Consider the following 43,574-nt stretch of genomic DNA (forward strand, 5'->3'; position numbering starts at 1 on the left):
AGGAAATCGCCAACTTCATTGACCAGCTATTGGTGGATAAGGTAAAGGAACAACTCCAAACACTATCTGATGAATCCAAGCAGATCAAAGAACAAATTGCCGATCTCGAAAAGGACGACATCATCAAAGGTTGGTTGGAAGCTGAAGCAGATGAAAAGAAGACGCTAGAGAAGTTTGGGAAGGATAAAATCAATCAGTACAAAGAACTCAAAGCCAAGGCCACAGAAGCCACCGTTTCAGTAGAAACCGAAAATCAGATTTACAACCACCTGACCTTGTTCTTCTCACGATACTATGACAAAGGAGACTTCATCAGCAAGCGCAGGTTTGGCAAGAACGAGAAATACATGGTTCCCTACAATGGTGAAGAAACTCACTTCCATTGGGCAAACCATGACCAATATTATATCAAATCATCTGAGACGTTCAACCATTATGCGTTCAAAGTACAAACTACAGATGGTAATCTGGTAGTAAACTTCAAGCTGCACAATGCGCAGCTTGAGCAAGGTAACGTGAAGGCTGACGAACCTAACTTCTTCCTATTGGCAGACAAAGCCCTGAAATCAAAGAAAAGGATGATAGTGAACTCAACTTCGTATTGGCCAATAAGCAACCGGATGTAAGCGAAAAAGAAATTACCATCTACTTTGAATACCGGCCCTTGGCAGATGATGAAAAGAAAAAGGTAAAAGGCAACAGCAAGCAAGACACGCTGGATGAAATAGCTTTTGAGTATTTGAAGAAGGAATTTAGCACCAACCCACTCTTTGCCAACCTCTGGAAAGAACAGGAAGGAAAGCCCCTACTACTCAAAAAGCTGCAACACTACACCCGTAAAAACAAGCATGATTTCTTTATTCATAAGAACCTGAAAGGCTTTTTGGAAAGAGAGCTGGACTACTACATCAAAAGTGAATTGGTCAATGTGGACGACCTCTATGTAACAGATTCTGACACCCACTTTGACCGACTCAAGCACAACCTGAAAACTATCAAGGTATTCAAATCCATAGCCGACACCATTATTGCCTTTGTAAGCCAGATCGAAGATTTTCAGAAAAAGCTATGGGAGAAAAAGAAGTTTGTACTCAGTACAGAGTGGGTCATTACCATTGACCGACTGGTGGAGTACATCGGAGAAGAAGCAGCCAAGCCCATTTTAGAAGAAGTGATTAAAAATGAAAAACAGGTAGCAGAGTGGAAAGAGTTGTTTGGTAAGAAAGCTCTACCTAAAAACAAAGATGATTTTAAGGCTGATTTACATACTTGGAGAAAACTGCCAATTGATACCCAATATTTCGGAGCAGAATTTAAGTTCCATTTAATAAATTGTGTATCCGAGAAAATTAACATTCACGAACAACTCGATGGCATTTTACAGAGATCGGATAATTACCACGGTTTACAATTAATTCAGGATTCCTACACAGGCCAGATTAACCCCATCTACGTTGATCCGCCATATAATACTGATGCCTCAGCAATAATTTATAAGAACAACTACAAATCATCTTCATTTCTTTCTCTTATGGATCAAAGGATAAAATTATCCGAGAATCTTTTGAAAGATGATTCTATGATTTGTGTTGCTATTGATGATGTTGAAGTTCTCGGATTAAGAAAAATTCTCGAAGAATATTATTTTAAAGAAGTAGGCATTGTGGCAGTTCGCTCAAATCCGGCTGGTCGCAAAACAAAGGGTAAGTTTTCCCCAGCCCATGAATATGCTTTATTCTTTGGGAAATCAAGTTTGGCAATACCAAAGTCACTCGAAATAACATCTAAACGATTTGATAGGTATCCTGAAAAAGATTCAGAAGGTAATTTCGCATGGGCAAATTTCATACGATCAGGGACCGGGGATAAAAAGGAAGATAGACCAACAATGTATTATCCAATTTATGTTGACGACAAGGATAATGTACGTATCCCTGAATTGGAATACGTTAAGGATAATCCTCCAATAGTGCATGAAGAGCCTAAGAAAAATGAAGTCGCTGTTTGGCCTATTACAAGAGATAACGGAAAGGAAATTCATAAAAGATGGCAAAGGGGTTTTGAGCGAGTTTCAAAAGAAGTAAACGAGTATAGAATAAGACGCACTAAGGATGGGCAAATTAGTATTGACTTCAAAACAAGGATGGATGAAAACTCTCTTCCTATTACTTGGTGGGACAAAAAAGAATATGCATCCGCTAATTACGGAGCGGCAGAATTAAAAGAGCTTTTTGACGAGAAGCCATTCGACTTCCCTAAAGCAAGGAGATTAGTTTACGATTGTTTAAGAGTTAGTGGTGCATTGGATTCACCAACCTCTATAACTCTGGACTTCTTTCCTGGTTCTGGAACAACTTTTCATGCCGTTCAAATGATGAATAAAGAAGACAATGCCAAACGTAAATGTATACTTATCGAACAAGGACACTATTTCTACTCAGTAATTATTCCTAGGATTAAAAAAGTAGCTTATACTTACGATTGGAAGGCAGGCAAACCAAAAAATGACAGCATGAACGGCCTTGGAGTATTCTTCAAATACCAACGTCTAGAGCAGTATGAAGAAGCCTTAGAAAACATTGCCTTCAAAGCGTCAGAAGATACTTTGCAGAAAGCCCTGGAGTTTGATCAGTATATTCCTAAATACTTTTTGGAGTTTGAGACCAAGGGCAGTCAGTCGCTGGTAAACACAGCAGCCATGCAAGACCCTTGGGATTACAAACTCAAAGTATGGGATGGCTTCACCTACGATACCGAGCAAGCCGTTGATTTGGTTGAAACCTTCAGCTACCTCATTGGACTGCACATGCAAAAGTGCATCACCAAAGAGATCAATGGCAAGAAGTATCAGTTTGTTTATGGGCATAATAACGCCAACAAAAACATTCTGGTGGTATGGCGTTCGGTCAAAGGTTGGTCTTTGGAAGATTACAAAGCTGATGCAGCAGCACTTAAAGAAGCGTTCAAGGCATTCGCCTATGACCTGCTTTACATCAACGATCAAGCACATATAGAAGGCTATCAGCCCATAGAAGAAGTATTCAAAAACAAAATGCTATCGTAAAGTCATGGCCAAGGATTTAACCACATCGGATATACACCGCAAAAACATACTGAATAATCGGTACGCACTGCAGGAAATAGAGAAGGAAGTAGGCTTTCCCGGTATTCTGTTCGAAGGCAGTTTGCGATACACCAAGCGACAGATAGCGCAGTTCTATGACATAGACGAGAGAACCATAAATCGGTATTTGGAACAACATGAAGCTGAGTTTACGGGCAATGGCTATGAAGTGCTAAATGGAAAGCGATTAAGAGCGTTTAAAGAAGCTTACGATCAGTATATCAGTGGCTTGTCGGATGTTAAGGACATGAATGTCCCGAACATGCCCGATGGTAGCGACACAGATGTCGGCACCACGGATTCGGATGTTACCGACATGGATGTCGCCAACATATCCAAAGCACCAAAAGTAGGTGTATTTACCTTCCGCACTTTCTTAAACATCGGAATGCTCCTGACCGAAAGCAGTCGAGCCAAACAGCTAAGAGCATTGATATTGGATATTGTAATTGACACCATCAATGCAAAGATTGGTGGTAATACCAAATACATCAACCAGCGGGAAGAAGAATTTTTACCGAGTGCCATTCGGGAATTCAATTACCGACAGGCTTTTACCAATGCCCTAGACGACTGTATTGTGGACAACAAATGGAAATATGCTCAATTTACCGATGCTGTGTACAAATCCATCTTTCATGAAAACGCTAAAGAGTACAAACAAATACTAAATCTAAAAGCAAAGGATTCTGCAAGAGATACCATGTACTCAGAAGTATTGGATCTGATAGCAGCCTATGAAAATGGCTTTGCGGAATTTCTTTGCAATAAAAAAGAAGAGCTTGGCAGAAGGCTTACCATGCCGGAAGCCAAATTGATGTTTGACCAATTCGAAAAGTTCCACGGAGCAGCTTTTAGGCCGCTATTGGAAAAAGTACGAACGCTCATGGCGAGCAGAGATATGGTTTTCAGGGATGCTTTACATGAAAAACTCAAAAGCTATGTCACACACTTGACTGCTGATGAATTTGAAAAGTTTCTGGGAGAAAAGAGCATGGCACTAGAAGAGCGACTGAAAGAAAACATTGATGTCTTCAAGAGACTAAAGGATAGGTAATATGGCATTTAACTATTTCAATATAGAATATGCCGTCAAAACCCATGATTTCATCATCAATGAATCAGGTGGTTCTCATGGAGAAAATGATTTGGGTTTACTGGAAAGCGTATTGGAGCATATCCAAAACGACTTTTACTATCCAGAGTTTGAAGCCAAGATTAACCATTTGGTATTCTCGGTAAATAAGAACCACGCATTCAGCGATGGAAATAAAAGAAGTAGTATCGCTCTTGGAGCCTATTTCTTAGAGATTAACGGACTCGATTACTGCATCGATCGGTTTATTATTGAAATGGAAAATATTGCCGTGCATGTGGCGGATAACAGAATTGATAAAGACCTGCTATTTGAAATTATTTACTCGGTCATCAATGAAGATGATTTTAGTGAAGAACTCAGGTTGAAGATTATAGAAGCCACAAGTACTGAAGAAATTTAAGCATTATGCAATTAGAAAAACAACTTGTACTATTCAGATACATCTTGCTCCAGTTGGGTTATGAAGCCTTTGAAGACTTGCGGGATGAATTTAACAACAAAGAGTCTGGCACTAGCTCTACCGGATATACCTTTTTTGCCAGTGCTTTAATGGCCAATTCGGAAAAACTGATTGAAGATCGGGTAATTCAACAATATGATGAAGCTATTCAAGGCTATGAAAAAAGATTAAGGGAAAACCGAGCTGAGCCTTTCCTTACCTTCAAATATTACCAGTGGTTTTCATTGCTCTTCACAGAATATTTCTTTGATTTTTACAGCAACAATCCAACGGTTTTAATCAATTCGCTCAATCAGTATGCTCAGGATAGCCGGGACTTCAAGGATATAGAAGCCTACACGGAAAAGGATTTAAAAAAATTAGCTTATTGGATGGCAACAGGCAGTGGAAAAACCCTCCTGATGCATTGCAACTATTGGCAGATCACCAAATATTTTAAGGAATGGGAAAATATCATTCTTATTACGCCAAATGAAGGTCTGAGCCGACAGCATTACGAAAGCTGCTTGGAAAGTGGCATTCCTGCAAAACTTTACTCAGGAAGTGAAGAAAGCTTGAAAACCAAAGAAGGTGAAATCCTGATATTGGAAATCACCAAGCTAGTAAAGGAAAAAGAAGGTGAAGGAGTTAGTGTTGACGTTGATTATTTCTCTGAATCCAAAAACCTTGTTTTTATTGACGAAGGCCACAAAGGGCAAAAGTCAGAAGAACGTGCCTGGAAAAACCTAAGAGAACATTTAACCCGTGGCGAAGGATCATTCACCTTTGAGTATTCAGCCACCTTTGGGCAGATCATCACTAACAGTACAAAGGATTTACTTCAAGAATATGGCAAGTCCATCATTTTTGATTATTCCTATCGACATTTCTATACAGATGGCTACGGCAAAGATTTCAGCGTATTCAATTTAGATGCGAAGAACGAGTACAGCGAAGAACAGAATAAATTGCTACTAACTGCCAGCCTTTTAGGTTATTATGAACAGTTAGCCCTTTACGAGCAATATGAAAAGGATTTGCGTCAATATAATATTGAAAAGCCCTTGTGGGTATTTGTGGGTAGCAGGGTAATCAGTTCATCATCAAGCACCTTAACACAAGGCGACAAAGAAAGCATTTCAGATGTATCACGAATTGTCAAGTTCTTTAAGTATGCCCTATCTTCTCCTACAGCACTGCAATCGGATATAAATAAGATTCTAAAGGGCGACACGGGCTTACGTGATGCAGATGGGAATGATATTTTTAAAGGTCGTTTTGAGTATTTGAAAAAGGAAACACCCATTGCTGAATCTATTCTCACCAAAGTTTTCAATGGCATTGGCAATATTGAAGCCTATCAGGTCAAGCAAGCAGATGGAGAAATAGCACTCAAAACAAAAACATCTGATCAATATTTTGCGGTCATCAATATTGGTGATGTACCGAAGTATGCCAAGACATTGGAAGCTGACACAGATGGCGATTTAACTATCCAAGACGACAGCTTTACTAAATCATTGTTTCAGGCCATTTCAGAAACTGACTCCACCATCAATATTTTGATTGGTTCCAAGAAGTTTATTGAAGGCTGGAACTCTTGGCGTGTTTCCAGTATGGGATTAATGAATATGGGTAAAAGTGAAGGCGCTCAAATCATTCAGCTATTTGGCCGTGGTGTTCGTCTGAAAGGAAAGAACCTTTCGCTAAAGCGTGAAGAAGCCAATGCACCCTACCATGTAAGAGCCTTGCAGACCATTTCCATTATGGGCTTAAATGCATCTTACATGAACCGATTCTTAACTGAAATTGAGAAAGAAGTTCCGGATTACACCAACTATTCGATTGAAATTAAGCTCAACCACGAAGATCAATGGAATGGCCAGATAATGACCTTCCGCAAGCAAAACGATAAATCTTTCAAGGATGAAATCATAGAATTGGAGTACAATGCAGATGTTGCAAAGCGTGTAACAATTGATCTGCGTAACAAGATAAGCATTGCTTCAGGTGGATTCAATAGCCAGTTTGCAGAAGATGCCGCAGAGTACAATGAAAACTTTCTAAAAGGTTTCAGGGGCTTCATCGATTTCAATGCCCTTACTATGGAAGCCAATAGGTATAAACTTTTGAAGGGCTACCAAAACTTAATTATAAATAGTGAAATATTCTCTCAATTGATCGAAGAAGGGAACTTCAACCTTTTCAGTCACAAAGGTCAGTTCGAGATAAATGAAGCTATTTCAGGAAAAGTACATGCAGTCGCAGTAAGTTTGGTTAAAGACTACATCAATAAGTTTTATGCTGACAAGGAAAAGGCATTCCTATCAAAATACTTAACCTACGATATGCTGGATCATGCTTCCCATTCAGCCATGTTCCCTGCATCGCATACCATGATTGTGAAAGTGCCCAAAAAACACGACACATTTATTTCAGAGCTAGAATCAAGAATAAAGGAGATATATGAAAATGACGACAAAATACTCCCATCTATTCATTTTGACAAGCACCTATACTCACCAATTGCATCTATAGCAGATGGTAAAAAATTCAAAGAAATAAAGACGGTTCCTGTACGGCTAAATGAAGGCGAAAGAGATTTTATCAATCACCTTCGAGTATATGCCAGGGAGTCAAAGCAATTTGAAGGTAAAAAGCTTTTTGTCCTCAGAAATTTATCTGTGAAGGGTATTGGCTTTTTCATGGAAAGCTCCTCCTTTTACCCAGATTTTATCCTTTGGGTAGTAGATGGTTCCAAGCAGTATATCTACTTCCTTGACCCAAAAGGGATTTTATTAGGAGAAACACACTTCAATAACCCAAAAGTCCTTTGGTGTAAAGACGATGCTTCCATATTAGAAGCAAAAATTCAATCAGATTTAAATAAGGATAAGAAAGAAATTGAAGTGCATATATCAGCCTTTATCTTGTCAGTTACGCCTTTTGCCAAAGTACAAAAGGTTTGGAGTGATGGTAATGTTACAAGGAATGAATTTGCCGAAAATAAAGTGCTCTTTATCGAGAGCAATAAGGAGTACTTAGGAAAGATATTCGAGAATTTGAATTTATAAATCAAACTGATGCCACCAACACTAAATACGATTGGAGATTTCCAATCTAAAAATGACTTGGTGAGCTGAAACCCGTTTTTGTTGGTGTTCAGCACTTAGTTGCTCCAGGGAGGAAGTCTTATCAAAAAAAAGGACTTTCGGCCTTCTCCCTTTCTTACAAATTCGGAAAAGTTTGGCAATTTACGATAAGAATCTATAACCAGTCTCTTGGTTAGCTTTCTTGTCTTTTGCTGCTAACACGATTTTTTCGCTACTAAATTCGCTACTGAATTTAAAAAGAAATTCCTAACTCGCGCTATTTCAGCAAGTTAGGAATCCATCAAGCAGAGAGTGGGGGATTCGATTCGCCGCGGCGAAACGGAATAATCCGTACGACAGTTGATCTTTCTGAGGCAGATGGTTTAAAGCCCCTCACTGGTTAGAGGGTGTAGTTAAAGTTGATGATTTTGGATAAAAAATAAACCCTAATCGGCATGTAGCCAATTAGGGTCTTAAAGCAGAGAGTGGGGGATTCGAACCCCCGGTACGGAATAACCCGTACGACAGTTTAGCAAACTGTTGGTTTAAGCCACTCACCCAACTCTCTATATTTTTATAATTCCGAGCGACAGTTTATCCGCCTGAGGCGGATGGTTTAAGCCACTCACCCGATCATATACAGCACTTAAATGAAGCACTGCGGCAGGATGTGTAACCCTTTTGCTGATGCAAATATACCGAAATAGCCCGTACTTTTACAAATTCTACTCCCTTTTAAAAGAGCTTTTTTTTTGGCTTTTTTTACTGTTTTTCTTTAAGCATTTGAGCCTCAACTATAAAAAATCGCTGAAATCAAAGCGGATCCAGCGTCCTGGGATCTGAAAAATCCCCGCACGGAAGGACTCGCTACTGATTTTGCCCCGATTATCGACCAAAAGCTGGATCGCCTCCGTCTGTCCTAAGGTGGCGGGACTCCCTAACACCATGCGATGCTGCTCGCCATCGAAGACATGCTCCCGATAACCTCTTAATAAAACTACAAAAACCTGCGAGCTTAAGCCCTGTAAGCGATAGCCGATTAGCACCGCATCCCCCGTGCGCACATTTACATCCGCACCAGTGATGAGCCCGTTGACCTCAAATTCCCCCACCAGCTCTGCCACATGTTCGCCCGGCTCGGCGGGAATCCGATAATAACGCGTAGTCTCGGTGAGCCAATTTTTCGTAAAAAGATGGAGCATGCCGTCCCGGTAGAAAAAAGCCTCACAGTCGAAATCATGCGCATTCGGCCGAAAACTGAAATCCGTCTGGTCCGGATAGCGAAAACGAATAGGGGTAGCCTGAACAGAAGTGGATGCCAAAAGGTCACTTTGCGCCACGCGCTGAATGACCAAGTCCTGCCGAACACCATTATTATTTCCAAAATCACCTATATACAGGTACTGCTCGTCCTGGGCTAAACTTTCCCAATCGATATTCGGTGCATTTTCCACGCGTACACGGCGCTGTACAAGGGAGGTTTCAGGGTCCAACTGGTACACGATGTTCTCATTTCCGCTATCGTTTACCGTCCAGAAACTGCCACCAAAAAATGCCAGCCCGGAACTCTCACGTACCTCTTCCTCTAAATCGCGCACGATTTCTGGGCTGTAGCTACCCGGAAGACTCCCCGGAAGGCGAATCTCCTCGGTTTCGGTGATAAAGGCTGCCGGGGCCAATTGAACTGCCGCACCAGGTGCTTCCGGAGCTAAAATTTCAAAGTGCGCATGCCGAAAAGCGGCCGCTTGCAGGTCACGACGGAGCACACCTCCACGAATCGTTTCCTCTACTTCCATGCGTCCGCGCTGACCTTCCTTTGCATACAATAAAAAGTAATCGGCCTTCCGGCCAAAGGACACTGCTTCGCCCGCACCCAACCAGCGCGGTGGGCTAGCCACGTTTTGTGCCGCTACGGTAAATAGGCCATGCCTCGATTCGAGCTCTGGTATAAAGCGCAGTTCGGGCGTGTTTAATTGGATTTTGCCCTCCCCCTGGACAGGTAAAAAAGGGCTAAGGGCCTCCTCTGGACTTCTCAGGGTGAAGCGATACTCCCCGCGTGGCAGTATAAGAGAAGGGTTTTGGGCGATCCGGTTTAGGTCCAGCAGCAGCACGGTCTCTTCTCCAGTTTCTTCTGCCTGCAAGGTGAAAACCACTTCCTCCGAAAAAGCATGCACCCCCAGGTCCGTTTGGGCAGCGCCCAATTCCTGCGTGTGCGCCTGTAACACAAATTCCGTGAAGATCAGCCGGCTCTGGCCCTCCGGCACAGGTTCCTGTCCAGTAGATCCACAAGCCGCTAAAAGACAAAAAACACTCGTGAAGAAAAGTAGATAGCGCATAAAATTCGGTACAAGCACCATAAATAAGTGTGGTTTTTAAGATTCGTGCCCTCGTAGGTCAACAATGATGCCGAAGGAGCGTACAACGTACTACCATAACAACGTAAATCGCAGGCCACGCGCTGGCAAAAATACGGAAAAAAATAAATGACAGGAAAAGCGCAATACTTTAAACACTCATGCGAACAAACAGTTATGCACCCAAAGGAATATAGTTTCCTTTTGGAGTACCAAGTAAAATAAATTATGAAAAACGTTCTGAGGGATTATCGGAAAAAATCAAATGGAAATGGGCAGGATACGTTAGAGAAAAAAGAGCCCCAGTTGTTGATTAAGGATGCTTTGTTTGTACGGAACAAGGGGAACCTCGTTAAAGTCAAGTTCGTCGATATTCTCTGGATGAAGGGGGATGGCAACTACACGACTCTGGTCACCAGAACGGGTGTGTTTTCCCTTCGTAACATTTTAAAGGAGTTCGAGGCCATGCTTCCTGAGCGTGACTTTATGCGTATCCATAAAAGTTATATCGTACGCATCGATGAAATCCAGACGATAAATCCCCGCGAGGTGACAGTAGGTGAGGACGTGGTTCCTGTGGGACGCACCTATTACCAAGGCTTACTCAATGGAATCAATAAGTTAGGTGCTTCAGGAGGGTCTTCCGATTAATCGGAGGATCCCCCTGATAATGCTATTGTATTCCTTATTCACCTTGCTCGGTTCGGCAGTCTTGTGTTAGCTGCCTTTTTTTATGCTTTTCCGATAGGGAATTTCGGTTTAAGCAGGGGCGTTCCGCCAAAGCAAACTGCTGTCTCCATAACTTAAGAAGCGAAAATCCTGTGCGAGTGCGAAATCGTACACCTTTCGCCAGTCTTCCCCTATAAATGCGGCCACCAGCAGGATGAGCGTGCTGCCAGGCTGGTGGAAATTGGTGATCAGCGCATCACACACCCGAAAGCGATACCCCGGCATCAGCATGATCGAGGTTTCTCCTGTCAGTTGTTCCAGCTGCTCCACTTTCATAAAAGCATCGATCGCTGCGAAGGCCTCTTGCCGGCTGAAGCGGACCTCTTCCTCTGTATAGGGGTATAGTTTTTCGATGTGGAAATAGCGCGCTGCGCACTGTCCCTTCAGTAATTTAACTCCGAGCCAGTACAGCGACTCTAGGCTGCGCATGGAGGTGGTGCCCACCGGAATGACGGGGCCTGCATGTCGCATAAGTTGCTGCACCGTTTCCCGCTGCACGACGATCTGTTCGCTGTGCATGGCATGGTGCATGACCTGCTGCTCTTTAACCGGCTGAAAGGTGCCGGCGCCCACGTGTAGGGTGAGCTCAGCCATCTGCAGCCCTTTGGCCTGTAAGGCTGCCAAAATCTCAGGCGTAAAATGTAGCCCTGCTGTGGGTGCTGCCACCGCTCCTGCGCTGCGTGAGAAAACTGTCTGGTAGCGCTGTCGATCCGATTCTTCTGCCGCCCGATTCAAGTAGGGGGGGAGGGGTACCTGGCCCATCGCCTCTACGATCTGCACGAAGGGCAAGGGTTCCGACCAAGTGAAAAACACATCGCTATCTTCTTTGCGCCCGCGGCGCGCCTCCACCCGAACGGTACGGCCTGCTATCTCTAGGTCCATCTGCAGGATCTCTTCAGCTTTCCACTTGCGGGCATTACCGATCATGCAGGACCAGTGTGCCTCCTTGGTTTCGGCCATGGCCTGCTCCATGGGGCTGTCTGCCGGTAGCGGTTTCAGTAGGAATAGCTCGATTCGGGCACCTGTAGGGCGAAAAAAGGCCATGCGCGCGGGGATTACTTTGGTGTCATTATAGACTAAAAGTGCCTCCGCGGGGAGCTGGTCCTCGATTTCGGTGAAACCATGCGCAGTGATTTCACCCGCCCGATACCGCAGCAGTTTGGATGCCGCTCGATCTGCTAAGGGGTAGCGAGCGATTCGCTCATCCGGAAGGGGTAGGTAAAGTTTTCGAGCCGAAGTTGCTCCAGGTTTTTCTGCCACATAAACGTTTAAAGCTGCGCAAATATACGAAAAAGCCCTTGCGAAGCAGAAACAGAAGACGCAGATTTGTGTTCCAAAACCAGAGGCATCCTTTTTTCCACCTATTTGAACTCCATTTATGGCACTACATGTTCACGTTCAGCCCCATGTATTAAACTTTCATTTCGAGGCGGGAACTTCACGGGGGATTTTGCGGCAGCGCCTACCTGGTGGATCCACGCTCAGGATGGATCGCGCAGGGGAATCGGGGAAGCAGCGCCCTTAGTAGGCCTAAGCATCGATGCTTTGCCTGATTTTCAAGAGCGCTTAGAAGAGGTTTTGGAGGCCGTTTCGGCCAAAGGAGACGCAGCACTTTTCCGCGATGCGCAGACACAGGAGGAGGTTTTCGAGGGCTTACAAGGGCTTTTAGATGCCTGCGTTCCTGCGGAGCTGCCGGCCGCACGCTTCGGTGTGGAGACAGCACTGCTCTCGCTCTGGCAGGGAAAGGAAGGCTGCGTCTTTCGGGGGTCTTTTTACGAAAAAGAGGCCCCTATCCCCATAAATGGCTTGATCTGGATGGGGGATGCGGAGCTGATGCGCCAGCGGATCGATGAAAAGCTGGCAGCCGGATTTCGCTGCTTGAAAATGAAGATCGGAGCGATAGATTTTGAGCAGGAACTCGCCCTGCTGCGCTATATTCGCGAGCGCTTTCCAGCAGAACAACTCGTACTACGGGTAGATGCGAATGGAGCTTTTCGGCCAGAAGAGGCAGCGAAAAAGCTGGAAAGGCTGGCGGAGTTTACTTTGCATAGCATCGAGCAACCGATAGCGGTGGGGCAGTGGGAGCTCCTGCGGGAGCTCTGTGCGCAGAGCCCGGTTCCGATCGCACTGGACGAAGAACTGATCGGGGTGCATGGACGCAGGGAACGAGAGGAGCTTTTGGCCGCTATCCGGCCGCCTTACATCATTTTAAAGCCAAGCCTCGTCGGTGGCATGGGGGCTGCCGCGGAATGGATCTCGCTAGCAGAGCAGCAGGGGATAGGCTGGTGGATGACTTCCGCCTTGGAAAGTAATGTCGGGCTGAATGCCATCGCTCAGTTTACTGCCCGATACCCGAACCTGCCGTATCAAGGGCTGGGAACGGGGCAGCTGTATACCAATAATGTGAATAGCCCCTTAGAAATCGCCAAAGGAGAAATTCGCTATCGGCTCCATCAGCTTGGGGAAGTCTACAGCTTTAAGTGGGTAGAGGAGGGCAGCTGATCTTTCGGGGAGGCTTTTTCGCCTGTAGCGTGCTGCTTAAGTGGTATTTAAGCGACACTTAAAAAGAAAAAAGCCTCTGATTTTTCAGAGGCTTTCCTAAATTAATGAAGTAATATCGCTATTAAGCTCTTTTCACATTCACTGCATTAAGACCTTTACGACCTTCTTTCAAGTCGAAAGTCACGGTGTCGTCTTCTCTGATCTCATCTACTAAACCAGAGATGTGAACGAAGTACTCTTTAGAAGACTCATCGTCAATAATAAAACCGAATCCTTTAGACTCATTAAAAAATTTAACTTTTCCTGTGTTCATGATAGTGTAATTGATAAATTGATATTTCAAAGGTACGGATACTTTTGACAATATCCTTACAATCCATGAAATATTTTTTTGTGATCCTTGTCATGTAAAAGATATCCTTCTCTTCAAATTGCGAACTATGCCCTTAAAACCATTAAAAATTTGGTTTAACTACCTTTTTCGACGGACAGGGGGTTCTATACCGCACCTAGGCAAGTTTTCTTCGGATAACCTATCGGCAAAACAGGGGAATTATTTCTTCATCCCCTAGCAGATGTCATTAATCATGATTTTTTACCGTTAAAATGTATGGGGTCGCCCACTTTCGCACCCGCCAGTGCCGTCACGATGGGAGCCTGAGCAGATACGAAGTAAATCGTTTGCCCCTCCACTTGCATGCTGCCCATGCCCACACCCACAAAGAGGCGCCCGATATTCGTCGACACCAAAGCGCCCACCGTGACGCGGTCACAGGGTCTGACTTCGAGTTGGGCCAGGGCGGCCGCATGGCTTTGGGCATTTTGGTACCGCTCCTGGAGTAAGCGCTCGGACTGCTGCAGCATCTCCCGTGAGGTTTCGTATTTGTCTCCCGCGGAGCTCTTCGTGTCCATCTGCGCATCTTGACGAAGTCCTTGGATCTGTTCTTCTAATGCGTGTAATTGCTCGGCGATTTCAGCTTGGGCTGCCGATAAAAGCCGTTCTTTTAGTGTAATGACTGTTTCCAAAATAAAAATAATTTTTCGTTTTTAGATTTTGGGTATAAAAAAGGGAAATCCTTAGATTTCCCGTAAATGTAACTTATTTTTCTGCGATCACCCAAAGAAAATCGCCATAACCTTCTTCCTCCATCTTGTCTTTAGGAATGAAGCGCATCGCTGCGGAGTTCATGCAGTAGCGTAGGTTCGTCGGGTTCGGACCATCGTAGAAAACATGCCCTAAATGACTGTCCCCTGGAGCACTGCGGACCTCCACGCGCACCATGCCATAGCTTCTGTCGATCGGCTTGCTGATCAGGCGGGCATCGATTGGCTTCGTAAAGCTCGGCCAGCCCGTGCCGGAGTCGAACTTGTCACTGCTGCTAAATAGCGGCGCGCCCGACACGATGCAGACATAGATGCCCGCTTCCTTATTGCTATCGTAGGGATTGGCGAAAGGCCTCTCCGTTTCCTCATGCATGGTTACCCGGTACTGAAGATCAGTCAGCTTGGCTTTGATTTCTTTCTCATCCGGCCGTGGATAGCGGGCCGCCTCGAACTTGCCCCAGTGCTTCTTGATAAACGCTTCCCTGCCAGATCCTCTTCTGTACGCATAATATTCATTCGGATTCTTTTTATAATAATCCTGATGATAGCTTTCTGCAGGGTAGAACTTGCCCACCTTCTCGATAGGCGTCACGATCGGTGCATCGAAGATACCTGAAGCAGCTAGGCGATCACGGGAAGCTTCGGCTACCGCTTGCTGCTTCTTGTCATGATAGAAAATCGCAGAGCGGTATTGCGGACCGCGGTCCGCAAAGGAGCCTCCGCATCCGTCGGGTCAAACTGCTGCCAGAAAACATCCAGCAGCTCAGCGTAGGAGATCACTTCCGGGTCAAAGGTCACCTGCACAGCCTCATAATGCCCCGTCTGTCCACTAGCCACTTGCTCATAGGTAGGATTTTTTTCTTTGCCCCCCGTGTAGCCGGAGATCACCTCCAGGACGCCCTCCAGCTCCTGCAGCGGGGCCTCGATGCACCAGAAGCAACCTCCCGCGAGGGTGGCGGTTTCCTGATAGCGCGTGTCATAGCTGGGTTTTTCGGGTATGGCCTTCTCCTGCGTGGCCGAGCTGCCATTTCCGGAGCAGGCCAGCGTTAATCCTGCCGTCAGGCTGAGCAGCAGAGACCAGGAATAGTGAAATCGCTTTTTCATGATAATCCAAATGTATTTTTCAAATAATCCATTGCTTTAGCATACGCATCGGCCGTCGCCTCCGGATCAAATCGCGGATTCGAGGGGTTGGCAAAACCATGTATGGCATCGTAAATCGTGTAGTCGAGCCCCTTACCGGCCTCCTGCATCTTTGCTGCGAAATCCTCGATGACCTCTTGGGAAATCGCTGTCTCGGTAGCAAAAAGCCCCAGCACATCGTTGTTTAAGGCTTTTAACGCCTCCACATCCCGCACGGGCATGCCATAGTACATGACTGTACCTACCGTTTGCTCGGCTGTCAGCAGGGAAGCTTTTAGGGACCAGGCCCCACCGAAGCACCAGCCCAAGTGGGCGATTTTGGCCCCTGGGCCCGCATAAGCTGCCGCCCCCTGCACGATGGCCTGTAAGCGTTCTTCTTTCCTGCCGCTCATGAGCACGCGCGCCTCCTGCGGCTGATCGGTCACCTCACCATCGTACATGTCCACCGCTAAAACGTGCACCTGTCCCCCCAGGTCGCGGTGCAGCTTTTCGGCCTCTTCCATGATATTTGCATTCAGCCCCCACCATTCCTGGTACACAAAAAGCCAGAGCGCGGAAGGCTTTTCCGCTTCTAAGTAATACCCTTGGGCCTCGCCCCCCTCCGCAGCGAAACGGATCCGTGTTCCCGAGTTGGCAGGCTGCGCGGGCTTCGGGCTGGGGTGCAATGCCAAAATTCAGGATCGTTAAACAGGGCGCGCATGTCCCCAGCGATGGGGTGACAGAAGGTCATGGCTGCATCCAGAGGCAGCGCTGCTGTCGGGGTCGTTTCGGTGGCCACTGGCTCCGAGCGCTCGAGCAGCTCGAAAGTCCCCCAGCTGGTCAGCAGGATCAAAAGTGAAATAAGGTATGTTTTCATGGCATTTTCTTTTGGAAACCCCACTGGCCCTGTAGAGGTTTAGCCGCGTATGTAAATTCTCCATTGCCTTTTACATGAACATCTCGCCGACTGGCCTAGAATTTTTGGATGCTGCCGCCTCGGACTGTACTTTTATCCTTTAAACATTGCAGCTATGAGATATATGTTGACACTCCTGCTCCTTTGGGTTTGGCAGGGCGCTATCGCGCAAAGGGTCCCCAGCCCGGAAGCCCATTTCGGTGCTCCTATCGGAACGGACTACACCTTAGTGACCTATACCGCTACCGAGGCCTACTTTCAGGCGGTGGCCGCAGCCTCCGAGCGGGTGACGCTCCTGGACATTGGGCCGACGGAGGAGGGCCGACGCATGCCGCTGATGGTGGTGACCAGCCCGAAGAATCAACAAAATATCGCACGCTATAAAGAAATCTCTCAGCTCCTCGGCCGTGCGGAGATGGACGAACAGGCCGCTCGTGCACTCGTGAAGGAGGGCAAGCCGGTCGTCTGGATCGATGGGGGCTTGCACTCGACCGAAACGGTGGCCAGCCATCAGCTTATCGAGACCCTATATCAGCTGGCGAGCCGCGAAGATGAGGAGACACTCCAGCTGCTCGACGATCTGATCATCCTTTTAGTACACACGAATCCGGATGGACAAGAAATCGTCACCGACTGGTACATGATGCCCGAAGACGTAACCAAGCGTAATATGCGTACGCCATACATGTACCAAAAGTATGTGGGCCACGATAACAACCGCGATTTTTTCATGAACAATATGAAGGAGTCGACCAATATTTCCCTGCAGCAGTACGTAGAATGGTTGCCGCAGATCATCTATAACCATCACCAGACCTCGCCGGCGGGGACAGTAGTGGCGGGACCTCCGTATCGGGATCCCTTTAACCATGTGTTCGACCCGCTGATTATGACCAGCTTAGACGGGGTCGGGGCAGCCATGATTAACCGTCTACATGTAGAGGATAAGCCGGGGTACACCCGTTTAAGCGGGTCCGTATTTTCCTCTTGGTGGAATGGCGGGCTGCGCACCACGCCTTACTTTCATAACATGATCGGGATTTTAACGGAGACCACGGGTGGGCCGACGCCTTCGGAGATTCCTGTGGTGCCGGACCGTTTGATTCCCACGCATGCCACACCCTATCCTGTGGAGCCGCAGCCTTGGAACTTCCGACGCTCCATCGATTATTCTGTATCCATGAACTATGCGGTGCTGGACTATGCGCGCCGAAATGCAGATGCGCTTTTGTTTAACTTTTACAAGATGGGTCGTAATGCTATCGACAGAGGAAATAAGGACCACTGGACGAAATATCCGAAGCGGGCAGCTGCTGTAGAGGAGGCTTACCGGGAGGGGCGCGCTGCCGCGCAAAGTGGTGGCGGTAACACCTTCCGCAGGGGAATCGATAAGGGCTACTTCGCGTCTGTTTTTCAGGATCCGGAGCTTCGTGATCCGCGGGCCTATATTTTATCCGCCGATCAGACGGACTTTCCACGTGCCACAGCCTTTATCAATGCACTGCTAAAAAGTGGGGTGCTCGTGCACCGCGCCACGGCAGATTTTCAGGCAGGAGGCAAGCAGTATCCGAAAGGCTCTTTTATCGTGAAGACGGCGCAGGCCTTTCGTCCGCATGTACTCGATATGTTCGAGCCGCAGGATCACCCAAATGATTTTCAGTATCCGGGAGGCCCTCCTGTTCGCCCCTATGATGCGGCGGGATGGACCCTTGCCTTTCAGATGGGCGTGGAATTCGATCGTTTCTTAGAAGGGGTAGAGGGTCCTTTCGAGGCGATTCCTTATGGCGAGCTTCAGAACCCGCTACAGACTGCTGTAGCCAGTAATGCTTCCGGCTATCTCATCGATGGCCGCCAAAACGATGCCTTTAAAGCAGTAAACCAGTTGATGGCCAAAGGCATGCGTGTACAGCGTATACAGGAGCCGAGCGGGGAGCTCCCTGCTGGCAGCTTCTTCGTCACCGGCAAGGGTCAGGACATTGCCGCTCTCACCAGTACCATGGGACTCCGCGTGCAGACCGGCCGTGCGCCTGCAGGAGCCAGCAGTGTGAAAAAGGCACGTATCGGGCTATTTGATTACTATGGCGGCTCCATGCCGAGTGGCTGGGTACGCTGGCTGCTGGAGCAGTATGCCTTTGATTTTGAGGTTGTTTACCCGCAGGATATCGATGCGGGCAATTTGAATAAACGCTTCGATGTCTTGTTGTTCATCGGTCCGGGCATGCCGGCCGTAGGCCAAAGCACAGGCAGTGGGGCGCAGTTAAACCCTGCTGACCTTCCGGCGGAGTACCGCAAATTAGTAGGCGCCCTCACCGTGGAGCGTTCTGTTCCCGCGCTCAAGCAGTTTATGGAGAGTGGGGGCAAGGTAGTCACTGTGGGTGCGGCCTCTAGTTTGGCCATGCACTTAGGACTTCCGGTGGAGGATGCCCTGGTGGAGGTATTGCCTGATGGATCGAAGCGTACGCTCCCGGGTGACAAGTACTATATCCCGGGCAGTATTTTGCGTGCAGAGTTGGATGAGCGCCATCCTGCTAACTGGGGTATGGGAGCTACGGCTCAGGTGGTGGTCAACCGCAGTCCGGTATTCCGCTTAACTCCGGAGGCGCAAGTGCAGGGCCTTCAGCCGCTGGCCTGGTTTGGCGAGACATCGCCTTTGATAAGCGGCTGGGCTTGGGGAGAGGGCTACATACGAAATGGTGTGGCGGCTTTTCATGCGCCTGTCGGCAAAGGGGATTTAGTGGTCTATGGCCCGGAGATTACCTTCCGTGCGCAGGCGCACAATACCTTCAAGATGCTGTTTAATCATCTGTACACGAAGTAAAAATAGTTTGATGAGGAATGCCTTAGGACGGTACTCTGCTTAGGGTTTCCTTGTGCTGTGGACGCTCACGGGAGGTAGTATTATTTGTGTAAATCGCTTATGTGCCACGCTAAGTGTGGTGCATAAGCGATTTATTTTATTGGGGTTTTGTAAGGTGGAGCTGGTGTTTTTTAGGGGAAGGATTATTTTTTTAGCATGTTGAGCGCTCCATTGAGGAAGCGTTATCACGGTATTTTTTTACCGCTCTGCGCTATTCGTTTTCAGGCTACATGACGAGAGTTTTGAAACTTAGGCGTATATTTACTAAGAAAATATGCTAAAAAAAGGCGATCTTAGGCTTTAGTATCGGGGCTGGGTATCCGAAGTGTCCGAGCAAAAAGGTACGATTGATGTTTTTGAACGGACTGATATTTATTTTTAAACATAGAAGAAGGAACTATGAAATATAAACTTAAAATTGAGCACGCTCAAGATAAAAGTGGCAGTATTGATCTCCAGAGATTGGTTACCATCGCTGAAAGTCTAAGGAAAATTTCAGAAGGGGCACTTCAATTAAGGTTAAAAGGACTCAGTAAAGCTAAAAAGACCATAAAGCTGAACGAAGCCTTGAAGGTTTCCTTGACAGGAATCCAAGAAGGAAGTACTATTCTATGTTTAGAATCAGAGAAGTTTGAGAAAACCCTACCAGGTTATCAAACAGATTTTTTTATGCTAGAACATCAGCAAGAATTACCTCAAAAAACTCCAATTACCTTGTTTGTTGAATCTTTTGAAGAGGCTTTGACTAATGCTGAAGAAAGTGAATTATTGGACAAACCCTTACTCAAGGAATTATTCAAATTCAAAAAATCTTTCTTAAAAGATGATGAAGTGTTCTCCATTCAAAATGAAGGATCATTTCAAAATCTGACCTTAAAAAAATCTGATTTCAGAAAAATTCAAATAGCTGAGGAAGAAATACCACAGCCTGAATCAGCCGTGATCAATGGTATTATTGAAGAATTAACTTACAGCAAACTAAAAGTAAAGATTCAAACGAATGAAGGCATTGTGGAGGGATTCCTTTCCGAGTCTGTAAATCCTGAAGAAATAAAAACCTGGTGGGGCAAGGAAGCAACCATTACTGGAACTTTACATTACAAAAGCGGGAAGAGAACTGTCTTTGAAATTGAAAGAATTTTTGAATCGCAACCTGGTGATGAATTCTTTTCAAAAAAACAAAGACACGAAAGTTTGGAAGAACAAATCCAAAGACAATTACAAGAAGGTAAGCAAAACAACCCTTTGCGTATGCTTGTAGGAACCTGGCCTGGTGAAGAGACGGACGAAGAATTTGAGGCAATGCTAAATAATCTGGATTAGTGAAGAGGGTATTGTTAGACACATCTGTTATTCTTCATTATATGCGAGATGATGAACTTTCCAGAAACTTAGAAGCAACTTATCATCTAGTCAGTGATCCAAGCAAAATTATTTTATTAACAGCTATTTCTATTGGTGAAATAGAAGGCTTTTTCTTAAGGAAGAGCTACGGTGTAAAGCAAACTGAAAGATGGAGAAAGCTCGTTGAAAAATCCATTATTTTAAATATTGATGGAAAAGATAATAAGCTGATGAAAGCTTACGCCGAAATTCAGGCTTTTTGTCAGAGCAACCACCCAGCTTTAAAGCCAGGTAAATCTAAAACGATAGAGCAAAATGATATGTGGATTGCAGCTATTGCCCATGTGACCCAAGCCACTTTGTTTTCGAAGGACTCTGATTTTGAACATTTAAATGGTGTATTTGTAGACTTAGTAAGAGTATAGAAAAAATGAGGGAGCTAAAACAAGGTTAGATTGAAGATATTGGATCATAAAAAGATACTCATTCGTAACCCTGAATTTTAAAGAGTAGTTCAACCATTAATAATCTCTTTTAGTTACTTTCTTTTAACTGGCTACGTACAGAGGCCAATTTAAATACAAAGAGTAGTTCATCGAAGCGGAAGATATGATTCATTACCACAAAAAAGTTTTCAGGCCTGTCCAAAATTCGGAAAATGGAGAAACAAATGAGCAGACGCTCTTTTATTATGAGCAGGAGGGGAATATACTTACGGCTAGTTATGCTGGCGGAGCTATCGTTAAGGGTCAGTTGATCGGTTTAGTGGATACAGACGGTACAATAGAGATGCGTTACCAGCAGATAAATCAGAGTGGTCAACTGATGACGGGCAAATGTGTTTCCAAGCCAGAAATTCTTAAAAATGGGAAAATCCGTTTACACGAAGATTGGGAGTGGACATCGGGAGACCATTCTAAGGGGCAGTCTATAATCGAAGAAGTGTAAATTGGGTATGCTTGCGAAAACACCAAAACCACCTTATTACGCGGTGATTTTCACCTCTGTTTTAGAGGAACATCGTGAAGGCTATGCTGAAATGGCAGAATTAATGCTTGCTTTAGCCCAGGAGCAACAGGGTTTTCTCGGTCTGGAAAGTGCCTGAGGAGCTCTGGGGATAACTGTTTCGTACTGGGCCGATTTAGCCTCTATAAAGCAATGGAAGCTAAATTATGAACACCAACTTGCGCAAAAAAAGGGGCGTTCGGACTGGTATAGCTACTATAAAGTAAGGATTTCGCTGGTAGAACGCGAGTACGAATTTGTAAAGAATCCAGATGCTATAGGCTAGAAGCGCATTGTTTCTTTTTCTTTTTAAGGACTAAGAATACCTCTTTAATAAAGTACTTCATTCAGTGTTAAAATGGAGAGGTTAAACAGTCCGTGCGTTAAAATCGCGTAGCCGAAGCCGTAACGGACGCGAACATATGAAAAAACAAGCGCTGCGGGAAACAAACAGATCACGAGGATCAAGCTTGCCAAGCCAAGGGATACATCGCCCACATTAGGAATATGGACAAGGCAAAAGAGTAAGGCGCTACTCAAAACAAAGAACCGAAAAGCAGTTGTCGACTCTTTCTTATGCCTCCCGAAGTGCATTAGAAATCCAATAAATAAGACGAGAAAAAAACTACCCAGATAAAGGTCTATCCCACCCACAAAGAGGAGTGCTACGCCAATATGAGTGATATACTTGTAGCTATTATTTCTTTCTAAGGCATAACGAAAAACGCTTTCTTCCATAATGGGTGCAAAAAGCAGAGCAAAAAGCAAAGAAAGCCAGTCCAATTCCAATAGAGATTGCTGATATCCATCTACTCCCAGTGCAGCGGCCAAAGGATCCCCTACGGCATAAATGAAAAAGAAAACTACAAAAACGAAGGTAAAATAAGGATCTTCATTTTGTAAAAAATGGGCTGATGTGAACTAGCACATCAGCCATATGAGATAACTTATTTGCAGGCTCCAGCCGCCCCCCTAATCGGCTCGATAGTTTAGCTAGTAGTACCATGTGTGCCGATCAAGCATACCGTAAAGAAAGGCTGGTTCCGTCTGAGATAGGGGACGGAAGAAAAAAAATCACCGCAGGGCTTGCCGCTGTTCATTCCCCTTTTTCCAAATAGGTTTGTAGTTCCGCTTCTGAGAGGTAGAGGATGCGGACATTCAGGGTAATGGGCTTTAGAGGTTCATCCTGCGCATCTCTTTCCACGGCCACCATTTGGTCCACGACCTCCATTCCTTTTAACACATGCCCGAAGACTGTGTAGTCACCATCCAGCCGATGCAGGCCATCCTCAGCTTGCACGATGTAAAACTGGCAGCGCGCAGAGCGCTTTGCGGGATTACCATCCCGCCCCGCCCCTAAAGCGCCGCGAACGTGCCCGATTCCCTTTTTTATTTCGGGGTCCAAGAGGTATTCGGGGTCATTAAACCCTTGCGGTGTGTCGGGACAGCCGGCCTGTGCGACGAAATTCGGGATGACGCGGTTAAAGCTCAGGCTATCCCAGTAGCCGGCGCTGGCTAAAGCGATGAAGCTGGCCTTATGCTGGGGCGTCTCGTCGTATAAGGTGAGCAACAGGGTGCCCAGCGGCGTGCTGATTTCGGCGTAAGCATCTTTCTTTTTATCCTGTGCCCAACTAGAAAAAGGGACTACACAGAGGAAAAGAAGGCCGAGAAGAAAAGCAATAAAAAGGCGTTTAGAAAAAGGGGCGGGAAGGAGTATGTAAAATGAATTCATAGCGACCAAGGTACTGAAATTCATGCACGAATAAAAGCCATACAGCGCCTTGATTTTACCGTTCGTACGCTTTCTGTGTGCGCTACTGGCCTATTGTGTCGGGTAAAGTGCTGTGGCTGGACAGAAAATTAGAAGGAATGAAACGCTTTTTTTCGGGTATAGCGAAACTTTATAGTATTTTTGCCCAGCTTTTCTGTAGCTTAAAACAGCTAAAAACCCAAATATTCCAAGGAGTTATGCGAAATATCAATTTAGTAGAGGTGAAGTCAGAGCTTGCGGCCGGAACCAGAGGTGCCAGCTTGGGCATCGATGCCCTTAAAATCGCTTCTTTAGATAAGGCCTCGAACTTCTTCACGGAATTCGAGCCGATTCATGTGCAAGATGCCAATAGTTACCTGTGGAGAGGAAATAACTTTCCACATGCCAAATATATCGACGGGGTGTATGAAGTGCTTAAAAACGTGTATAACACGATAGAGTCGCTACGCCTCAAAAAGATTTTTCCGATCGTTTTAGCGGGGGATCACTCCACGGCGGCGGGCACCATCATGGGCATCAAGGCAGCCGATCCAGAGAAGCGCCTCGGGGTCATTTGGATAGATGCGCATGCGGATCTGCATACCCCCTACACCACTCCTTCGGGAAATATGCACGGCATGCCGCTAGCGATGTGCATTCAGACCGATAACCTGGAAGCTAAGGTCAATGATCCATCTCCAGAGACGCTGCTCTACTGGGAAAAAATTAAGAAAATAGGGGGAGAAGCCCGAAAATAGCGGCTCAAGATATCGTGTTTATCTCTGTGCGCGATACCGAGGAGCCAGAGGATTTGCTGATCCAGCAGCATGGCATCCGCAACTTTACCACGGAGGAGGTGCGCGCTAAAGGGGTGAGCCAAATAGCCGCTGAGGCGCTGGAAACGCTTCGCGACTGTGAGCAGATTTATATTTCCTTCGATGTGGATAGCCTGGACAGTTCCATATCGGTAGGCACAGGCACTCCCGTCCCTAATGGGCTTACCGTGGAGGAGGCTATCGCCCTAAATGCTGCCCTGATCCAAGATAAACGCGTCTGCTGCTGGGAAATCGTAGAGGTAAATCCCACCTTAGACACTGAAAATACCATGGCTGAACATGCATTCGATGTATTAGAGGCCACCACACAATCGTTAGTTACGCACTTTTAAACTTGCACGATACGCATGGCAATAGAATTAGAACTGGCAGCCGCCGTCCGCGAAGCCCTAAGCGCAGTCTTTCAAATCGAGGCGAGCGCGGAGCAAGTGGCCCTCGGCCCCACCCGAAAGGAATTTGAGGGGGATTATACCTTCGTGGTCTTTCCTTTCCTGAAACAAAGCAAAAAGAGTCCGGAGCAGACGGCCACGCTCCTTGGCGAGCACCTGGTACAAGAGAGTCCCTTGGTAGCCAATTTTAACGTGGTTAAAGGCTTTTTGAATTTGTCCCTCGCACAGGATACTTGGACGAGCACCTTCCGCAAACTTGCGGCGGATGAGCCCAGTCCTTTTCCTGCGAATGGCCAAAAGGTAATGGTCGAGTATAGCTCGCCGAATACCAACAAGCCCCTGCACCTCGGTCACTTGCGCAATAATTTCTTGGGCTTTTCGGTGGCGAATATTCTGGAAGCTAATGGCTACACGGTCATCAAATCTAACCTGGTAAATGATCGCGGAATCCATATTTGCAAGTCCATGGTCGCCTACAAGCGCTTTGCCGAAGGCGCACACCAGAAAGCAGTGGCCTGAAGGGAGACCATCTGGCGGGACACTATTATGTGCGCTTCGATAAGGAGTATAAAGCTGAAATTCAGTCGCTTATAGACTCAGGTAAAACAGAGGAAGAAGCGAAAAAGCAGGCGCCGATCTTGCTCGAAGCTCAGGAGATGCTGCGCAAGTGGGAAGCTGGCGATCCGGAGACTGTGGCGCTTTGGAAGCAGATGAACGATTGGGTGTATGCCGGGTTCGAGCAGACCTATGCGACGATGGGAGTGGCCTTCGATCGCTATTATTATGAGTCAGATACCTACCTTTTGGGGAAAGATATTGTGGCCGAGGGCTTGGAAAAAGGAGTGTTTACCCAGCGTGCTGATGGCTCCGTATGGGTGGACCTGAGCGATGAGGGGCTGGATGAGAAACTGGTCCTTCGGGGTGACGGTACCTCGGTGTACATCACGCAAGATATGGGGACTTGCGACCTGAAATACCGCGATTATGGCATTGATAAGTCCGTTTATGTGGTCGGAAATGAGCAGGACTACCACTTCGATGTCCTTTTTAAAATCATGCGTAAGCTGGGCCGTCCTTACGGAGAGGGCCTCTACCACTTGTCCTACGGCATGGTGGATTTGCCTACCGGCAAAATGAAATCGCGGGAAGGCACGGTGGTGGATGCAGACGATCTGATGCAGGAGATGATCGAGACAGCGCGGCAGCACACAGAGGAGCTTGGAAAAATCGATGGCTTCGACGCTGAGCAGGCTGAGGAGCTGTACCGCATGCTGGGGCTGGGTGCATTAAAGTATTTTCTGCTGAAAGTAGATCCGAAAAAGCGTATGCTCTTTAACCCGCAAGAATCCATCGAGTTTCAGGGCAACACAGGGCCATTTATTCAGTATGCCCATGCTCGCATCGCCTCGATTTTGCGCAAGGCCGCACAATTAGGACTTAGCTTTGAGGCAGCGCAGTGGGAGAATCTGGCGGAAGTGCAGGAGCCCGAGCAGCGCCTTATCGGCTTGTTAAATGCTTATAAAAAACGTCTCAAGCAAGCCGGACAGGAGTACTCTCCCGCCATTATCGCGCAGTATTTATTTGATTTAGCGAAGGAATACAATCGTTTCTATGCGGAGCTGCCGATATTCAGTGAGGAGAATCCGCAGGCGCAGGCCTTCCGGGTGGCGTTATCCGCGCAGACGGCAAAAACAATTCGCGCAGGGATGCAGTTACTAGGAATAAATGTCCCTGAAAGGATGTAAAAACGATGAAGCACTACTGGATATTATTGTTGAGCCTTTTTGCGGTAGCCTGCCAACCCGGCGGTGCTTCCGAACAAAACACTGCTGTGGAGCAAGCCTCCCTGATCACGATGAACATGGAAAAAACGATTTACGATTTTACGCTGAATGACATCGACGGGAAGTCGGTGAGTCTCGCAGATTTTAAGGGCCAAAAACTGCTTTTGGTGAATGTAGCGTCGAAATGTGGGTACACCCCGCAGTATGAAGATCTGCAAAATCTCCACGAGCAGTACGGCGATAAGGTGACTATTTTGGCCTTCCCGGCGAATAATTTCGGCGGACAGGAACCGGGCACCAATGAGGAAATCAAGCAATTCTGTGCCACCAATTATGGTGTGGGCTTTCAGCTCTTCGATAAAATTTCTGTGAAAGGCGCAGACAAGCACCCCCTGTACCGCTGGTTATCTGATAAAAACATGAACGGCTGGAACAATCAAGAGCCCACATGGAACTTTTGCAAATATTTGGTAGATGAAGAAGGCTCTTTAGTGAAATTCTTCCCTTCTTCTGTGAATCCGATGGACGAGGAAATCATCGGTTTACTCTAAATTACGCAGTTTATATAAAAAACCTGCTCTTCTTTTTGATTAGCAGGTTTTTTATTTATTTTCGACGAAATAAATTTTAGTGAAAACGGCCTTTACTTCGAAAAAGCAGGCTTGGCTCCATGCTTTACGCTTGCGTACACTCCCTTTAGCCCTTTCCAGCATCCTTTTGGGCTCTATTTTTGCACATCAGGAAGACCAGTTTCAGGGCATCCTCTTCCTATTGGCCGCCCTCACCACGATTTTCTTACAAATATTATCGAATCTCGCGAATGATTATGGGGACACCGTCCATGGTGCCGACAGCGCTTCGCGCAAAGGTCCTGTTCGGGCCGTACAGTCCGGTTTGATTACACTCCCGGCGATGAAAAGGGCCATGTATCTGTTCGCTGGGCTTTCGCTGCTAACAGGCCTAAGCCTGATCTTTCTGGCCTTGCCTGATTTAAAACAACTGTTTCTTTTTTTCGGGCTGGGCCTACTGGCCATCTATGCGGCCATCACCTACACTTCGGGGAAAAATCCGTATGGCTATATCGGCTTGGGAGATCTATCGGTCTTCGTGTTCTTCGGCCTGCTGGGTGTAGGGGGCACCTACTTTCTGTACACGGGGACGCTCAACTGGTCCATTTTATTACCTGCTACTAGTTTAGGGTTTTTTAGTACGGCGGTTTTAAATATTAATAATATTCGCGATATTGAATCCGATGAGCAGGCGGGGAAGCGCTCCATCCCAGTGCGTATCGGCAGGAGAAATGCCGTTATCTACAACTGGGTGCTGATTGTCGGTGGAAACATGGCCTTACTTTTGTACGTGTTTATTAGTGAACAGTACATGCTTCTGGCCGCGTGGGGGACGCTACCGGTGATGGTCAGCGTGGGACGAGGGGTGCAGCGCGAGCATGAGCCTGCTTTACTAGACCCGTATTTAAAGAAGATGGCGCTGAGCACGCTCTTTTGGGTGGTGCTTTTAGGAGCTGGCTACCTGGTCGATCGCATGGGCTAAACCTTTGCCGGTAGGCAAAAACCCCGAATAGCAGACATAAAATTGAACCAAACACAACATGATACCACTATGAAAACATTACTTGTTCCTTTTGATTTTTCCGAAACAGCCACTTTTGCCTTGGATTTTGCGCTAGAACTGGCCGAAAAATCGGGTGCTGCGCTGCATGTCCTGCATGTGGTAGAAGTGCCTGCCAACTATACCTTAAACACCATGGGGGGTGGGGTGGACCCGAATGCCTCCGAGATGGAGCAAGTGTATTTCGTCGAATTAGTAGAGAAGCGGAAAAAAGATTTGGCCGAATTAAGTGCCAAGTATGCAGATAAATCCTTTGCGTTTGTGACCAAGTTGCAGCTAGGAAGTCCATTTTCAGGCATTTCAAAGGAAATAGCCGAAGTGGAAGCGGACATGGTTATCATGGGCTCACGCGGCAGTAGTGGGCTGGAGGAGCTCTTAATCGGCTCGAACACAGAAAAAGTGGTGCGCTATGCTAAGTGTCCTGTGCTGACGATCAAAGGGCCAACAGCGCTTGATAGTTTGAAAAAGATCGTGTATGCGTCCGATTTCACAGCCAAGAAAGACGCCGTTATCGGTCAGCTGGTGGACCTACAGCAGACGCTTGGGGCGGAACTCTACCTAGTGAAAGTAAATACACCGAGTGCTTTCGAGAGCAGCAGGACCTCATTCGAGAAAATCGAGGCATTCATCGAGCAGCACGAAATTCAGCATGTAACCGCAGAAATTTACAACAGTCCCTCGGAGGAAGAGGGCATCGTGGACTATGCACAGGACATCGACGCGGATCTGATCGCTTTAGGCACGCATGGGCGTACAGGCTTCCTGCACCTCTTAAGCGGTAGCATCGCAGAGGACGTGGTAAACAGTGCGAAGCGTCCGGTGTGGACGATGAAGATACAGAAGTAAACCCCTGATTATGGCGAAAAAAAAGACGAACGATTGGAAAAAGCGGGAGGGTGTGGTGTATAGTACGGACTCCAGCTTTTCCTTTCAGGAGGCATCAGAAGAAGATACAGCAGAGCTGGCACCCGCTCAGCAGCAGTTACGCATTTGGCTGGACACGAAAAGCCGTGCTGGAAAAGCAGTTACCGTCGTGAAGGGCTTCGTAGGGCATGAGCTGGCGCTCAAAATGCTAGCAAAAGAGCTCAAAACCGCATGTGGCGTAGGAGGAAGCACGAAAGACGGTGAAATTCTCATTCAGGGAGATCACCGCGAAAAGGTCTTGAAGGTGTTAGTGGACGCCGGCTATAAAGCCAAAAAAGCGGGCGGTTAAGCGGGGGAGATGCTGTTTTATCAATTGGGTTTTTATCTTTTTTTTATTGGGGCTATTGCCTGTTCTGTGGCCGCTACGTCGTCAGGGTGAGGCGCTGCGCAAGCGTGTGCTGCGGCTGAAGCCTCAGTCAGAACAGCTGGTGTTGCCTGGAAAGGATTGGCGCCGTGTTTTGGTTATAGGAGAGTCCACTGCTGCGGGCGTGGGGGCGAGTAGTGCGGAAACGACCTTTGCAGCTTGTCTGCACCGTGCCTTAGACACAGGGTATGGCGTGGTCAATGTCGGTAAAAATGGCTTGCGCGCGGTTGGATTGCCAACTTTATATGCGAAGCATCGCTTAGAGGAAGAGCGCTTCACGGCTATCGTTCTGCTGATCGGTGCTAATGATTGTTTTCGTCTGAGCTCCCCGCAGCGTTATTATATCCACATGATGGAGTTTATGCAGCAGCTGCGTGCAGCACATCCGCAAACACCTATTTTATTATTGGATTTGCCTCCTGTGCACCTTTTTCCCGCGCTCGCTGGTGTGCTTGCTAGGGTGATGCGTGTGCAGCGCGGTCTTTTAAGGGCCACCACGCTGAAGCTACTCCGGTTTTTGCCGCAGGCGCGGTTCATTCCTTATCCCGAGGCCTTTCCGCCAGATTTTTTCGCTAGTGATGGGGTGCATCCTTCCGATGCGGGTTATGCGGCCATGGCCCAAGTCTGTGCCAAGCAGATTAAGGCGCTTTAATAAATTAATAAAGTAGTGGAAGCAGGGGTTAGATAATGCAGCGGTTAGCCTATGGCGAAAGGAGAGAAAAAAGAAAAGGGTAACACAATATGCTTACCCTTTTGCCATAAAAATTGAACCACAAACTAAACCTTTATATTCAAGACTCTTGCATCTTTATATAAATGTACAGGGATAAACGAAGTCTTCCTTTTGATTGGATTTCTTTAACTGTAAAAAAAATCAAGGGAAAAGAAAAAATAGTTTTAAGTTGACTGAAAATCAATAAAATAAATTTAGCAAAAATCATCAGTTTTCTAGGTCACCCCTTACTTTATGGCTGGCTGTATGCCTGGGTGATGGCGCAGGCGACCTTAGGGGAGTCCGAGGCGCGGGCGGTACTCCTAGGGGTTAGTTTTGGAATCGTGCTGCCCATTTTTTTACATAATGGCTATAAGGTGTGGAGGGGGAGTTACACGAATTTTGATGTTTCGAACCAGCAGCAGCGTCGGGCATTTTATCCTTTCGTGTTGGGCTTATTTGGTGTGCTCTTGGTGCTTTTTTTTGTTTTGGGGCTCAGCCCCAAAGTGCTGGTCAATACCTCGCTATTTACGGCCATGTTAGTCGTGTTCGCGGGGGTAAATGTTCGGCTGAAGGCCTCTTTACATATGGGTGCCTGTTGTTATTTTGCCTGTGGCATCGCCTCGGTGTATCCCATTTTAGGCTTGGGTTTATATAGTGCTGGTATTGGGGTAGCTTGGTCACGGCTGGCGCTGGGTCTGCATAGTAGGGCGGAAGTGCAGGTGGGCATGCTGGTCGGGACAGTTTTCGGCCTACTTTCTTTAGCCTTGGTGTAAAAAAGGGCCTTATATCCATGAATTATTCGGCTGAGTGGGTTTGGTTGGATGTAGAAGCGGTTAAATTTGTAACACTATGAACAGCGGATTAGTCTTTTTCTTTTCATCCACCCCCTTAAGCAGCACTGCGCATGCTTCTGTTCATGTTTGGCATCATTCCTCCTAAGGAGGAATTATTTTTACATATCGCCCCACGGTGGTTTTTGGCACATGTGCCCACACCCCGATTCATTAAAAGAAATTCAAGCTTTTACATCCAATTCATATTCTAGATGAACCAAGTTATTCGTATAGCCGTCCAAAAAAGCGGTCGTTTAAGTGAAGATTCGCTCAAGTTAATAAAAGAATGCGGTATCAAGTTTTACAATGGTACTGGAAAACTGAAATCTACTTCCACGAACTTTCCCATAGAGTTTTTATACCTGCGCGATGATGATATCCCCGGTTATGTGGCCGATGGGGTGGCAGATTTAGGCATTGTGGGCCAAAATGAGTTGGTGGAGAAGGACAAGGAGGTGCAGGTGATCAAGCCTCTCGGTTTTTCGAAGTGTCGCCTGTCGCTGGCCATTCCGAAAGGGGAGAGCTACGAGGGTTTGAGCTATTTTCAGGGCAAGCGTATCGCTACTTCCTATCCCAAAATTTTAGGCGATTTTTTACGGGACGCGGGCATTCAGGCGGAAATTCATGAGATTTCAGGCTCGGTGGAAATTGCGCCAAGCATCGGTTTAGCGGCGGGGATCTGCGACATCGTCAGTTCAGGATCTACGCTGATGATGAATGGCCTAAAAGAAGTGGCGGAGATTTTCAAGTCTGAGGCGGTGCTGATCGCACATCCAGATCTGTCTGCCGAGAAGCAAGAGACGGTGGAGAAGCTGCTTTTCCGTATGAATGCGGTGCAGACGGGCAAAAACAACAAGTACGTGCTGCTGAATGCGCCGAACGAAAATTTAGAAAAGATTACAAGCCTGCTGCCGGGGATGCGAAGCCCGACGATTTTGCCATTAGCGGAGGCAGGTTGGTCCTCGGTGCATTCGGTGATCAACGAAGAGACCTTTTGGGATAAAATAGAAGACCTGCGTGCGGCGGGCGCTGAGGGCATCCTCGTGGTGCCGATAGAAAAAATGATCGTATAAGACCTTTAGTTCTTTATTTATGAAAATATTCATTCACCCGGCCCGGAAAGAGTGGGGAAAGCTGCTGGCAAGACCGGTACAGAAAACGAAAGACATCGAAAAGGTCGTGAAGCCTATCTTTAAGAAGGTAAAGCGACAGGGGGATAAAGCGCTGATCAAGTTGGCTTTAGAATACGACCATGTGGCCATAGAGGAGCTGCTGGTGCGCCTGAGGAGTTCGCAGAGGCACAGGGACAGGTGCCGGAGGCGTTACAGGAGGCGATTCGCACCGCAAAGGCCAATATAGAGGCCTTCCATGCGGCGCAGGTGCAGGCTCCGCTGGAGTTAGAGGTGCTGCCGGGTGTGCACTGTTCGCGTCGTTCGGTGCCGATTCAGCGTGTAGGGCTTTATGTGCCAGGGGGTACGCTCCCTTATTTTCTACGGTGTTAATGTTGGCCGTTCCGGCCAAATTAGCCGGCTGCCGAGAAGTGGTGATTTGTACGCCTCCCAACAAGGAAGGAAAGGTACATCCTGCCATTTTGTTTACGGCGGCACTGATCGGAGTAGATAAAGTGGTCAAGGCGGGTGGTGCTCAAGCGGTGGCGGCCATGACCTATGGCACGGAAAGTGTCCCGCAGGTGGATAAGATTTTCGGGCCTGGCAATCAATATGTAACGGCTGCTAAGCAGCTGGCTACGCAAAAAGGGGTGGCCATCGACATGCCGGCAGGCCCTTCAGAGGTGCTCGTGTATGCGGATGAAAGTGCGGAGCCTGCTTTTGTGGCGGCTGATCTGCTTTCTCAAGCGGAGCATGGCATCGACAGCCAGGTGGTGCTGGTAGCTTCTTCAGAGAAAGTGACACAGCGTATTTTAAAGGAAGTGGAGCGTCAGCTACAAAAGCTTTCGCGTAAGGAAATTGCGCGTTTAGCGCTGGAAAATTCTGTGGCCATCGTGATGCCAAATCCGGATAAGGCGCTGGATCTGATTAATTTTTATGCGCCGGAGCACCTGATTATTTGTGTGGCACATGAAGAAGAGGCAGTGGCAGGAATCGTGAATGCGGGTTCTGTCTTTATCGGAAATTACACGCCGGAGTCTGCGGGAGATTATGCTTCTGGTACCAATCATACGCTGCCTACCTACGGCTATGCACGTAATTATAGTGGGGTTTCTTTAGATAGTTTTGTAAAGAAAATCACCTATCAGAAAATCACAGCGGAGGGAATTCAAATCTTAGGACCCACTGTGGAAATCATGGCGGAACATGAGCTGCTGGAGGCGCACAAAAATGCGGTGACGGTACGCTTAAAAAGTTTGAAAGACAAGTGATGGAGGTTACAGCGCTATTAAGACCACACATCGCGAAGCTGAGTCCCTATAGCTCGGCACGTGATGAGTATTCAGGAAAGGAAGGGATTTTTCTGGATGCTAATGAGAACCCTTTTGGAGACTGGGTGGACGGCAAGTATCATCGCTATCCAGATCCGTATCAGCAGGCGATTAAGGAGAAGCTAAGCGCCCTAAAAGGGATTCCTGCGCAACGGATTTTCTTAGGAAATGGCAGTGATGAGGCTATCGATCTTTTGATTCGCGCCTTTTGTGAGCCGAACCGTGACGAGGTGCTGCTGTTACCGCCTACCTACGGCATGTACGAGGTGAGCGCAGGGATAAATGCAGTAGGAATTCGCCGTGTGCCATTAACGTCTGATTTTCAGCCTGACGTGGCTGCAATTCAAGCGGCGGTGCGTCCAGAAACGAAAATGCTATTCCTTTGCTCGCCTAATAATCCTTCCGGGAATAAAATGGAACGCAGTGCACTACGCCAATTGATTAGGGAGTTCCCTGGAATTGTAGTGGTGGATGAGGCGTATATCGACTTTTCTGATGAACCGAGCTTTATTACTGAGCTGGATGATTTCCCAAATTTAGTGGTTATTCAGACCTTTTCGAAGGCTTGGGGATTAGCCAACTTACGTGTGGGTATGGCCTTTTCTTCTGAGGCACTCATTCGCGTGCTCAACTTAATCAAGCCTCCTTATAACATCAGCGGGCTGACGCAGGAAAAGGTTTTACAAGCCTTAGAACAGGCAGAACAGCTGGATGGGCATGTGAAGTCACTTTTAGCGGAGCGTGCCTTCTTGGAGAAAGCCTTGGAACGCTCTGAGTTTGTGGAAAAGGTGTTTCCTAGTCATGCCAATTTTATATTATGTAAGCTCCCCCACGCGAGGGCTGTGTATGAAGGGCTGTTGAAGCAATTCATCATCGTACGGGATCGCTCGAAGGTACTTCTTTGTGCGGATTGTTTACGGATTTCCGTAGGAACACGAGAAGAAAATGAAGCGTTTTTAGCCGCTTTCGAGCAAGTGGCGGGCACATTAGCAGCAGAGAAATTATGAAAAAGCGAGTCTTATTTATAGATCGAGACGGCACCATCATTCAGGAGCCACCGATCGATTTCCAGGTAGATAGCCTGGAGAAGCTACAGTTTTATCCCGGAGCGATTACCTTCTTGCGCAAGATATGCGAGCATTCCGATTTTGAGTTGGTCATGGTGACCAACCAGGATGGCCTCGGTACGGCTTCTTTTCCCGAAGAAACATTTTGGCCGGCGCACACACGGATGCTCGACACCTTAGCAGGAGAGGGGATACACTTCGCTGCTATCCATATCGACAAGAGTTTTGAGCATGAGCAGCTGCCCACCCGTAAGCCGGGAATAGGGATGTTGACAGCTTACCAGTCGGAAGACTATGACTTAGCGAATTCCTATGTGATCGGCGATCGCTTGACAGACGTGCAGCTAGCCGAAAACTTAGGGACTCAAGCGATTTTCATCGGGAAGGAGCCTGCGGCAGGTGCGGCGCTGAGCACTGAAAGCTGGGAAGATATTTACCGTTTCTTGGTATTTCCTGCACGGACGGCAGTAGTGGAGCGCAAAACCTCCGAAACAGAAATCCATATCGCTTTAAACTTAGACGGGCAGGGGCGCTGCTCTATTTCGACTGGGCTGCCTTTCTTCGACCACATGTTAGAGCAGCTGGGCAAGCATGGTGGTGCGGATTTAACTATTCAAGTGAAGGGTGATTTGCATATCGACGAGCATCATACGATAGAAGATACGGCCTTAGCACTCGGGGAGGCCTATTTGAAGGCGCTGGGTAATAAAAAGGGAATTTACCGCTATGGCTTCTTACTGCCTATGGACGATGCTTTAGCGCAAGTAGCCATTGATTTCGGGGGAAGACCTTGGATGGTGTGGGACGCCACCTTTAAGCGTGAAAAGGTTGGAGATATGCCTACGGAGATGTTTTTTCACTTCTTTAAGTCTTTCTCAGATACGGCCAAGTGCAACTTGAACATGCAGGTCTCTGGCGATAATGAGCATCACAAGATTGAAGCCTTGTTTAAAGGGCTAGCGCGTGCCATCAAGATGGCCGTTCGCCGAGATGAGCACGCCCTGCAGGTGCTTCCTTCCACAAAAGGAGTCTTGTAGTGGGTTACGGTGCAAGGAGATGAGTAGGACCGCTTGTAATAGGCGGCATGAACGCCAAAAGGCATGAAAAATAAATAGCGCCCCATTCTAAATCGGATGGGGCGCTGATGCGTTTAGTCGGCAGTTTGAAATTCCAGTTGATTGATGACGGGCTGTGCGTACATTTTGAGGTAGCTTTCTTTGGCTAGGGGATCCTGCTGGTCCACATTTTTCGTGAAGCGCTCGATAAAGAAAGTCCGTTCTGCGTCGCTGTACTTTTCTCGAAACTGTTCGGTTCCATGCAGCAAGTCATAGGCGATGTACTTGGTGGGCCAAAGCCGGTAATTAGAAATAATGGTTTTATCGATCAAGGCCGCTAACGCATTGAATTGCCTGTTGGCACCTTTTTCTTGTTCGCCGATACGGGCGATTTCTTCATTCAGGACAGGTCCGAGGGCGATATGGATGCGTTTTTTCATGCCAATTATGCCGGAAAGCAAGGAAATGAAATCCTCATTTTCTCCTTTGACATAGGGCTCAGAGCGGAGCTTGGCGAGGAGTTCGGGCATTTTCAGGGCATCCGTAGGATCGTATTCATACGACATGGAAACGGGCACGATGTTTAGGCGAGCCATGTAGTCCATCTCACTCATGCCCTCTGGCGCCGACATGGCGATCATTTTTAGAACCCCCTTATGTGTTTCATCATGGCCATCCTTGGTACGTCCCTCGCGCTGCGCAATCCACACGGAGCGATTTTCCCGCCAGAGCGACTGCTGGATAAAGGCTGAGATCACCTTACTTGACTCTAAAAGCTCCCGAGCGGGTAATTTACGCTTGACGGTGAAATTGCGTGTGAGTCGGGAGAGGGTCTTGAGAAAAGGCTTTTTTATCAGGTTATCGCCGATAGCGGAGGTCGTCATGGCCTGACCACTTTCGAACAGACATTTGTTCAGCAGCGAGGTATCCAAAATGATATCGCGGTGATTCGAAATGAAAAGGTAAGGTGTAATTTTTTCAAGCTGCTCGAATCCTGAGACTGCCTAAGGCCTTCTGAACTCACCTCTAATATCCGCGTGAGGGCAGGGTAGATAAAATTGATCTGAAAATCCCGAATAGAATAGCAGCGTAAGAGCTGGCTCTTCCAGGTTTCATCTGGCATTTCGGGAAAGGTAAAGTTCATGATAGACTTTAGCATGGGATGATCGATGATCTCCCGAAGTGCATCATTTACTTCCGTATCGTAAAAAGGTCTGATCTCTTCAAACGTAGACATTAGGCGTGACTTTAAACCGCAAATTAAGAAAAATAAAAGGCTTCATCCTTACTTCTAGGATGAATGAGCAAAAATCGGGCTTAAAAGTGAGATTTTTATTATTTGCAATCATTTTCGCGGTCGGAAAACCTAAAATCTCCTCAGCTTAAAACCAGATTCCCCTAAAGTTATCTTCATTTACCGAAATTTTTTTTGTTATAGGTTTTATAAAGATACTTGTTTGCCAGGCCTTAAAAAGAAAAGCAGTGAGGTACATCTCCCTCACTGCTTGAAATTAACCTATACGGCTGAAGCTATTTTACCAAATTCTTTTGGCTCTGCTCGTCTTATCGCCAAACAGGAAAAAGCTTGCCATAAATTCATGTGTCGGCTGTGGCAAAAGGAAGGAGCGCGTCATCGGCATTTCATACACATAGCCTAAGCGTAGACTGTCCCAGATAAAGCCTACATGAAAGTTATTCGCATAATCCACGCGGTGCCCAGCACCTACCCAGACGCGCTCTGCAAACAAAGCCTTTAAATTAAACTCCACATTAGCGGGCAAATCGACCTGGTCGCGGTACATGAAGTTCGTCGCCAAACTCAAGTTTTCACTTAGCGTCTGCCGAAAACCAGCCTGCACCACGGATACGGTAGCACGACGCTCGAAAAACACATCGCCACTTTGGATCGCTCCCCGATTTACCTGCTGCATACCATAAGAAACATAGAAGTTTTCATGCGTAAGAGCAGCGCCCAGGTTAAAGTCCAGCACACGCATCTGCGCAAAACTATTGATGTACTGCCCGATCACCGCATCGCCCGCTTCCTCACTGCTTAAGCGATTCCCATCCAGCTGCACGAAGTTGCTGTTTACACCCGCGCCGAGGCGCAAATTAAACTTTTCGCTGATGCGAATACGTGAGGCATAGCTGATGATAAGCTCTGTATCGTTAAAAGGGCCATACTGATCCTGAAAGAGATTGATTCCAAAAGCATTTTTGCCCGTCAGGGCGGCATCCGCACCCGCTCCAGACAGCTCAGCAAAGTCAACTTCAGCCGACAGGAAGTAGCCCATCGGAGCACCGTCAAAGCCGGCCCACTGATTACGCACCATTCCCCGGATCGAGCTGCCCTCATAGCCCGTAAGTGCGGGGTTGTAGTAGCTTTGGAAGTGGCTAAACTGCGAAATGAATTTGCGCGACTGCCCTTTTGCCGCAGCGAAACCGCGAGCAAGAAACAGGCTATTAAGAAAGATAGAAATTTTTTCATGGTCTTCAAGCGGGAGGACCGAAGCCCTCCCATTTTTTTATTGTTTCAGCAGGGTGATGAATCCTTTTCGTGTTTCGCCCGTCTCACCTACGCGGATCACATAGTAGTAGGTGCCCACAGGAAGTGTACGGCCATCCCAGGTGCCGTCCCAGAAGCTGTTCGGGTCGCGAGACAGGAACAACCTGCGACCCGAATTATCAAATACCTGAACCACCACTTCTTCGTAGAATCGTAGGTCGCGCACGCCCCACGTATCGTTTACTCCATCGCCATTCGGAGTGAAGGTGTTAAAGATCTCCATGTCCGCTAAAGCGATGCGGTTACGCGTGATTGTGAAATCTTCCGTGAGGGTATTGCCATCTCGATCCAGCACCTGAATGCGCACCTCGAAGCGGTCTTGGCCCGGGAATGGCTCGGCACTGTTCCAGAATAGCTGCTGGCCCTGAAGGGCAAAGAGCCTGTTATCTAGCACGCCTTCCACTAGGCTAAGAACATGCACGTTATCCGATGGGTCATCCACACTGATACTACCCACCAGCTGTAGTGATGCCCCGGCCGTGAAGCTAGCATTTGACAAGGTCAGACCACGAGGAGCAGGCTTTGCCAAAATGACGATCTCCTGAGTGGCCACCAGTGCATAGGCATTAAAGAGCCCGCGCGGCAGTTCCAAATTACCTGAAAGTAGGGTGCTGCCCGACTGAAAAGGATCGATGGCTTGCATCTCCCAGCGCACCTCAAGAGGAAGTACACTGCCATTACCAAAGGTGGCCAAGACCTGCGTAGGGAGCTGGCTTGCATCGAAGGCGCTACCCCAATCCAGCTGTATGGCTCTAGGTCCATTAGCGTGAGCACGGAGCGTACACGTACATAATCTGGAACGCCGTCGCCATTGGTATCTAGGAAATCTTGGGCATCCTTTGGATCAGTCCCTTGCAGGTTTTCTACGAAGTCTGGCACCAAGTCTCCATCACTATCCAGATAATCGGCTGGGTCCAGCGGATCTGTTCCTTGGATGATTTCGACGATATCGGGTACCTCGTCGCCATCGGTATCACGGAAGGCCAGGAGTTCTGCGACGAATTCCGCAAGTTCCGCTTCACTGATGCTTGGGCTACCCACGATCAACAAGTAGGCGTTCAAGATCACTACTTGATCGGCATTCAGGACATGGTCTAATGCTGCGTAGTCAGCCTGAGTCGGTGCATCCCCTGTTCCCGCGATGAAATCGCGTATTTTTTCGATCGGATCAGGAGCGGGCTCCACCACTTCCTCTACCTCGCGGATTTCAAATTCGGCGGCGGTGAAGGCGATGGCGTAGTTCGGGCCTGCCGTTAGGCTACCTTGACTGATGAGGTAGCGGCCAGGAGCCTCTCCCGGCGCTCTTTCCAGGGCACCACTTAGGATGGCCTCAGTATCTGGAGCGATAAAGCCTTCGGCAAAGAAGGTGAAGACCGGATCTGCCTCTCCCTCAAACTTAAACTGCCCTTCCTCGACGATAATGCTTAAGGTAGCTGGCGCGATGCGGAAGCTGATCGGCAAGGTGCGCAGCAGGCGCTCACCTTCGAAAACTTGGACCTCTGCCAGCGCTTGGCCCGCGCCGAGCAGGAGCAGTTCCTCAGGGTTTTCTGGATTGACAGCCGTGATGCCCTCATCTAAACTTAGGAGCACGAAGCGCTGTCCTTCTTCCAGCCTCGGCGCGATGCGCAATGGAGGGTTTCCGAAGACCTGCTCTTCGATGATAAACTCACAGTCTTTGGCAGCCTGCACCTGAATAGGTGCGGAGAAGACCTCGCAGCTAGCATCGGCAAAGCGTACGCGATAGCTGGCATTTTCCTCAAAAGTGAAGGAGAAGGTCGCTCAGTAGCTTCGGGGATGTTCTGCCAGTTGTTATCTGCATCTAACCGCTGCCACTGGATACGGGCGGCGGATTCTGGCACTGTCAAGACGACCGTCTCACCGATGCAGAAGCTGCTGTTCTCGCTGCTGATTTCATCCGGCAGAAGGGTGCATTCCAAGAGGAAGCGGGCTTTTACCGGCAAGTGATCCGAGGTGCTGCTCGCATAGTCGGGCACCAGATCGAAAGGCGCCACCACCCGCTCGGACTGCACGATCCAAGCTTGATCGAGCTCATTGGAGATCATGATGTGGTCGATGACATTTTCTCTGGCGATGAAGGAGCGCAGTCCAGCCTTACTTAAAGAAAGGGTTACCGGCGTGTAATTTTGCTCATCTTCGATAAAGCGGATAAACGAGGTTTCGGAAGTGTTGACAGTTGGTGCGTTTTGATCGGCGACGGTCTCGTCCAAGTCATCGTTATAATCTCCTAAGATGATCAGCGGCACATCTGCGTAATAGGTGTCTAGAGAATCTTTCAAGACACCGACATCAAACCTGCGCATGGCATACCGAGGGGTGCCGGCACTTTCGCCACCACCATTCGAACGCGCATGGATGTTGACCAGATTGATGCGTTTTTGTACGCCATTGATTTTAGTTTCTACCTCGAAGAGGAAGGGCAGCCTACCGGAAGCCCAGAAGCGGTTCGGGCTGGAAGGATAGCCTACCAAGTCACTTTCCTGAACCCCTTCTAAGAGCACGCGTGTGGCCACGGAGTCCACGGTGGTAGTTTTGTACAGGAAGGTGAGTTTTTGCGCGTCAGCGAAATCTCCTACCTGAGATACCGCAGGAGAGATAAATCCACGGTAGTCTGGCAGGGCATCTGCGAGCTGTTTAAAGCGCTCGATAGAGGTGATTTCCTGGAAGGCATAGACATCAGCATCCAAGTCTTCGAGGATTTTTTTCACGTTCTCCAGCTGGCGTTGGGTGTCGGCAGGCCCTTGGCCGGAGGCCTCAGAACCGAACCATTCGATGTTCCAGGTGACCACGTCGAAGGAGTCCTTACGCTTGATGGTGGCCCCTGTTAGGAAGCCGGCGCGCTCTTCGAGGTCTCCGGATCGGAACTGGATGACACTGCTGAATGCACCTGCAAAAGCGGGTGCGAAACGCACTTCTATGTTCTGGGTGCTGCGCGCCTGCTCTGGGCTCAGCGTCAAGACGGGGCTGAAGTTATTTTCTCCCTCGATGCTGAACTCGAAGCCCGGAGCAGCGCTGATGCGCAGCGGCTCGGTGGCATTGCTCAGGGTGACAGGGAAGCTGTAGCGCTTCGGTGCCACGGTACCCTCTGGCGTGATTCCAAAGTGGGTGTAATCGACATTGCCGATACCTACATTCAGGAATGGGGCAGGAGGCGTGTCGGAGTTGAGTAGGCTGAAGTCATCGAGTGTCCAGCGTGCAGCGCCTTCTTCCGGCGAAGAACGGTAGCGGAAAGCCAGATGAACGGGTGCATTTTTAAAGTCGGAAAGGTCGATTTCCTGAGAGAAGGTCCAGAAATTTTCCGTTGCGAACCGATCTTCTAATGCGATCCAAGTGGCGGTTTGTGGGTCTCCGCTGAAGTCCTGCGCGATGAAGAGCTCCAGTCGTGGCCCTGCGAAGGCTACGCGGGTCCAGAAGGAGAGGAGCGGGAAGTCGAATTCGCTCAGGTCAAAGGCAGGGCTGATGAGCCACTGCTCGTTGGTTTGCTGCGTTCCGTTAGCGAAGCCATTGGCCTGCAGGCCAAAAGGTGCATTGGCAGTGGCATTATTTCCGGCTCTACCGAACTGGGTACATTCCCACAGCTGCTGTCCTGTAATGGCGATGGCAGTCCAGCCGTCAGGCAGTCCTTCCTGACAGGAGGTGTTAAAGTCCTCGAAGATCTGGAAAGGGTCGAAGCGCTGTCCGGTGACGGCTAGGGATACAGGCGGGATGCCGCTGGTGCTGTGCTGGATGGAAGAAGCCAGGTTAATGGCTTCAGCACTGCTGAACTGCACGAAGAGGGTAAGTGCCTCTGCTTTCAGACTTTCAGCAGGAATGCTGAGCGGTGCTTGGAAGTTGCTGCCGTCTAAGGAGAAGCGCAGGACTTCAGGTCCGGAGATTTCTACGGGACCTTGGAGGTCGCGTGCGCTCAGGATATAACTCAACACAGGCCCTTCTTCTCGGATGGAGGTTCTAGGGAAGCTGAGAGCTTCGGGATCGGTGCTAATAAAAGGAATCCCTGCTTCCCCGCTGGCGCGTACGACCCCGGTAAAGGTGATGGGTTGATCGCCTGGGAAGAAGTTGGTCACCCGGAAGGTGCCACCCGCTGCCACGGTTCCGCCGTTTGCGGAGGTGTTATCCAGTGCGATGATGCGGAATTCTACTGGGCCAGTCAGCCCTTGAAGGGCAGAAAGGTCTACTTCGAGATTTCCGAATGCATTGATACTGGTGAAAGTGGCTAAATTCTGGGTGAAGTTATCGCCACTATAGCGCAGGGCCATGTTAGTGGGTCCGGTGTTAGAAGAGCGGTAGCCGAAACGGAGACTGCTGAGGTCCACGCTTTGGCCCGGCAGGGCCGTAAACCCAAAACGGAAGAAGCGTTCCTCGCCGGCATTCCAACCGCTACTGGAGAAAGAGTTACCTGCGCCAGAGGCTCCCAGTCCAGTGCCTCGGGTGAGGGGCTGTCCAGAGATTCCGCTAACCAAGACCACGGGCTCAGTGCTGGCTTGATTACCCGGCTGTCCGGCTAGATCGTATTGGAGTAAGGCGACGGGGTTTTCACTTGGTCCGGGCTCCACTACTTCCTCTACCTCGCGGATTTCAAATTCGGCGGCGGTGAAGGCGATGGCGTAGTTCGGGCCTGCCGTTAGGCTACCTTGACTGATGAGGTAGCGGCCAGGAGCTCTCCCGGGGCTCTTTCCAGGGCACCACTTAGGATGGCCTCAGTATCTGGAGCGATAAACCTTCGGCAAAGAAGGTGAAGACCGGATCTGCCTCTCCCTCAAACTTAAACTGCCCTTCCTCGACGATAATGCTTAAGGTAGCAGGCGCGATGCGGAAGCTGATCGGCAAGGTGCGCAGCAGGCGCTCACCTTCGAAAATCTGGATCTCTGCCAGCGCTTGGCCCGCGCCGAGCAGGAGCAGTTCCTCAGGGTTTTCTGGATTGACAGCCGTGATGCCCTCATCTAAACTTAGGAGCACGAAGCGCTGTCCTTCTTCCAGCCTCGGCGCGATGCGCAAAGGAGGGTTTCCGAAGACCTGCTCTTCGATGATAAACTCACAGTCTTCGGCAGCCTGCACCTGAATAGGTGCGGAGAAGACCTCGCAGCTAGCATCGGCAAAGCGTACGCGATAGCTGGCATTTTCCTCAAAAGTGAAGGAGAAGGTCGCCTCAGTAGCTTCGGGGATGTTCTGCCAGTTGTTATCTGCATCTAACCGCTGCCACTGGATACGGGCGGCGGATTCTGGCACTGTCAAGATGACCGTCTCACCGATGCAGAAGCTGCTGTTCTCGCTGCTGATTTCATCCGGCAGAAGGGTGCATTCCAAGAGGAAGCGTGCTTTAACCGGCAAGTGATCCGAGGTGCTGCTCGCATAGTCGGGCACCAGATCGAAAGGCGCCACCACCCGCTCGGACTGCACGATCCAAGCTTGATCGAGCTCATTGGAGATCATGATGTGGTCGATGACATTTTCTCTGGCGATGAAGGATGCGCAGTCCTAGCCTTACTTAAAGAAAGGTTACCGGCGTGTAATTTTGCT

At 48.1% G+C, this 43,574-nt stretch carries 36 protein-coding genes, 1 tRNA gene and 5 pseudogenes; 24 read left to right on the top strand and 18 right to left on the bottom strand.

Going from position 1 to position 43,574, the window contains the following annotated elements; translation table 11 throughout:
* From A3SI_RS20015 to A3SI_RS01890, 5 genes and pseudogenes are all read left to right on the top strand, one after another.
* Positions 1-626, top strand: a pseudogene (locus A3SI_RS20015) (site-specific DNA-methyltransferase); the annotation flags it as partial.
* Positions 602-3,064: a site-specific DNA-methyltransferase gene (locus A3SI_RS01875; protein ID WP_050977315.1), complete on the top strand. Its 2,463-nt coding sequence runs from the start codon at positions 602-604 to the stop codon at positions 3,062-3,064. The pseudogene A3SI_RS20015 and the gene A3SI_RS01875, both read left to right, overlap by 25 nt.
* A gap of 4 nt (positions 3,065-3,068) precedes the next feature.
* Entirely contained in the window at positions 3,069-4,181 is a 1,113-nt protein-coding gene (locus tag A3SI_RS01880) for a hypothetical protein (protein WP_009053378.1), read from the top strand.
* A gap of 1 nt (position 4,182) precedes the next feature.
* Complete coding sequence (locus A3SI_RS01885; RefSeq protein WP_009053379.1) at positions 4,183-4,623, top strand: type II toxin-antitoxin system death-on-curing family toxin; 441 nt, start codon at positions 4,183-4,185, stop codon at positions 4,621-4,623.
* Positions 4,624-4,628: 5 nt separating this feature from the next.
* The gene (locus tag A3SI_RS01890; RefSeq protein WP_009053380.1) at positions 4,629-7,736 is read left to right on the top strand and encodes a DEAD/DEAH box helicase family protein; all 3,108 of its coding nucleotides are present in this window, start codon (positions 4,629-4,631) and stop codon (positions 7,734-7,736) included.
* 497 nt (positions 7,737-8,233) lie between these two features.
* Here the strand turns inward: A3SI_RS01890 and A3SI_RS01895 are convergent.
* Together A3SI_RS01895 and A3SI_RS16940 are read right to left on the bottom strand one after the other, a co-directional pair.
* Positions 8,234-8,322, bottom strand: a tRNA-Ser gene (locus tag A3SI_RS01895).
* A 226-nt stretch (positions 8,323-8,548) separates the two neighbouring features.
* Positions 8,549-10,111: a hypothetical protein gene (locus tag A3SI_RS16940; RefSeq protein ID WP_009053381.1), complete on the bottom strand. Its 1,563-nt coding sequence runs from the start codon at positions 10,109-10,111 to the stop codon at positions 8,549-8,551.
* A 225-nt stretch (positions 10,112-10,336) separates the two neighbouring features.
* Between A3SI_RS16940 and A3SI_RS01905 the strand changes: the two genes are divergently transcribed.
* The gene (locus tag A3SI_RS01905; protein WP_009053382.1) at positions 10,337-10,759 is read left to right on the top strand and encodes a LytR/AlgR family response regulator transcription factor; all 423 of its coding nucleotides are present in this window, start codon (positions 10,337-10,339) and stop codon (positions 10,757-10,759) included.
* 108 nt (positions 10,760-10,867) lie between these two features.
* Here A3SI_RS01905 and A3SI_RS01910 read toward each other — a convergent pair whose 3' ends face one another.
* The gene (locus A3SI_RS01910) at positions 10,868-12,097 is read right to left on the bottom strand and encodes an S-adenosylmethionine:tRNA ribosyltransferase-isomerase (RefSeq protein ID WP_009053383.1); all 1,230 of its coding nucleotides are present in this window, start codon (positions 12,095-12,097) and stop codon (positions 10,868-10,870) included.
* 66 nt (positions 12,098-12,163) lie between these two features.
* Here A3SI_RS01910 and A3SI_RS01915 point away from each other — a divergent pair, with 66 nt between their 5' ends.
* Positions 12,164-13,339 (top strand): o-succinylbenzoate synthase, encoded by a 1,176-nt coding sequence (locus tag A3SI_RS01915; protein ID WP_009053384.1) that lies wholly within the window; start codon positions 12,164-12,166, stop codon positions 13,337-13,339.
* A 121-nt stretch (positions 13,340-13,460) separates the two neighbouring features.
* Here the strand turns inward: A3SI_RS01915 and A3SI_RS01920 are convergent, their stop codons facing one another.
* The 6 genes and pseudogenes from A3SI_RS01920 to A3SI_RS18740 all read right to left on the bottom strand — a co-directional run bounded on the left by A3SI_RS01920 (position 13,461) and on the right by A3SI_RS18740 (position 16,442).
* Entirely contained in the window at positions 13,461-13,652 is a 192-nt protein-coding gene (locus tag A3SI_RS01920) for a cold-shock protein (RefSeq protein ID WP_009053385.1), read from the bottom strand.
* Between the two features lie 272 nt (positions 13,653-13,924).
* A complete protein-coding gene (locus A3SI_RS01925; protein ID WP_009053386.1) occupies positions 13,925-14,365 on the bottom strand; it encodes a hypothetical protein in 441 nt (146 codons plus the stop codon).
* 73 nt (positions 14,366-14,438) lie between these two features.
* Complete coding sequence (gene msrB, locus A3SI_RS23480; protein ID WP_449406393.1) at positions 14,439-14,816, bottom strand: peptide-methionine (R)-S-oxide reductase MsrB; 378 nt, start codon at positions 14,814-14,816, stop codon at positions 14,439-14,441.
* A gap of 192 nt (positions 14,817-15,008) precedes the next feature.
* Positions 15,009-15,547 (bottom strand): annotated as a pseudogene (gene msrA / locus A3SI_RS23485) (peptide-methionine (S)-S-oxide reductase MsrA); the annotation flags it as partial.
* Positions 15,544-16,257, bottom strand: a complete 714-nt coding sequence (locus tag A3SI_RS01935; protein WP_009053389.1) for a dienelactone hydrolase family protein — start codon at positions 16,255-16,257, stop codon at positions 15,544-15,546. The gene A3SI_RS01935 and the pseudogene msrA, both read right to left, overlap by 4 nt.
* The gene (locus A3SI_RS18740) at positions 16,158-16,442 is read right to left on the bottom strand and encodes a hypothetical protein (RefSeq protein WP_009053390.1); all 285 of its coding nucleotides are present in this window, start codon (positions 16,440-16,442) and stop codon (positions 16,158-16,160) included. The genes A3SI_RS01935 and A3SI_RS18740 overlap by 100 nt, the downstream gene beginning before the upstream one ends.
* A gap of 163 nt (positions 16,443-16,605) precedes the next feature.
* Between A3SI_RS18740 and A3SI_RS01940 the strand changes: the two genes are divergently transcribed.
* The 5 genes from A3SI_RS01940 to A3SI_RS22030 all read left to right on the top strand — a co-directional run bounded on the left by A3SI_RS01940 (position 16,606) and on the right by A3SI_RS22030 (position 21,787).
* On the top strand, positions 16,606-19,299 hold the full coding sequence (locus tag A3SI_RS01940) for a M14 family metallopeptidase (protein WP_009053391.1): 2,694 nt from the start codon (positions 16,606-16,608) through the stop codon (positions 19,297-19,299).
* Positions 19,300-19,737: 438 nt separating this feature from the next.
* Entirely contained in the window at positions 19,738-20,661 is a 924-nt protein-coding gene (locus A3SI_RS01945) for a hypothetical protein (RefSeq protein WP_009053392.1), read from the top strand.
* Positions 20,661-21,107 (top strand): type II toxin-antitoxin system VapC family toxin, encoded by a 447-nt coding sequence (locus tag A3SI_RS01950; protein WP_009053393.1) that lies wholly within the window; start codon positions 20,661-20,663, stop codon positions 21,105-21,107. Before A3SI_RS01945 ends, A3SI_RS01950 begins: the two co-directional genes overlap by 1 nt.
* A 184-nt stretch (positions 21,108-21,291) precedes the next feature.
* Positions 21,292-21,630 carry a hypothetical protein gene (locus A3SI_RS01955; protein ID WP_009053394.1) on the top strand — a complete coding sequence of 113 codons (339 nt, stop codon included), beginning with the start codon at positions 21,292-21,294 and terminating at the stop codon, positions 21,628-21,630.
* Between the two features lie 7 nt (positions 21,631-21,637).
* Positions 21,638-21,787: a hypothetical protein gene (locus A3SI_RS22030; RefSeq protein ID WP_316929040.1), complete on the top strand. Its 150-nt coding sequence runs from the start codon at positions 21,638-21,640 to the stop codon at positions 21,785-21,787.
* A 230-nt stretch (positions 21,788-22,017) separates the two neighbouring features.
* Here the strand turns inward: A3SI_RS22030 and A3SI_RS01965 are convergent, their stop codons facing one another.
* Positions 22,018-22,518, bottom strand: coding sequence for a CPBP family glutamic-type intramembrane protease (locus A3SI_RS01965; RefSeq protein WP_040669811.1), 501 nt, complete (start codon positions 22,516-22,518; stop codon positions 22,018-22,020).
* A gap of 265 nt (positions 22,519-22,783) precedes the next feature.
* Positions 22,784-23,419, bottom strand: coding sequence for a peptidylprolyl isomerase (locus A3SI_RS01970; protein ID WP_156810120.1), 636 nt, complete (start codon positions 23,417-23,419; stop codon positions 22,784-22,786).
* Positions 23,420-23,655: 236 nt separating this feature from the next.
* On the opposite strand from A3SI_RS01970, the pseudogene A3SI_RS01975 reads away from it, so the two are divergent.
* From A3SI_RS01975 to hisB, 12 genes and pseudogenes are all read left to right on the top strand, one after another.
* Positions 23,656-24,605 (top strand): annotated as a pseudogene (locus A3SI_RS01975) (arginase).
* 15 nt (positions 24,606-24,620) lie between these two features.
* Positions 24,621-26,407, top strand: a pseudogene (argS, locus tag A3SI_RS01980) (arginine--tRNA ligase).
* A 5-nt stretch (positions 26,408-26,412) separates the two neighbouring features.
* Positions 26,413-26,997, top strand: a complete 585-nt coding sequence (locus tag A3SI_RS01985; RefSeq protein WP_009053398.1) for a glutathione peroxidase — start codon at positions 26,413-26,415, stop codon at positions 26,995-26,997.
* Between the two features lie 79 nt (positions 26,998-27,076).
* Positions 27,077-27,997, top strand: a complete 921-nt coding sequence (locus A3SI_RS01990) for a 1,4-dihydroxy-2-naphthoate polyprenyltransferase (protein ID WP_009053399.1) — start codon at positions 27,077-27,079, stop codon at positions 27,995-27,997.
* 69 nt (positions 27,998-28,066) lie between these two features.
* The gene (locus A3SI_RS01995) at positions 28,067-28,921 is read left to right on the top strand and encodes a universal stress protein (protein ID WP_009053400.1); all 855 of its coding nucleotides are present in this window, start codon (positions 28,067-28,069) and stop codon (positions 28,919-28,921) included.
* A 10-nt stretch (positions 28,922-28,931) separates the two neighbouring features.
* Positions 28,932-29,288, top strand: coding sequence for a translation initiation factor (locus A3SI_RS02000; RefSeq protein WP_009053401.1), 357 nt, complete (start codon positions 28,932-28,934; stop codon positions 29,286-29,288).
* Between the two features lie 55 nt (positions 29,289-29,343).
* A complete protein-coding gene (locus A3SI_RS02005; RefSeq protein ID WP_050977317.1) occupies positions 29,344-30,015 on the top strand; it encodes an SGNH/GDSL hydrolase family protein in 672 nt (223 codons plus the stop codon).
* Positions 30,016-30,353: 338 nt separating this feature from the next.
* Complete coding sequence (locus A3SI_RS02010; protein WP_009053403.1) at positions 30,354-30,851, top strand: phosphatase PAP2 family protein; 498 nt, start codon at positions 30,354-30,356, stop codon at positions 30,849-30,851.
* Positions 30,852-31,123: 272 nt separating this feature from the next.
* Positions 31,124-31,984 carry an ATP phosphoribosyltransferase gene (hisG, locus tag A3SI_RS02015; protein ID WP_009053404.1) on the top strand — a complete coding sequence of 287 codons (861 nt, stop codon included), beginning with the start codon at positions 31,124-31,126 and terminating at the stop codon, positions 31,982-31,984.
* A gap of 19 nt (positions 31,985-32,003) precedes the next feature.
* A pseudogene (gene hisD / locus A3SI_RS02020) lies at positions 32,004-33,291 on the top strand (histidinol dehydrogenase).
* Positions 33,291-34,358 (top strand): histidinol-phosphate transaminase, encoded by a 1,068-nt coding sequence (hisC, locus tag A3SI_RS02025; protein ID WP_009053408.1) that lies wholly within the window; start codon positions 33,291-33,293, stop codon positions 34,356-34,358. Before hisD ends, hisC begins: the two are co-directional and overlap by 1 nt.
* Positions 34,355-35,455, top strand: a complete 1,101-nt coding sequence (gene hisB / locus A3SI_RS02030; RefSeq protein ID WP_009053409.1) for a bifunctional histidinol-phosphatase/imidazoleglycerol-phosphate dehydratase HisB — start codon at positions 34,355-34,357, stop codon at positions 35,453-35,455. The genes hisC and hisB overlap by 4 nt, the downstream gene beginning before the upstream one ends.
* Before the next feature lie 113 nt (positions 35,456-35,568).
* Here the strand turns inward: hisB and A3SI_RS02035 are convergent, their stop codons facing one another.
* From A3SI_RS02035 to A3SI_RS02060, 7 genes are all read right to left on the bottom strand, one after another.
* Positions 35,569-36,447 carry a 1-acyl-sn-glycerol-3-phosphate acyltransferase gene (locus A3SI_RS02035; RefSeq protein WP_316929042.1) on the bottom strand — a complete coding sequence of 293 codons (879 nt, stop codon included), beginning with the start codon at positions 36,445-36,447 and terminating at the stop codon, positions 35,569-35,571.
* Positions 36,387-36,710 carry a hypothetical protein gene (locus A3SI_RS22035; protein WP_316929041.1) on the bottom strand — a complete coding sequence of 108 codons (324 nt, stop codon included), beginning with the start codon at positions 36,708-36,710 and terminating at the stop codon, positions 36,387-36,389. The genes A3SI_RS02035 and A3SI_RS22035 overlap by 61 nt, the downstream gene beginning before the upstream one ends.
* A 298-nt stretch (positions 36,711-37,008) precedes the next feature.
* The gene (locus A3SI_RS02040) at positions 37,009-37,953 is read right to left on the bottom strand and encodes a PorP/SprF family type IX secretion system membrane protein (protein ID WP_040669819.1); all 945 of its coding nucleotides are present in this window, start codon (positions 37,951-37,953) and stop codon (positions 37,009-37,011) included.
* A gap of 45 nt (positions 37,954-37,998) precedes the next feature.
* A complete protein-coding gene (locus A3SI_RS02045; protein ID WP_162098400.1) occupies positions 37,999-38,592 on the bottom strand; it encodes a gliding motility-associated C-terminal domain-containing protein in 594 nt (197 codons plus the stop codon).
* Complete coding sequence (locus A3SI_RS19275; RefSeq protein WP_162098401.1) at positions 38,541-39,728, bottom strand: MBG domain-containing protein; 1,188 nt, start codon at positions 39,726-39,728, stop codon at positions 38,541-38,543. The genes A3SI_RS02045 and A3SI_RS19275 overlap by 52 nt, the downstream gene beginning before the upstream one ends.
* Positions 39,620-42,610, bottom strand: a complete 2,991-nt coding sequence (locus A3SI_RS02055) for a choice-of-anchor J domain-containing protein (protein WP_009053413.1) — start codon at positions 42,608-42,610, stop codon at positions 39,620-39,622. The genes A3SI_RS19275 and A3SI_RS02055 overlap by 109 nt, the downstream gene beginning before the upstream one ends.
* A gap of 133 nt (positions 42,611-42,743) precedes the next feature.
* Positions 42,744-43,487: a hypothetical protein gene (locus A3SI_RS02060; RefSeq protein WP_009053414.1), complete on the bottom strand. Its 744-nt coding sequence runs from the start codon at positions 43,485-43,487 to the stop codon at positions 42,744-42,746.
* Positions 43,488-43,574: the final 87 nt, after the last annotated feature.

It is taken from the genome of Nitritalea halalkaliphila LW7 (assembly GCF_000265075.1).
GTDB classification, from domain to species: domain Bacteria; phylum Bacteroidota; class Bacteroidia; order Cytophagales; family Cyclobacteriaceae; genus Nitritalea; species Nitritalea halalkaliphila.

Coding starts and splice junctions, on each gene's coding strand:
- A3SI_RS01880 (WP_009053378.1), top strand. CDS start 3,069: ATGGCCAAGGATTTAACCACATCGGATATACACCGCAAAAACATACTG.
- A3SI_RS01885 (WP_009053379.1), top strand. CDS start 4,183: ATGGCATTTAACTATTTCAATATAGAATATGCCGTCAAAACCCATGAT.
- A3SI_RS01890 (WP_009053380.1), top strand. CDS start 4,629: ATGCAATTAGAAAAACAACTTGTACTATTCAGATACATCTTGCTCCAG.
- A3SI_RS16940 (WP_009053381.1), bottom strand. CDS start 10,111: ATGGTGCTTGTACCGAATTTTATGCGCTATCTACTTTTCTTCACGAGT.
- A3SI_RS01905 (WP_009053382.1), top strand. CDS start 10,337: ATGAAAAACGTTCTGAGGGATTATCGGAAAAAATCAAATGGAAATGGG.
- A3SI_RS01920 (WP_009053385.1), bottom strand. CDS start 13,652: ATGAACACAGGAAAAGTTAAATTTTTTAATGAGTCTAAAGGATTCGGT.
- msrB (WP_449406393.1), bottom strand. CDS start 14,816: ATGCATGAGGAAACGGAGAGGCCTTTCGCCAATCCCTACGATAGCAAT.
- A3SI_RS18740 (WP_009053390.1), bottom strand. CDS start 16,442: ATGAAAACATACCTTATTTCACTTTTGATCCTGCTGACCAGCTGGGGG.
- A3SI_RS01940 (WP_009053391.1), top strand. CDS start 16,606: ATGTTGACACTCCTGCTCCTTTGGGTTTGGCAGGGCGCTATCGCGCAA.
- A3SI_RS01945 (WP_009053392.1), top strand. CDS start 19,738: ATGAAATATAAACTTAAAATTGAGCACGCTCAAGATAAAAGTGGCAGT.
- A3SI_RS01955 (WP_009053394.1), top strand. CDS start 21,292: ATGATTCATTACCACAAAAAAGTTTTCAGGCCTGTCCAAAATTCGGAA.
- A3SI_RS22030 (WP_316929040.1), top strand. CDS start 21,638: ATGCTTGCGAAAACACCAAAACCACCTTATTACGCGGTGATTTTCACC.
- A3SI_RS01970 (WP_156810120.1), bottom strand. CDS start 23,419: ATGAATTCATTTTACATACTCCTTCCCGCCCCTTTTTCTAAACGCCTT.
- A3SI_RS01985 (WP_009053398.1), top strand. CDS start 26,413: ATGAAGCACTACTGGATATTATTGTTGAGCCTTTTTGCGGTAGCCTGC.
- A3SI_RS01995 (WP_009053400.1), top strand. CDS start 28,067: ATGAAAACATTACTTGTTCCTTTTGATTTTTCCGAAACAGCCACTTTT.
- A3SI_RS02000 (WP_009053401.1), top strand. CDS start 28,932: ATGGCGAAAAAAAAGACGAACGATTGGAAAAAGCGGGAGGGTGTGGTG.
- A3SI_RS02010 (WP_009053403.1), top strand. CDS start 30,354: ATGGCGCAGGCGACCTTAGGGGAGTCCGAGGCGCGGGCGGTACTCCTA.
- hisG (WP_009053404.1), top strand. CDS start 31,124: ATGAACCAAGTTATTCGTATAGCCGTCCAAAAAAGCGGTCGTTTAAGT.
- hisC (WP_009053408.1), top strand. CDS start 33,291: ATGGAGGTTACAGCGCTATTAAGACCACACATCGCGAAGCTGAGTCCC.
- hisB (WP_009053409.1), top strand. CDS start 34,355: ATGAAAAAGCGAGTCTTATTTATAGATCGAGACGGCACCATCATTCAG.
- A3SI_RS22035 (WP_316929041.1), bottom strand. CDS start 36,710: ATGTCTACGTTTGAAGAGATCAGACCTTTTTACGATACGGAAGTAAAT.
- A3SI_RS02060 (WP_009053414.1), bottom strand. CDS start 43,487: ATGATCTCCAATGAGCTCGATCAAGCTTGGATCGTGCAGTCCGAGCGG.